The sequence below is a fragment of the Actinomyces sp. zg296 genome (assembly GCF_009829695.1).
Lineage (GTDB): Bacteria > Actinomycetota > Actinomycetes > Actinomycetales > Actinomycetaceae > Actinomyces > Actinomyces marmotae.
Genome location: NZ_VWPG01000003.1, coordinates 115343 through 171833 on the forward strand (window position 1 = coordinate 115343; position 56491 = coordinate 171833).

General features: G+C 71.7%; 50 protein-coding genes, 1 tRNA gene and 1 pseudogene (2 of these 52 cut by a window edge). 17 read left to right on the top strand and 35 right to left on the bottom strand.

Annotation, left to right across the window (positions count from 1 at the left end):
• Together sucD and sucC are read right to left on the bottom strand one after the other, a co-directional pair.
• A protein-coding gene (gene sucD, locus GVV76_RS02790) for a succinate--CoA ligase subunit alpha (RefSeq protein WP_159624840.1) crosses the window boundary here: on the bottom strand, positions 1 to 730 show its 5' portion. Its footprint begins 209 nt before the window's first position; the window shows 730 of its 939 coding nt (coding positions 1–730); its start codon is at positions 728 to 730; its stop codon lies off the left edge, out of view.
• Between the two features lie 3 nt (positions 731 to 733).
• Complete coding sequence (gene sucC / locus GVV76_RS02795) at positions 734 to 1990, bottom strand: ADP-forming succinate--CoA ligase subunit beta (protein WP_236263168.1); 1257 nt, start codon at positions 1988 to 1990, stop codon at positions 734 to 736.
• Positions 1991 to 2260: 270 nt separating this feature from the next.
• Here sucC and GVV76_RS02800 point away from each other — a divergent pair, with 270 nt between their 5' ends.
• Positions 2261 to 4663, top strand: a complete 2403-nt coding sequence (locus GVV76_RS02800; protein ID WP_236263170.1) for a 6-phosphofructokinase — start codon at positions 2261 to 2263, stop codon at positions 4661 to 4663.
• Between the two features lie 70 nt (positions 4664 to 4733).
• Positions 4734 to 6029 carry a chloride channel protein gene (locus GVV76_RS02805; RefSeq protein ID WP_201292183.1) on the top strand — a complete coding sequence of 432 codons (1296 nt, stop codon included), beginning with the start codon at positions 4734 to 4736 and terminating at the stop codon, positions 6027 to 6029.
• An 88-nt stretch (positions 6030 to 6117) separates the two neighbouring features.
• Here GVV76_RS02805 and GVV76_RS02810 read toward each other — a convergent pair whose 3' ends face one another.
• From GVV76_RS02810 to GVV76_RS02835, 7 genes and pseudogenes are all read right to left on the bottom strand, one after another.
• Entirely contained in the window at positions 6118 to 6336 is a 219-nt protein-coding gene (locus GVV76_RS02810) for a hypothetical protein (protein WP_159624842.1), read from the bottom strand.
• A 262-nt stretch (positions 6337 to 6598) separates the two neighbouring features.
• Positions 6599 to 7594, bottom strand: a complete 996-nt coding sequence (locus GVV76_RS02815; protein ID WP_236263172.1) for an AAA family ATPase — start codon at positions 7592 to 7594, stop codon at positions 6599 to 6601.
• Positions 7595 to 7696: 102 nt separating this feature from the next.
• Positions 7697 to 7873: pseudogene (locus GVV76_RS10685) on the bottom strand (AAA family ATPase); the annotation flags it as partial.
• 28 nt (positions 7874 to 7901) lie between these two features.
• Positions 7902 to 9755, bottom strand: a complete 1854-nt coding sequence (locus tag GVV76_RS02820; protein WP_159624846.1) for an alpha-glucosidase — start codon at positions 9753 to 9755, stop codon at positions 7902 to 7904.
• A 202-nt stretch (positions 9756 to 9957) separates the two neighbouring features.
• Entirely contained in the window at positions 9958 to 10866 is a 909-nt protein-coding gene (locus tag GVV76_RS02825; protein WP_159524158.1) for a carbohydrate ABC transporter permease, read from the bottom strand.
• A gap of 6 nt (positions 10867 to 10872) precedes the next feature.
• Positions 10873 to 11802 (bottom strand): carbohydrate ABC transporter permease, encoded by a 930-nt coding sequence (locus GVV76_RS02830; RefSeq protein ID WP_236263174.1) that lies wholly within the window; start codon positions 11800 to 11802, stop codon positions 10873 to 10875.
• A 9-nt stretch (positions 11803 to 11811) separates the two neighbouring features.
• Positions 11812 to 13083: an ABC transporter substrate-binding protein gene (locus GVV76_RS02835; RefSeq protein ID WP_159624848.1), complete on the bottom strand. Its 1272-nt coding sequence runs from the start codon at positions 13081 to 13083 to the stop codon at positions 11812 to 11814.
• Positions 13084 to 13227: 144 nt separating this feature from the next.
• On the opposite strand from GVV76_RS02835, the gene GVV76_RS02840 reads away from it, so the two are divergent.
• From GVV76_RS02840 to GVV76_RS02855, 4 genes are all read left to right on the top strand, one after another.
• Positions 13228 to 14472, top strand: coding sequence for an ROK family transcriptional regulator (locus GVV76_RS02840; RefSeq protein WP_236263176.1), 1245 nt, complete (start codon positions 13228 to 13230; stop codon positions 14470 to 14472).
• Between the two features lie 244 nt (positions 14473 to 14716).
• Positions 14717 to 15445, top strand: coding sequence for a hypothetical protein (locus tag GVV76_RS02845; protein ID WP_159624850.1), 729 nt, complete (start codon positions 14717 to 14719; stop codon positions 15443 to 15445).
• Positions 15442 to 16104, top strand: coding sequence for an OmpA family protein (locus tag GVV76_RS10325; protein ID WP_159524155.1), 663 nt, complete (start codon positions 15442 to 15444; stop codon positions 16102 to 16104). Before GVV76_RS02845 ends, GVV76_RS10325 begins: the two co-directional genes overlap by 4 nt.
• A 71-nt stretch (positions 16105 to 16175) precedes the next feature.
• Entirely contained in the window at positions 16176 to 16853 is a 678-nt protein-coding gene (locus GVV76_RS02855; protein WP_159624852.1) for a sugar O-acetyltransferase, read from the top strand.
• Positions 16854 to 16987: 134 nt separating this feature from the next.
• Here the strand turns inward: GVV76_RS02855 and GVV76_RS02860 are convergent, their stop codons facing one another.
• Genes GVV76_RS02860 through GVV76_RS02870 form a run of 3 tightly spaced genes read right to left on the bottom strand, consistent with a single transcriptional unit; the run spans position 16988 to position 20221 of the window.
• Complete coding sequence (locus GVV76_RS02860; protein WP_159624854.1) at positions 16988 to 17863, bottom strand: carbohydrate ABC transporter permease; 876 nt, start codon at positions 17861 to 17863, stop codon at positions 16988 to 16990.
• Complete coding sequence (locus GVV76_RS02865; RefSeq protein WP_159624856.1) at positions 17860 to 18882, bottom strand: carbohydrate ABC transporter permease; 1023 nt, start codon at positions 18880 to 18882, stop codon at positions 17860 to 17862. The genes GVV76_RS02860 and GVV76_RS02865 overlap by 4 nt, the downstream gene beginning before the upstream one ends.
• 58 nt (positions 18883 to 18940) lie before the next feature.
• Complete coding sequence (locus GVV76_RS02870; protein WP_159624858.1) at positions 18941 to 20221, bottom strand: ABC transporter substrate-binding protein; 1281 nt, start codon at positions 20219 to 20221, stop codon at positions 18941 to 18943.
• A 280-nt stretch (positions 20222 to 20501) separates the two neighbouring features.
• On the opposite strand from GVV76_RS02870, the gene GVV76_RS02875 reads away from it, so the two are divergent.
• From GVV76_RS02875 to GVV76_RS02885, 3 genes are all read left to right on the top strand, one after another.
• Positions 20502 to 21419, top strand: coding sequence for a cation diffusion facilitator family transporter (locus tag GVV76_RS02875; protein ID WP_159624860.1), 918 nt, complete (start codon positions 20502 to 20504; stop codon positions 21417 to 21419).
• A gap of 143 nt (positions 21420 to 21562) precedes the next feature.
• Complete coding sequence (locus GVV76_RS02880; protein ID WP_201292184.1) at positions 21563 to 22585, top strand: nitronate monooxygenase; 1023 nt, start codon at positions 21563 to 21565, stop codon at positions 22583 to 22585.
• Between the two features lie 12 nt (positions 22586 to 22597).
• Complete coding sequence (locus tag GVV76_RS02885) at positions 22598 to 23086, top strand: MBL fold metallo-hydrolase (protein WP_159624862.1); 489 nt, start codon at positions 22598 to 22600, stop codon at positions 23084 to 23086.
• Positions 23087 to 23157: 71 nt separating this feature from the next.
• Here the strand turns inward: GVV76_RS02885 and GVV76_RS02890 are convergent, their stop codons facing one another.
• Positions 23158 to 26067 carry a UvrD-helicase domain-containing protein gene (locus GVV76_RS02890; RefSeq protein ID WP_159624864.1) on the bottom strand — a complete coding sequence of 970 codons (2910 nt, stop codon included), beginning with the start codon at positions 26065 to 26067 and terminating at the stop codon, positions 23158 to 23160.
• A 201-nt stretch (positions 26068 to 26268) separates the two neighbouring features.
• On the opposite strand from GVV76_RS02890, the gene GVV76_RS02895 reads away from it, so the two are divergent.
• Positions 26269 to 26898, top strand: coding sequence for a hypothetical protein (locus GVV76_RS02895; protein ID WP_159524146.1), 630 nt, complete (start codon positions 26269 to 26271; stop codon positions 26896 to 26898).
• 241 nt (positions 26899 to 27139) lie between these two features.
• Here GVV76_RS02895 and GVV76_RS10690 read toward each other — a convergent pair whose 3' ends face one another.
• The 3 genes from GVV76_RS10690 to GVV76_RS02910 all read right to left on the bottom strand — a co-directional run bounded on the left by GVV76_RS10690 (position 27140) and on the right by GVV76_RS02910 (position 30154).
• Complete coding sequence (locus GVV76_RS10690) at positions 27140 to 28288, bottom strand: DNA alkylation repair protein (protein ID WP_442858361.1); 1149 nt, start codon at positions 28286 to 28288, stop codon at positions 27140 to 27142.
• Positions 28285 to 29160, bottom strand: coding sequence for a hypothetical protein (locus GVV76_RS02905; RefSeq protein ID WP_159624866.1), 876 nt, complete (start codon positions 29158 to 29160; stop codon positions 28285 to 28287). The genes GVV76_RS10690 and GVV76_RS02905 overlap by 4 nt, the downstream gene beginning before the upstream one ends.
• Before the next feature lie 307 nt (positions 29161 to 29467).
• Positions 29468 to 30154: a GntR family transcriptional regulator gene (locus GVV76_RS02910; protein ID WP_159624868.1), complete on the bottom strand. Its 687-nt coding sequence runs from the start codon at positions 30152 to 30154 to the stop codon at positions 29468 to 29470.
• A gap of 187 nt (positions 30155 to 30341) precedes the next feature.
• Between GVV76_RS02910 and GVV76_RS02915 the strand changes: the two genes are divergently transcribed.
• From GVV76_RS02915 to GVV76_RS02925, 3 genes are read left to right on the top strand one after another with little or no spacing between them, the layout of a single operon-like run.
• Complete coding sequence (locus GVV76_RS02915) at positions 30342 to 30575, top strand: hypothetical protein (RefSeq protein ID WP_159624870.1); 234 nt, start codon at positions 30342 to 30344, stop codon at positions 30573 to 30575.
• Positions 30572 to 31372, top strand: a complete 801-nt coding sequence (locus tag GVV76_RS02920; RefSeq protein WP_159624872.1) for an alpha/beta fold hydrolase — start codon at positions 30572 to 30574, stop codon at positions 31370 to 31372. The genes GVV76_RS02915 and GVV76_RS02920 overlap by 4 nt, the downstream gene beginning before the upstream one ends.
• Positions 31369 to 32283 carry an alpha/beta hydrolase gene (locus GVV76_RS02925; protein WP_159624874.1) on the top strand — a complete coding sequence of 305 codons (915 nt, stop codon included), beginning with the start codon at positions 31369 to 31371 and terminating at the stop codon, positions 32281 to 32283. The genes GVV76_RS02920 and GVV76_RS02925 overlap by 4 nt, the downstream gene beginning before the upstream one ends.
• 192 nt (positions 32284 to 32475) lie before the next feature.
• Here the strand turns inward: GVV76_RS02925 and GVV76_RS02930 are convergent, their stop codons facing one another.
• Positions 32476 to 33198 (bottom strand): DNA alkylation repair protein, encoded by a 723-nt coding sequence (locus tag GVV76_RS02930; RefSeq protein WP_236263177.1) that lies wholly within the window; start codon positions 33196 to 33198, stop codon positions 32476 to 32478.
• Between the two features lie 66 nt (positions 33199 to 33264).
• Here GVV76_RS02930 and GVV76_RS02935 point away from each other — a divergent pair, with 66 nt between their 5' ends.
• Positions 33265 to 33468, top strand: coding sequence for a hypothetical protein (locus GVV76_RS02935; protein WP_236263178.1), 204 nt, complete (start codon positions 33265 to 33267; stop codon positions 33466 to 33468).
• Here GVV76_RS02935 and GVV76_RS10560 read toward each other — a convergent pair.
• Together GVV76_RS10560 and GVV76_RS02940 are read right to left on the bottom strand one after the other, a co-directional pair.
• Positions 33447 to 33569, bottom strand: a complete 123-nt coding sequence (locus tag GVV76_RS10560; RefSeq protein WP_268891764.1) for a hypothetical protein — start codon at positions 33567 to 33569, stop codon at positions 33447 to 33449. The genes GVV76_RS02935 and GVV76_RS10560 overlap by 22 nt on opposite strands.
• Positions 33570 to 33705: 136 nt before the next feature.
• Positions 33706 to 34458, bottom strand: coding sequence for an NAD(P)H-binding protein (locus GVV76_RS02940; RefSeq protein ID WP_159624876.1), 753 nt, complete (start codon positions 34456 to 34458; stop codon positions 33706 to 33708).
• 324 nt (positions 34459 to 34782) lie between these two features.
• On the opposite strand from GVV76_RS02940, the gene GVV76_RS02945 reads away from it, so the two are divergent.
• A complete protein-coding gene (locus tag GVV76_RS02945) occupies positions 34783 to 35232 on the top strand; it encodes an ATP-binding cassette domain-containing protein (RefSeq protein ID WP_159624878.1) in 450 nt (149 codons plus the stop codon).
• 9 nt (positions 35233 to 35241) lie between these two features.
• Here GVV76_RS02945 and prmC read toward each other — a convergent pair whose 3' ends face one another.
• The 12 genes from prmC to argS all read right to left on the bottom strand — a co-directional run bounded on the left by prmC (position 35242) and on the right by argS (position 49870).
• Positions 35242 to 36126, bottom strand: coding sequence for a peptide chain release factor N(5)-glutamine methyltransferase (gene prmC / locus GVV76_RS02950; RefSeq protein WP_159624881.1), 885 nt, complete (start codon positions 36124 to 36126; stop codon positions 35242 to 35244).
• Positions 36123 to 37223: a peptide chain release factor 1 gene (gene prfA, locus GVV76_RS02955; RefSeq protein WP_159522282.1), complete on the bottom strand. Its 1101-nt coding sequence runs from the start codon at positions 37221 to 37223 to the stop codon at positions 36123 to 36125. The genes prmC and prfA overlap by 4 nt, the downstream gene beginning before the upstream one ends.
• A 94-nt stretch (positions 37224 to 37317) precedes the next feature.
• On the bottom strand, positions 37318 to 37530 hold the full coding sequence (rpmE, locus tag GVV76_RS02960; protein WP_159522280.1) for a 50S ribosomal protein L31: 213 nt from the start codon (positions 37528 to 37530) through the stop codon (positions 37318 to 37320).
• A gap of 269 nt (positions 37531 to 37799) precedes the next feature.
• Complete coding sequence (gene rho, locus GVV76_RS02965; protein WP_413227732.1) at positions 37800 to 39755, bottom strand: transcription termination factor Rho; 1956 nt, start codon at positions 39753 to 39755, stop codon at positions 37800 to 37802.
• Positions 39756 to 40080: 325 nt separating this feature from the next.
• The gene (locus tag GVV76_RS02970; RefSeq protein WP_235904939.1) at positions 40081 to 40842 is read right to left on the bottom strand and encodes a CE1759 family FMN reductase; all 762 of its coding nucleotides are present in this window, start codon (positions 40840 to 40842) and stop codon (positions 40081 to 40083) included.
• A 31-nt stretch (positions 40843 to 40873) separates the two neighbouring features.
• Positions 40874 to 42148 (bottom strand): CE1758 family FMN-dependent luciferase-like monooxygenase, encoded by a 1275-nt coding sequence (locus tag GVV76_RS02975; protein ID WP_235904914.1) that lies wholly within the window; start codon positions 42146 to 42148, stop codon positions 40874 to 40876.
• Between the two features lie 171 nt (positions 42149 to 42319).
• Entirely contained in the window at positions 42320 to 43294 is a 975-nt protein-coding gene (locus GVV76_RS02980; protein WP_159625137.1) for a permease, read from the bottom strand.
• A gap of 5 nt (positions 43295 to 43299) precedes the next feature.
• Positions 43300 to 44229, bottom strand: a complete 930-nt coding sequence (locus GVV76_RS02985) for a TIGR03943 family putative permease subunit (protein WP_159624883.1) — start codon at positions 44227 to 44229, stop codon at positions 43300 to 43302.
• On the bottom strand, positions 44226 to 45125 hold the full coding sequence (gene thrB / locus GVV76_RS02990; protein ID WP_159624885.1) for a homoserine kinase: 900 nt from the start codon (positions 45123 to 45125) through the stop codon (positions 44226 to 44228). Before thrB ends, GVV76_RS02985 begins: the two co-directional genes overlap by 4 nt.
• 2 nt (positions 45126 to 45127) lie before the next feature.
• The gene (locus GVV76_RS02995; RefSeq protein ID WP_159522270.1) at positions 45128 to 46450 is read right to left on the bottom strand and encodes a homoserine dehydrogenase; all 1323 of its coding nucleotides are present in this window, start codon (positions 46448 to 46450) and stop codon (positions 45128 to 45130) included.
• A 235-nt stretch (positions 46451 to 46685) separates the two neighbouring features.
• The gene (gene lysA, locus GVV76_RS03000; RefSeq protein ID WP_235904912.1) at positions 46686 to 48191 is read right to left on the bottom strand and encodes a diaminopimelate decarboxylase; all 1506 of its coding nucleotides are present in this window, start codon (positions 48189 to 48191) and stop codon (positions 46686 to 46688) included.
• 2 nt (positions 48192 to 48193) lie between these two features.
• Positions 48194 to 49870 (bottom strand): arginine--tRNA ligase, encoded by a 1677-nt coding sequence (gene argS / locus GVV76_RS03005; protein WP_159522268.1) that lies wholly within the window; start codon positions 49868 to 49870, stop codon positions 48194 to 48196.
• 187 nt (positions 49871 to 50057) lie between these two features.
• Here argS and GVV76_RS03010 point away from each other — a divergent pair.
• Positions 50058 to 50133, top strand: a tRNA-Arg gene (locus GVV76_RS03010).
• A gap of 468 nt (positions 50134 to 50601) precedes the next feature.
• Here GVV76_RS03010 and GVV76_RS03015 read toward each other — a convergent pair.
• The 4 genes from GVV76_RS03015 to GVV76_RS03030 all read right to left on the bottom strand — a co-directional run bounded on the left by GVV76_RS03015 (position 50602) and on the right by GVV76_RS03030 (position 55642).
• Positions 50602 to 51405, bottom strand: a complete 804-nt coding sequence (locus tag GVV76_RS03015; RefSeq protein ID WP_159624887.1) for a glycerophosphodiester phosphodiesterase — start codon at positions 51403 to 51405, stop codon at positions 50602 to 50604.
• Positions 51402 to 52967 carry a peptidoglycan DD-metalloendopeptidase family protein gene (locus GVV76_RS10650; RefSeq protein ID WP_328703555.1) on the bottom strand — a complete coding sequence of 522 codons (1566 nt, stop codon included), beginning with the start codon at positions 52965 to 52967 and terminating at the stop codon, positions 51402 to 51404. Before GVV76_RS10650 ends, GVV76_RS03015 begins: the two co-directional genes overlap by 4 nt.
• Before the next feature lie 207 nt (positions 52968 to 53174).
• Positions 53175 to 54293: a hemolysin family protein gene (locus GVV76_RS03025; RefSeq protein ID WP_159522260.1), complete on the bottom strand. Its 1119-nt coding sequence runs from the start codon at positions 54291 to 54293 to the stop codon at positions 53175 to 53177.
• Positions 54290 to 55642, bottom strand: coding sequence for a hemolysin family protein (locus GVV76_RS03030; protein ID WP_175994056.1), 1353 nt, complete (start codon positions 55640 to 55642; stop codon positions 54290 to 54292). The genes GVV76_RS03025 and GVV76_RS03030 overlap by 4 nt, the downstream gene beginning before the upstream one ends.
• 287 nt (positions 55643 to 55929) lie before the next feature.
• On the opposite strand from GVV76_RS03030, the gene GVV76_RS03035 reads away from it, so the two are divergent.
• A protein-coding gene (locus GVV76_RS03035) for a multifunctional oxoglutarate decarboxylase/oxoglutarate dehydrogenase thiamine pyrophosphate-binding subunit/dihydrolipoyllysine-residue succinyltransferase subunit (RefSeq protein ID WP_235904936.1) crosses the window boundary here: on the top strand, positions 55930 to 56491 show its beginning. The gene runs 3152 nt beyond the window's last position; only the first 562 of its 3714 coding nucleotides appear in the window; it begins with the start codon at positions 55930 to 55932; its stop codon lies off the right edge, out of view.

Below are 56491 nucleotides of genomic sequence, written 5' to 3' on the forward strand. Positions count from 1 at the left end.
TGGTGACGCTCTGGGCGATGTAGGCGGCGGCGCGCTCCTCAGCGTCGCCCCCGATCTCGCCGATCATGACGATGAGCTCGGTGTCGGGATCGGCCTCGAAGGCGGCGAGGGCGTCGATGTGGGTGGTGCCGATGACGGGGTCCCCCCCGATGCCGATGCAGGTGGTGAACCCGAGATCGCGCAGTTCGTGCATGAGTTGGTAGGTGAGGGTCCCGGACTTGGAGACCAGTCCGATGGGGCCCGGGCCGGTGATGTCCGGCGGGGTGATGCCCACGTTGGAGCGGCCGGGGGAGATGATGCCGGGGCAGTTGGGGCCGATGACGCGCGCCCCGTGGGCCGCGGCGTGGGCGCGGAAGGCGACGGCGTCCGCCACGGGGATGCCCTCGGTGATGACCACGATGAGGCGGATCCCGGCATCGACGGCCTCGATGACGGCGCCCTTGGCGAAGGCGGGGGGCACGAAGATCACGGAGACCTCGGCGCCGGTGGCGGCCCTGGCCTCGGCGACGCTGCCGTGGACGGGGACCTCCACGGCGCCGGTGGGCACGGCCCCGGCGCCCGGTCCGATGGGCTCGACGTCGAAGGCGACCGAGGTGCCCGCCTTGCGGGGGTTGACGCCGGCGACGACCCGCGTGCCGGCGCAGAGCATGCGCCGCGTGTGCTTACGGCCCTCCGATCCGGTCATCCCCTGGACGATGACGCGGTCGGACTCGGTGAGGAAGACGCTCATGGCTCAGGCCTCCTGGGGGGTCGGGGCAGCGGTGCGCGGGTCGGGCAGGGGCGGGGCCGGCCGCCCCTCCGGCGCTTCACGCGTGACCCGCTCGGCGATGGCGGTCACGGCGTCGGCGGCGCCGTCCATGGTCTCCACGATGGTGACGCCGGGCAGGTCGGCCTGGCGGAGGATGCGGCGGCCAAGCTCCGCGCTGTTGCCGTCCAGGCGCACCACGATGGGCTTGGCGGGGCCGGTGAGCGTCCCGTGGGCGGCCACGATGCCCTCGGCCACGGTGTCGCAGGAGGTGATGCCGCCGAAGACGTTGACGAGGATGGCCCGCACCTGCGCGTCGGAGGCCACGATGCTCAGGGCGTCGGCCATGGCCTGGGCCGATGAGCCACCGCCCAGGTCGAGGAAGTTGGCGGGGCGCATCCCCCCATGCCTCTCCCCCGCCCCGGCGACGACGTCGAGCGTGGACATGACCAGGCCCGCGCCGTTGCCCAGGACGCCAACCTCGCCGCTCAGGCGCACGTAGTTGAGGCCGGCCTCCTTAGCACGGGCCTCAAGGGGATCCACCGAGGAGGCATCGACGAGGTCCTCGTGGTCCCGGTGGCGGAAGCGGGCGTTGTCGTCGAGGGTGACCTTGCCATCCAGGGCGATGATCCGCCCGTCGTCGGCCAGGACGAGGGGGTTGACCTCCACGAGGGTGGCGTCCTCAGCCACCAGCGCCTCCCAGAGGCGCTCGATGACCCCGGCGACGCCGTCGGCGGTCGGCCCGGGCTCGAAGCCGGCGGCGGCCACGATCTGGCGCGCGGCCTCGGCGGTCAGGCCGGCCACTGGGTCGATGGGGATGCGGGCCAGGGCCTCGGGGCGCTCGGCGGCGAGGGCCTCGATATCCATGCCACCCTCGCGCGAGCACATCGCCAGGTAACCGCGCTCGGCGCGGTCCAGGAGGATCGCGAAGTAGTACTCCTCGGCGATATCGGTCCCCTCGGAGATGAGCACGGAGCGCACGGTGTGACCCTTGATGCTCATGCCGAGGATGGCGGCGGCGCGCTCGGCGGCCTCCTCGGCGCTGCGGGCGAGCTTGACGCCACCGGCCTTGCCGCGCCCGCCGGTCTTGACCTGGGCCTTGACGACGAGCAGCCCGGCCCCGCCGTCGAGGAGGTCCTGGGCGGCGGCGCGCGCCTCCTCGGGGGTGGTGGCGATAATGCCGGGCAGGACGGGGACGCCGTGGCGGCGGAAGAGGTCCCGAGCCTGGTACTCATAGAGGTCCATGAGGCGGTGTCCTTTCGCGCGGGTATCGGCCCTCGTCGGGCACCGGCCGGCCGCGGGCCCACTTTGGCTCTGGTCTGAGGGTATCGCGGAGTGGGGCGCCGCGGTGGAGAATCGCGCGCGAGTCTTGGAGGGCCGGCGGGCTCGCACCCCGGTGATGGTGACGCCGCGTCATCGGTGTGACGCAGGCCCCTCCGGCGGGACACAATAGGGGCTGACCGGACTGGGCCGGACAGGACCGGGTCGCAGCCGGACCGCATGAGAAGGAGTCCCATGACCGCCGCAGGCAACACCGCTCCGCAGCCGCCGTCCACCGCCTCCCAGGAGCCGGTGATCGACGCCGTCACCTCCGTGGTCCGCGACACGACCGATGCCGCGGCGCCCACCGGCCCCGCTGGGGAGCCGATCAGGGTCGGGGTGCTCACCTCGGGCGGCGATGCCCAGGGCATGAACGCGGCGGTGCGGGCCGCCGTGCGCACGCTGCTGCGCCTGGGCGCCCAGCCCTACGCCGTCATGGAGGGATGGGCCGGGGCCGTCGCCGGGGGCGAGGGCATCCGCCCCCTGGAGTGGGACTCCGTGGGCGCGATCCTCCACCGGGGCGGGACGATCATCGGCACCGCCCGCTCCGCGGAGTTCCGCGAGCGCTCCGGGCAGCTCGACGCCGCCGCCCATCTCCTGGAGCACGGCATCGACCGGCTCATCGTCATCGGTGGGGACGGCTCACTCACCGGCACCAATGAGTTCCGGATGAACTGGCCGAGCCTGGTGGCTGAGTTGGCCGAGACCGGGCGCATCACCACCCAGGTCGCCCAGGCGCATCCGGCGCTCATGGTGGCGGGGATCGTCGGCTCCATCGACAACGATCTCGTCGGCGCGGATATGACGATCGGCACCGACTCGGCCCTGCACCGCATCTTGGAGGCCATCGACGACATCTCCTCCACCGCCGCCTCCCACCAGCGCACCTTCGTGGTGGAGGTCATGGGCCGCCACTGCGGCTACCTGGCGCTCATGGCGGCGGTGGCCGGCGGCTGCGACTACGTGCTCGTCCCCGAGATCCCGCCGGCCGAGGGCTGGGAGGAGGACATGTGCGCCAAACTCGCCAAGGGCCGACGGGCCGGGCGGCGCGAGTCCATGGTCATCGTCGCCGAGGGCGCCACTGACCGCTGCGGCAATCGGATCACCGCCGACGACGTCAAGCGGGTCCTGTCCGAGCGCCTCGGCGAGGACGCCCGGGTGACGATCCTCGGGCACGTCCAGCGGGGTGGCAAGCCCAGCGCCTACGACCGTTGGATGTCCACCCTGCTGGGGTGCCAGGCGGCGCGCGAGGTCCTTCAGGCCTCCCCGGAGACGGTGCCGGTGATCGTCGTCGAGCGGCACAACCGCATCCGCTCGGTGCCGATGATGGAGCAGGTCGAGGCCACGCGCGCGGTCAAGGACCTGGTGGCGGCCGGGGACTGGGAGGGCGCCGTGGCCGCCCGGGGGCGCAGTTTCGGCGAGATGCTGCGGGTCTTCGAGACCATGTCCACTCCTCCCGGGCCCACCGCCGCCGGGGCCGCCCCCAGCAGGAGGGTGGCCATCATCCATGCCGGCGGGCTCGCCCCGGGCATGAACACGGCGGCCCGCGCCGCGGTCCGGCTCGGCCTGGACCACGGCTTCACCATGCTGGGCGTGGCGGGCGGCTTCCCTGGCCTTCTCGACGGCGAGGTGCGCGAGTTGAGCTGGGACGACGTCGAGGGCTGGGTCGGCGACGGCGGGGCCGAGCTCGGCACGCGCCGGGAGGTCCCCGAGGTCGAGCAGCTCTACGCCCTGGGCCGGGCCATCGAGAAGCATGAGATCGACGCCCTGCTCGTCATCGGCGGATTCAACGCCTACCTGGCCGCGCACCGCCTGGTCATGGAGAAGGTCCGCTACCCCGCCTTCCAGATCCCCATCCTGTGCGTCCCGGCGTCGATCGACAACAACCTGCCCGGTTCCGAGCTGTCGATCGGCACGGACACGGCGCTCAACGCGACGATCAGCGCCCTGGACTCGATCAAGCAATCGGCGGCGGCATCGCACCGCTGCTTCGTGGCGGAGGTGATGGGCCGCAAGTGCGGGTACCTGTCCTTCATGAGCGGCCTGGCCACGGGCGCCGAGGGCGTCTACCTCCACGAGGACGGCATCGGGCTGGCGCGCCTGGCGGAGGACTCCAGGCGGATGGTCGAGGCCTTCGAGAACGGCCGGAAACTCCACCTGCTCATCCGCAACGAGCGGGCCAGCGAGTGCTACACCACGGATGTGCTGGCCAAGATCTTCGCCGCCGAGGGCGTGGGCCTGTACGACGTGCGCAAGGCCGTGATCGGGCACCTCCAGCAGGGCGGGGACCCGACGGCTTTCGACCGCCTCATGGCCACCAAGCTCGTCGCGCACGCCCTGGACCTGCTCGCCGATCAGCTCCAGAGGGGTACGGACCACTCCAGTTACGTGGGCCTGACCGGTGGGCGCATCACCCACCACCGCCTGGAGCGCATGGAGGAGGAGGTGGACATGGCCAACCGCCGGCCCCTCCATCAGTGGTGGCTGGGGATGCGCCCGGCCCTGGATCTCGTCTCCTCGGACCTGGGTCCGCTGTCCATGGCCGACGTCCCCGACTTCGGCGAGGCCGTGGACGCCGCGGCCACCGCCGAGGACTGAGGGACGTCGACCACCGGCCCGCGCCGACCCGGGCGCGGGCCTGGCGCTGGCGGGAACTATCCTCGGTGCGATGGTCCCTGCCTGTACTCCTCCCCTTGAGCCCGCGCGCCGACCCGCCCTGCCGGCGGCCGCCAGGCTCCTCTGCGCACTGGTGCTGTCGGGCGTGGCGGCGGGCCTCATCGGCATCGCCATGGCCTACCTCCTCGAGGGCTTCGAGTGGCTGTTCTACGGAGTCGAGGAGGGCTCGCTGCCGGAACGAGTGGCGGCCGCGCCCGCGTGGCGCCGTATCGCGGCGCCGGCCCTGGGAGGCGCCCTCGCGGGCGCCCTGTGGTGGTGGGAGCGCTCCACCGGCGGGGTGGTGAGCGTGGAGCGAGTGGTCGCCGACTCCGGCGCCCCCGGCCCCGACTCGCCCTCTCGCCGCATGGGGGTGCTGCGCCCCTTCGGCGACGCCGTCCTTCAGGTCCTCACCGTCGGCGCGGGAAACTCGGTGGGGCGCGAGGGGGCCCCGCGGCTGGCTGCGGGGGCTGTCGCCGTCGTGGTCGGCCGCAAGCTGGGTCTCGATCGTTCCTGGGCCCGGCTTCTTGTCGCCTCCGCCGCCGGGGCGGGCCTGGCGGCCATGTACAACGCGCCGCTGGGCGGGGCGGCCTATGCCGTCGAGATCGTCATGCTGACCGGGATGCGGCGGCGCGGTGCGCTCCTCGCGGTGCCGCTGAGCGCTCTGGCAACGGTGGTCTCCTGGTGGGGCTCGGGCGGCCGGGCGAGCCTGGTGATGCCCGCCGCCCCGCTCACCGCGCAGACCCTCCTGGCCTGCCTGCTGGCGGCCCCGGTCGCGGCGCTCCTCGGATGGCTGGCGGCGCGCACCTGGGCGTGGTGCAAGGCGCGCCGGCTGCCGGATTCCTGGAGCCTGCCCCTGGCGATCGGCGGCGCCGGCCTGGCCACGGGCGCGGCCTCCCTGTTGCTGCCAGAGCTGCCCGGCAATGGCCGCGACGCCTTCCAGGGAGCGCTCGACTCGCCCGCCGCGGCGGGCGCGCTCGCGGCATTGCTCGGCGTCGTCGTCCTCAAGCCGCTCCTCACCGGGGCGACGCTCGGGGCCGGCGCCACCGGCGGGCTGCTGGCGCCGTCCTTCGCCCTGGGGGCCAGCGGCGGGGCCGCCATCGCCGTCGGGCTGAGCCTGGCGGGGATGTCCCCGAGCATCCCCGCGGCGGCCCTCATGGGCGCGGGGGTGGCCCTCGCGGTCACGCAGCGCGCGCCCGTCTTCGGGGCGGTGTTCGTCTGGGAGGTCACCCAGGGACCGATCTGGATCCTCCCGCCGCTCCTCGTGGCGTGCTGGGCCGCCTGCCGGATCACGCGGCCGCACGCCTCCTGAGCCGCCCGGGGCCGAGGGCCGGGCCGCTCCCCGCGGGATCACTCATCCGGACACGGGCAGAGCCCTCACCCGAGAGGCGCGGCAGCGCTCAGGAGAACGCGCCGAGCACCTTGTCCAACGTCCAAATACCGACGTCGCAGACAGACTTACCGTTCCGCTCGCAGTACTGCTGTCGCTCCACGAGGATGCTGAGATCACCACCTCCCATGGTTTTGCTCGCCGCGAGGTCAATCCATGACATCCCTGTTCCACCGCCCTCCAGGAAGGCCCGGAGGAAGGTGCCGTCCCACTGGGCCTCGTCTAGCACCCATGGACTCCTCCCCTCGACAACCATCTTGAGGACGTCCGCGAATCGTTGTGCGGCCTCTCGCCGGTCGCCTTTGGCCTGGCAGATGTGATTACCCGTCTCGACGACCGCAGTGATGGGCGGAAGGAAGAGGTGCCCATCCTCGGTCCGCGCCCTGAGGGTTTCAAGGACATCGTCCCGCGCCCCCCCTTCTTCGAGTAGTCCGGCACCTGGAGGATGTGGTCCAGGACAGATGTGTCAATGAACCAGATTCTCGGCCCCATCACATGGCTCCGACGAGTCGCAAGAAGTCCGAGTAGTCGCCCCCGTCATCCTCGGAAGGACCGGTGAGCAGCCCCTGGGACACCACGCGCCCGAGAGTCCCCCGCGCCATGGCGCGGTCGTAGCCGGGAAGGTCGGGTAGTCGTGTCACCTGTCCGTCATGACAGACGAGCACATCCTCGGCACGGCTTCCCCCAATAGCGTCGAGGAGGGCAGGCGAGTGGGTGGTGATGATGATGGAGATCCCCGCCTGCGCGCCCGCTCCCTCGACGAGCTCGAGCAAACGGGCCGCGTGAGAGGGGTGCAGGCCGTTCTCGATCTCCTCGATGGCAACGACGCGGGCCGCGGAGGTCCGCCCGTCGTCAGGCTCTTCCTGAGCGCTCTGCGGGACGAGAAGGAGCGCGGTGGCGATGGCGAGGAACCTCAGGAGCCCATCGCTCATCGACCTGGCACCTGTACGAGCGGCCCCCGACTCCCTGAGCGCGAGCATGACCTCGCGACCGTCATTCGCGGTGATGAAGTCAAGCGCCTCGATAGGACAGCCCGCAACTTCCCGGGCAAGCGCCTCAAGCCTGCTGAACAGCGATGGGCGCTCAGATCTCATGAGACACACGAGGGCCGGCTCGATCTCCCTGCGACCCCGCAAGACATAGTCCTTCATGCTGGTCACATCCGCGTTCAGGATCACCGCGTTCCGCAGCGTCCGAAGAACGATGCCAGCGGCCTCAGCGCTGCGAGGATCATGAGAAATGGTCGCGATACCGCCTGGGAAGAAAGACAGCGCGGTAAAGGACCTCGGGATCTTGAAAGCCGGCAAAGGCCCAATCGCGACCGTTAACTCCTCCTCGTCATCGCCGGAGAGGGCTGTGAGCAACGGGGTTGGATCCTGCTGGTCGTCGCCCCGGAGCTTGAGCGTCTCAGCCACAACCCCTGGCTCTTCTCCCACCTCGACCTCGACATCGTAGAGGTAGTCGACGGCGCCGTCCGCCCCGCTCACGCGAACCGTGCACCCGAGGGCGAACGAGCTCTCACCATGCGGCGCCAGGCCTTTCGCCCCGCCTCGCACTGGCCCGCCCTCGCGGCGGTGGCCATCGAGGCTGTCTCGCAGGCGCTCCGGCGTGGCCAGGCGCGACAGGACGTCCAGCGCGTCGAGGACGTTCGACTTGCCGCTGGAGTTCCGCCCGGTCAGCACAGTCATGCCATCCAGGGGCACGACAGCGTCCCGGAAGGACTTGAAGCAGGTGAGTCGCAGTCCGGTCAGACGCGCTGTCTTCATGCCCTCATGCTACGTGGGCAGCACCGCATCAGAGGGCGCGGCGCAGGATGAGGGAGTCCCACGCCTCCAGGCGGTCGGGGGCCCCCCGGCCCAGGACGCCGGCCTGATCCGCGGGCAGGGAGGCGGTCAGCGCGCGCTCGGCGTCGGCCCACTCCCCCAGGTCAAGGCCCTCCGCCGCGAGCCGCGCCCGCAGGGTGCCGCCCTCGGTCAGGTCCAGGGGCGCGCTCCCGTAGGCGGCTAGGAGGAGGAGCTGGCGCGCGGCGCCGTCGGCGCCCTTCCATGAGCGCAGGATGATCCAGGTGTCGGGGCTGGCGGCGTCGAGGAGCCGGAAGGCGCCCAGCGCCATCGCAGGCTCGGCGTGCCGCAGGGAGATGAGCGCCCGGTAGTGCTCGAAGACGCTGCCCGGGACCCCAACCTGGCTGGCGGCGTTGACCTCGTCGGCGTTGGGGGCGACGGGGATCCACGGCGTCCCCGTGGTGAACCCGGCGCCGGGGCCCGGCTCCCACTGCACGGGCGTGCGGGCGTTGTCGCGGGAGTTCGCGCGCAGGCTGTCAACGACGGCGCCGGGGTCGTCCCCCGCGGCGACGCGCTCCCGGTAGTGGTTGAGGGACTCCAGGTCCCGGAAGGAGGAGATGTCCGGGAAGACGGTGTTCGTCATGCCCAACTCCTCGCCCTGATAGATGTAGGGCGTGCCGCGGTGCATGTGCAGGATGGAGGCCAGGGTCTTGGCGCTCATCGCCCGCAGGCCGGGATCGTCGTCCCCGAAGCGGGAGACGGCGCGGGGCTGGTCGTGGTTGTCCCAGTAGTTCGAGTTCCAACCGCGCTCGGTCAGCGCGCCATCCGGGTCGGCCTTCGGGGCGAGGGCGTCCTGCCAGGAGGCGAGGTTGGCCTTGAGTGCCACATGGTCCACGGGGACGGGGTCGAACTTCCCGCCGGGGCCGTCGGCGAGCCCCACGTGCTCGAACTGGAACACCATGTCGAGCTCTCCCCGATCGGGGGCCGTGTACAAGGGCCCGTCGGACAGGCGCACCCCGGGGGCCTCCCCCACGGTGATGATGTGGCCGGGGCGCGGGGCGAGGACCTCGCGGTTCATCTCGGCGAGGAACTCGTGGATCCTCGGCCCATTGGCGACGGCGTGGAATCCGTCCCCGAACAGGTCGCCCGGCCCCTGGGCCCCATCGACCAGCGGGTAGGTCTTGGAGACGAGGTTGATCACGTCCATCCGGAAACCATCGACGCCGCGGTCGAGCCACCAGGTCATCATGTCGTGGACGGCGCGGCGCACCTCGGGGTTCTCCCAATTGAGGTCCGGCTGCTTGCGCGAGAACAGGTGCAGGTAGAACTCCCCGGTCGTCTCGTCCCACTCCCAGGCGGGCCCCGAGAAGAAGGACCCCCAGTTGGTGGGCTCAGTGCCGGGTTGGCCGGGCTCCAGGCCCGACACCTGGCGGGGCGGCCGCCAGATGTACCAGTCGCGCTTGGCGGAGCCGACTGCGCTGCGGGAGTCGACGAACCAGGGGTGCTCGTCGCTCGTGTGGTTGACGACGAGGTCCATGACGAGCCTCATCCCCCGGGAGTGCAGGCCGGCGATAAGCGCGTCGAGGTCGGCCAGGGTGCCGAAGGCCGGGTCGATGTCGCGGTAGTCGGAGATGTCGTAGCCGTTGTCGTCCTGCGGGGAGCGGTAGACGGGGCTGAGCCAGACGGCGTCGACGCCCAGGGCGTCGAGGTAGTCCAGGCGCTCGATGATTCCGGGGATGTCCCCGACGCCGTCGCCATTGGTGTCCTGGAAGGACCGGGGGTAGACCTGGTAGACGACGGCGTGGCGCCACCAGTCGGGCTCCTGCCCGACGTGACGGGGGCTGGGGATGAGGGCGGGGTGGCTCATGGGTCTCCTCGAGGTGGTCCGGGGCGCTCGACGTCGGTGTCGCGGTGGGCGCCGAGCCGGTGGTGATCGGGCGGGAGCGGGCCGCGGCGCACGCGGGTGCCGGTGGCAGGAGCGTACGCCGCGGCCGATGGGGCGGTGCCCCTGCGCGCCACAGGGCACGAGGCCCCCTGGCGCGCGGGGGCACGTCAGCGCGGGTGCGCGCTCACTTCTGCGCGCCGCGCATGACGCCGGAGATGACCCAGCGCTGGGCGAGGACGTAGACGACGAACATGGGGGCGATCGCCATGAGGTAGGAGGCGAAGGACACCGGGTAGTTCGTGTTGAACTGGCCCTGGAAGACGTACTGGGCCAGGGGCAGCGTCGCCTTGGACTGGTCGGTGAGGATGACCAGCGGCAGGAGGAAGTCGTTCCACGCCCACAGGCAGGTGAGGATGCCGACCGTGGCGTTCATCGGGGACAGCAGCGGGAAGATAATCCGCCAGAAGATGCCCCAGCGCGAGGCGCCGTCGATCGCGGCGGCCTCCTCCAACTCCTCAGGGATCGCCTTGATGAAGGAGGTGTACATGAGGATGTTGAAGGCCAGGCCGTAGACGACGTACAGCAGGATGAGGCCGGCCTCGTTGTCCAGGTGCAGCATGGCGGTCTCCCGCACCACCGGCAGCATGATGATGGGGAAGGGCACGAACAGGGCCGCCACGACGTAGTAGTACATCCACCTCACCCAGCGCCGGTGCATGTTGCGCCCCAGCGCGTAGGCAACCATCGAGTTCGACACGATGGTGAGGACCGTGGCACCCAGGGTGATGATCGTGGAGGTGAGCACGCGCCGGGGGTAGGAGGTCATCTCCCAGGCCTGGGCGAAGTTGTCGATGCGCCAGTGCTCGGGCAGCGCCCAGCCGGAGGCGGCGAGCTCGGCCGGGGTCTTGAAGGCCGTGATGATAGTGAAGTACAGGGGGACGAGGATCGTGAGGCTGAGGACGACGACGAGCAGCGTCGTCCACCAGTTGGTGCCCCCGAAGGCGGCGCGGCTGCGGCGGCGGACCTTGTAGGCAGCGGCCGGGTCGGCGCCGACGTGAGTGGTGGCCGGTCGGGCGGAGGAGGTAGTCGTCATGGCGGATCAGACCCTTTCCTGGCTCTGCGTCACACGCAGCTGGGCGAAGGACAGGATCACCACGATGAGGAAGTAGATGATGCCGTTCGCCGTCTGGTAGGCGTACTCGCCGCCCTGGAAGCCGTTCTTGAAGATGAGGTAGGAGATGGACTGGGTCGCGGTGCCGGGGCCGCCGCCGGTGAGGGCGACGATCTGGTCGAAGACCCCGAGGAAACCCTTGAAGGACAGGACCATGTTGATGCCGAGGTAGGGGATGATGAGCGGCAGCGTCATCGACCACAAGCGGCGCACGGGTCCGGCGCCGTCGAGGGCGGAGGCCTCGTAGATCTCCTCCGGCACGGTCTGGAGCCCGGCGAGGTAGATGATCGTCGTGTAGGCGACTGACTGCCACACGCCGACGACGACGATGGCGAGCCAGGCGAGGTCCTCGTTGGCCAGCAGGGAGGTGCTCAGCCACTGCCAGCCCAGCGCCTGGCCGACCTGGGGCAGGTTGTTGGTCAGCAGGTAGCTGAAGATGTAGGACACGACGAGGACCGGCAGGATGTAGGGCACGAAGAACACGCCGCGCCACAGGCTCTGGGCCTTGAGCCGCGTGTTGAGCAGGAGGGCCAGGCCCAACGCGATGACGTTGGTGAGCACCGAGGCGACGATCGCGTACTTGAAGGTGAAGAGGTAGGAGCCCCAGATGATGTCGTCGCGCAGGAGGTTCGTGTAGTTCGTCAGGCCGACGAAGCGCCAGTCGCCGTAGCCCTGGAAGTTCGTGAAGGTGTAGAAGACGCCGGTGAGCAGGGGGATCGTGAGCAGGACGGTGAAGATGAGCGCCGCGGGCACGATCATCCACACGAAGGCGGGCTCGATCGGCTTGGGCCGGTTGCTCGGCCGGGGCTGGGCGCCGGCGTCCTGGGCGGGTGCGGCCTGGGTGGTACGTGCTGTCATGGTTCCGCCTCAGGATGTCTCGTTGATGCGCGTGACGACCTTGTCCCACTGGGTGTCGAGGGTCTGGATGAGGGCCTCGAGGTCGCCGTTGAAGAGGTACTGCTGGAGGTAGGCGTTAAGCGTGATCGCCTGCGGGAAGTTGTGGTCGGAGTAGGTGGCCAGGCGCTCGTCGTCGACGTAGGGCTGGAGGCCCTCAAGCGCGGGGTCGTCGGCCCTGAGGGTGGTGAGCGTGGGGTAGGCGGTCTGCTGGGCGCAGTAGGCGGACATGTTGGCCTCGCTCATGATGTGCTTCAGGAAGCGCTGGCTCTCCTCGGGGTGGGCGGGGTCCTTGCCCATGGTGAAGGCGACGTCGACGCCGGAGACGACCTTGGTGTCGGCCTTGTCGTCGGCGGGGGTGGCGAAGGTGCCGAGGTTGATGTCCGGGTTGTAGGAGCGGATCGCGGGGATGGCGTAGGTGCCGTGCCAGTACATGGCGCCCTTGCCCTGGGCGAAGCCCTGGTTGCCGTCGTTGTAGCCCAGGGCGGCCTTGTCGTCGTTGCCGTACTGGTAGGCCTGGAGCATCTTCTCGAAGACGGGGCTCAGCTCGCGAAAGGACGTGCGTCCGTCGATGACGCGGCGCCTGCCGTACCAGGCGGCGACGCCGTCGGTGAGGAAGGAGCCGGACAGGGAGGAGAAGGCGGGCGCCCCCGTCCAGTTGTCCTTGGTGGCCCAGTAGAAGGGGTTGATGCCCTGCGCCTGGAGCGCCTGGCAGACCTCGATGAGCTCGGCCCACGTGGTGGGTGGCTCGACGCCGGCGGACTCGAAGACGTCCTTGTTGTAGATGATGCCGGAGCCGTTGTCGGCGAAGGCGAGGCCGTTGGTCTGGCCCTCGGCGCCGGTGCCCAGGGTGTTGAGGATGCCGGCCATCGTGGGGTTGACGCCGTCGAGCAGGCCGGAGTCGGTGAAGTCGGCGAAGATGCCGGTGCGGGCGAGCGCGCCGTAGGCGTAGTCGCCGTTGATGGTGATGAGGTCGGGGACTGAGCCCTTGACCAGTCGCGCGCGCAGGGCGGTGATGTTGTCGGCCTGGAAGTTCTGGGTGACGACGACGTCGGGGTTGGCGGCGTTGAAGTCGGCGCAGATCGTGTCGAAGAGGGCGATCGCCTCGCTCTTGAACTGGAAGAGCTCGAGGTGGACTTTGCCGTCGTCGCCGGACGAGCAGCCCGCGAGCGCGCCGCCCGCTGCCGTGAGCGCCGCCGCCCCCGCCGCGGTGGCGAGGAAGGAGCGTCTGCTCAGTGCTGTCATGGAGGGACCTTCCGTGCGTCATTGCTGAGGAGTGGGTGCCGGATGCGTGGCCGGGGGCCGTGACGCATCCGTGATTATTTTGCTCTGGAATAAACGTGGGCGCAAGCCCCGGCGCCTGGCGGCCGCATGGGGCAGGATGGGGCCGTGACCCCCCGCGACCGCGCGCACCCTCCGCCCGCAGGCGCCGCCCCCGGCGCGCCCACAGGGGCCCGCGCCGCCGTGCCCACCGCCCCCGGCGCGTGGTCGGGCCTGAGCGTCACGCAGCGGCGCATCGCGCTCGAGCTCCTGCGCCACGGGCGCATGTCGCGCGCCAGCCTCATGGGGCGCGTCGGGATCTCCGCGGGGTCGATCACGCGCCTGACCTCCCCCATGCTGGAGTCCGGCACGCTGCTGGCCACGGCCGAGCAGGTCAGCGCCACCGGCCGTCCGCAGTCGCACCTCGAGGTCGACGCCGGCGCCGAGCGACTCGTGGGCGTCACCCTGTCCGGCCGCCACCTCACCGCCGTGCTCACCGACCTCAGGCTGACGGTGCTGGCCTCCACCCGGCTCGAGGTCACTGACCACGCCCCCGAGGCTGTCGTGGCCCTGCTGGCGCGAGCCGTCGGCGACCTGCGCTCGCGCCTCGCCCAGGACGGGGCGCCCGTGACGGGGCTGGGCCTGACGCTGGGCGGCTCGAGCCGTGACGGGCGCACCGTCGACGAGGCAGTCTTCCTCGGCTGGCACGGCGTGCGCCTGGCCGAGGCGGTGGAGGCCGCCACCGGGATCCCCACGCTCGTCGGCAACGACCTGGCCGCGATGACGGAGCAGGAGTTGTGGTTCGGCGCCGGGCGCGAGCACGAGCGCTTCAGCCTCGTGACCGTGGGCGCCGGCATCGGCCACGGGCTCGTCGTGGGCGGCTCGGTCATCTCCTCGCCCGACGCCCAGCTCGGCCTGGCGGGCATGGTGCCCGTGCCCGACGGCGCTCACCCCCCGGTCTCCTCGCCCGCCATGGCCTGCCTGACCGACGCCGCCCTCGAGCGCGCCTGGTCCCAGCGCCTGGCGGCCGGTCGCCACCGGAGCCCCGACCGGGGCGCGCGCGCCGCCCGCATCCTGTCCCTGGCCGAGGACGGCGACGGTGACGCCATGGACGTGTGCGCCTCCTTCGCGCTCCGCCTGGGCCGCTTCATCGGCATCACCGCGGCCTTCACCCTGCCCGAGACGGTCATCGTCGCGGGCGAGCGCTCCGGCGTCGCCTCCCTGTTCGAGGACCAGGTCATGCTCGGGATCGCCGCGGTGCGCCGCCCCGGCGCCGCGCCCCTGGACGTCGTCGTGCGCGAGCACGACCGCGCCCAGTGGGCCCGCGGCGCGGCGGTGCTCGTCCTGCGCGCGCGCATCGCCGGCGAGCTCTGAGCGGGCCGGCACGGGCGTCGCGCCGCTCCCCGCTCGCAGTCGATCACGGGGCCACCGGGCGGCTCCACGGGGAGCGGATGGGCAGTGCCCATGGAGTTGGGCACTGCCCGGGGAACGGGAGCATCCTTCCCATTTCCGGCCCGCTCCCACCCTCCTAGCCTCAAGGCATCAGCGCAGGAGCGAAGACAGGAAGAAAGCACGATCCGCTGAGAATCCCTGCGCGCCGCACCCCCGAGGAGGAACCATGAATCGCATCGACCAGCCCAGGCTCGGCAGCGACCCGGCGGCCGGGTCCCGTCCCGCTGCCGGGCGGCACCGCCGCGCCCTCGTCGGCGTCGTCCTCGTCACCGCGCTCGCCGCTGCTGGCCTGGGGGCCTGCGGCATCGGCGGCAAGGAAGACGTCGTCTCCGATACCGCCGCCCAGGCGCAGCCCGTGGACCCGGCCGTCGCCCAGCTCCTCGATCTCACCGCGGCGAACGTCGGCGCGAAAAAGCCCATCGACGTCTCCACCGAGCTGCCCTCGCTTGACACGCGCGCCACCTCGGACCAGGGCACTCCGCTGACCGTCACCCTCAATGCCGTGACCGTCAGTGGCTCCGTCACCACCGTGGTCTTCTCCGCGACGAACAACGGCAAGGGCGGGAGCAGCCGCTGGCAGGTCTCTGATTTCTTCTCCGACGGCGAGAGGAAATACCCCATCGACTCCGCCGGCCACAAGTCCGAGAACTGGGGGAAGAGCGATAACACCGATGGGGTCTACATCACCGACACCACGAATCAGAAGGTTTACCGCACCGCCTATGACACCTCCGGGGGCTGCCTGTGCTCGGGGAATCTCAGCCCGGCATTCGTCAGCGAGGGGCGGACGCTGGTCTTCCAGACCTCCTTCGCGGCTCTCCCCGAGGGCGTGAGCACGGTGGACGTGTCGATCCCGGGAGCCGGGACCTTCAGCAACGTGAAGGTAACGCGATGAGCGCCCCGGCCCGTCGGGCATCACTGCGCGCGGCGGCCTGCGCCGTCGCCCTCGCGGGGGCACTGGCGCTCGGGGGCGCCGCGAGCGCGGCCACCCCCACCCCGAGGGCCGACGACTCCTCGAGGTACTCGCCCAAGGCCTCGACCCTGCCCTCGCTCACCCAGGCGGCGCCCCCGGAGACCGCATCGACCGTCACGCACATCGCCGCCCCGGTGCTCGACCTCGCCCTGCCGGTGCTGGACATCATCGCCCCGGTGGCCAGCGCTGATGGCGCGGTGAGCACGAGCAAGGTCGGCAATACGACGACGGCGACGCTGTCCAACGACGTCACCTTCGACGTCGACTCCGCGACGCTCACCACGCGCGCCACCCAGGTCCTCGACTCGATCGTCACCGGCTGGGCGGGCACGGCCCCGGCAGAGGTGACCGTGGTGGGGCACACGGACTCCGTGGCCGACGACGCGTACAACCAGGCGCTGTCGGAGAAGCGCGCCCGGGCGGTGGCCGACTACCTCATCTCGAAGTCCCCGGGACTCAAGGTGACGGCGTCCGGCAAGGGCGAGACGGAGCCAGTGGCCTCCGAGACCAAGGAGGACGGCTCGGTCTCCGAGGAAGGCAAGGCCGCCAACCGCCGAGTGGTGCTCACCTGGAAGCAGTAGCGCCTTCCCGCCCCAGGGGCGGCGGCTTGGTCCCATGCGGGATCGGGCCGCCGCTCGCTAGGCTTAGACCCATGCCGGGCACTCAGAGCACCACGCCGAACGGCGCCCCCGACCAAGCCGGCGCTTCCGAGCGCTTCCCCGAGGCCGCACCCTTCTTCGCCGGGGACGAGCGCTCCAACCGCGAGCGCATGATCGCCGGGGACTGGTACGTGGCCGATGATCCGGAGAACTCCCGCATCTCCGCGGCCGCGCGCCGCGCCCTCCACCTCTACGAGGAGGCCTTCAACCTCGGCGAGCCGGGGGCCGAGGAGCACCTGCGCGCGGCGATCCCGCACCTGGGCCCCGGCTGCAAGCTGCTGCCGCCGGTGCGCGTGGACTACGGCGATCGGATCACGGTCGGCGAGGGGACCTTCGTGAACTACGGGCTCGTGGCCCTCGACGTCGCCGAGATCCGCATCGGCGCGCATTGCCAGATCGGCCCGGGCGTCCAACTGCTCACCCCGATCCACCCCTTGGAGCCGACGGCCCGCAGGGCGGGCCTGGAGTCGGCCGACCCAATCACCATCGGGGACAACACGTGGCTGGGCGGCGGCGTCATCGTCTGCCCGGGCGTGACGATCGGCGAGGGCTGCGTGGTGGGGGCCGGAGCCGTCGTCACCAGGGACCTTCCGCCCTACTCACTGGCGGTGGGCAATCCCGCGCGCATCATCCGCTCCCTCGACGACTCCACTTTCGCACCGCGCCACTGAGGACCCCGGCAGCGCCGCGGGGCGGCGCCGTCGAGAGCCGCCGGACCCGGGGCGCGAGCGGTGGCCCTAGATGGCCGTCCGGCCCGCCTCCCCCGGCGGGCGGGCCGGGCGCCGTCCTGGCCGGGGCCGCTCGCTCACTGCTTGAGGCCGCCCGCGGCCAGGCCGGCGACGATGCGGCGCTGGAAGAGCAGCACCATGATGATCAGCGGGATCGTCATGATGACCCCGGCGGCCATCTGGGAGCCGAAGGGCGTGTTGAACTGCGAGTCACCGGTGAACTTGGACAGCAGTACCGTGGCGGGCTGCATGGTCGGCTTGTTGATCATCGTGACGGCCACGAGGAACTCGTTCCACGCGCCGATGAAGATGATGATCGCGGTGGTGAAGATGCCCGGGGCCGCGATCGGCAGGATGACCTTGCGGAAGGCCTGGCCGGGGGTGCAGCCGTCCACCATGGCGGACTGCTCGAGTTCGATCGGCATCTGGCGGAAGAAGCTCGTCAGGTTCCACACCGCCAGGGGCAGTGAGAAGGACAGGTCGGGGACGATCATCGCCTGGTAGGTGTTGATCCAGCCCCAGTCGGTGAAGTTCTTCAGCAGCGGCACCATGATCGCCACGAGGGGGAACATGGAGGTCGCCAGCACGACGATGAGGAGCACCCCCTTGCCCCGGAAGTCCAGGCGGGCCAGGGCGTAGGACGTGAACGTGGCCACGGCCAGCGCGACGATCGTGACGACGACGGACACGATAAGCGAGTTGAGCAGGCCCTGCCCGAAGTAGTTCCCCGAGGAGAAGACCGATTCGTAGTTCTCCAGGGAGGGGTGGGCGGGCCACCAGGAGTTGTCGAAGACCTCGGTGTCCGGGCGCAGGGAGGAGACGAGCATCCAGTAGAAGGGCGCCAGGCAGTAGATGACGATGAGGACGATGCCGAAGGTAGAGGCGATCTCGCCCCAGGAGTGCTTCTTGCTCGGCCGCTCGATCGCGTGCGTCGGTGTTGCTGAGGCGCTCATGAGTCACTCCTGTCGGCCGAGGCGGATGCGGGGCGCTTGGGCAGGAAGGCCGAGGCCGGGAGCCTCCCATCGCTCCTCTTCCTCCTGCGTCTCTTCTCCGGCCCCGTGCCCAGGTCGGCGTGGGTGATCCTGGTGAAGGCGAGGGCGAAGACGAAGACGTAGAGGAACAGGAAGAGCGCGTACACCGCCCCCGAGCCGTAGCGCAGGTTGGAGGCCTCGTCCTGGACGAGCATCGAGATGGTCTCCACGCTCGCCTTGCGCGGCCCGATGAGAATGTAGGGGAGGTCGAACATCCTCAGGGCGTCCAGCGCACGGAAGAGGACGGCCACGGCCAGGGCGGGCTTGACCAGTGGCAGTGTGATGCGGGTGAAGCGCTGCCAGGTGGTGGCGCCGTCGATCTTGGCGGCCTCGTAGACCTCGTCGGGGATGACCTGGAGGCCGGCGAGTGTGAGCAGCCCGATGTAGGGGGCGGTCTTCCACACGTCGGTGATGATGATGGCCATCTTCGCGGTCAGGTCGCCGGACGCCCACATGATGTGGTGGCCGAGGACGGCGTTGGCCACGCCGTTCTGGTTGAAGATCCAGGCCCACAGGATGGAGGACACGGCGGTCGGGATGGCCCAGGGCACGAGGATCGCGGCGCGCACGATGCCGCGTCCCCTCATGGCCCTGTGCATGATGATCGCCATGGCGACGCCCAGGAGGGTCTCCAGGACGACGGTGACGACCCCGAACAGGGTGGTGTTGTAGACCGCGTTCCAGAATCGGTCCCCGGAGCCGGAGAAGATCCTGGTGTAGTTCTCGAACCCGACGAAGCGCTCGGCCTCGTCGAAGAAGCCCGTCGACTTGTTCAGCTCGGGCGGGGCGAAGAAGGACTGGTACAGGGATTGGATGACGGGGATGACGATGACGACGCCCAGGACGAGGATCGTCGGGGTGATGAGGAGCCAGGCGAGGCGCGATTGCGCCCGGCTCGCCTGGGAGCGGTGCTTGAGCGCCGCCCGCATGTCCGTGCTCATAGGCTCTTCTCGTTTCCTTCTGAGGACTTGGTACGACTAGTGGATCGCCGCCGGGCGCTCAGGCCAGGCTCTTGAGCGTCGCCTCCAAACCGGAGATCGCGGCCTGCGCGGTGGTGGCCCCAGTGATCGCCGGGTAGAGGGCGTCCTGGATGGCGGCGGTGACATCGCCGTAGTAGACGGCCTTGGGGCGGCTTCTGGCGGAGTCGAGGGACTCCCTGAGCGTGGGCAGGAAGGGGAAGGACTCCAGTTGCGCGGGGTCCTCATAGAGGGAACCGACGATTGGCGCCAGCGTCTGGGTCTCCAGCGCGTAGCGCTCGGAGTCCAGGGAGGTGAACCACTGGATGAATCTCAGCGCGGTGGCCTTGTTCCTCGAGTAGGCGGAGATCGCGCAGTTGTGGCCGCCGAGGGTCGGCACGAACTTCTTGCCGTCGATCATCGGCAGGGGCGCGACGGCGAACTTGTCCTCGCCCAGAGACTCCATGTCGTTCTTGTACTGGTAGGACCACTGCCGGTAGAAGAGGAGATCGCCGGACTCGAAGGCGTTGCGGCCGTCCTCCTCCTTCCACTCCAGGGACTCCTTGGGGATGTAGCGGCCGGCGAAGGCGTCCATGAGGTTCTGGAGCCCGGCGACGGCCTCGAGGGAGTTGATCGCGACCTCCCCCTGGTCGTCGTAGAAGGAGCCCCCGGCGGTGTTGATGAACTCCGATGCGCAGCAGGTCAGGCCCTCGTACTTGGCGTACTGGCCGCCGAAGCCCCCGATGGACGAGTGCCCGGGCAGCGCGCGCACGGCGTCGATCGCCCCCTTGATCCCCTCCCAGTCCTTGGGAGGCTCCTGGATCCCGGCCTCGGCGAGGAAGTCCTTGCGGTAGTACATCATCGAGGAGTCGGTGGCGAAGGGCATCGCGAAGAGCTTGTCCCGGTAGATCCCGGTGTCCCACACCGACTCGATGACATCGGGGCTGGCGAGCCGCTCCTGAGGCAGCTCGATGATCCAGCGGTGGGCGGCGAACTCGGCGATCCACACGAGGTCCACGGAGATGACGTCGTAGGCGTCGGACTTCGTCTGGGCGTTGTTGATCATGGACTGGCGCTGCTGGTCCGCCTCGGAGGAGAGTTCGATGAGGGTGACCTCCTCACCCGGGTTCTCAGCGTTCCACTGGTCGATCCGCTTCTTGACCATCCCCCCGGAGTTGTCCTTGCCCTGGACCCAGGTGATCGGCCCGTTCCCGGTGATCTCAGTGCTGGCGCCGGCTCCTTTGCCGCAGGCCGCGACGGCGACGCCGGCAGCCGCCAGGGCGGAGCCCTGGATGAATCGGCGACGGGGTAGCGAGCTCGTCATATGAGCCTCCTCCTTGAACCTCATCGGTGGCGGGCTGCGGGCGCCCGCGCATCGGCCACAGACATCAATGGCTATGACCCAGGTAACAGTAGATCGGTCACAGAGCGGCTTCCGTCACCTTGCGAGCAGCCCATCTGTGATCTTCAACTCAACAGATATCCGATGTTCATGCTGATGGCGACCACTTTCACGTGAGATGACGGCGATGCCGGCCCTCGCTCGCGGTAGCGTCGCCGTGATGCGCGCTCGGCGGCGCGCCCACTCGATCCAAGGAGGACCCATGGCCCACGACCATTCTGGCGGCAAGGCGATCATCGCGGCGCTGGCCGCCAACGTCGGCATCGCCGTCACGAAGGCCGTCGCCTGGCTGCTCACCGGCTCATCGTCGATGCTCGCCGAGTCGGTCCACTCCCTGGCGGACTCCGGCAATCAGGCGATCCTCCTCCTCGGCGGCAAGCGGGCCAGGCGGCAGGCCGATGAGCAGCACCAGTTCGGCTACGGGAGCTCCCGCTACCTCGCGGCGTTCATCGTCTCGATCGTCCTGTTCACCCTGGGCGGCCTGTTCGCCCTGTACGAGGCCTGGGAGAAGTTCAGCCACCCGCGCGCCATCGACTCCTGGCACTGGGTGCCGGTGGCCGTCCTCGTGGTGTCGATCGGCTTGGAGGGCTTCAGCCTGCGCACCGCGCTGCGCGAGGCGCGCGCCGCCCGCGGGAGCCGCGGCCTGCTCAGCTACATCCGCGATTCCCGGTCCCCGGAGATCCCCCTGGTCCTCCTGGAGGACATCGGCGCCCTGGTCGGGCTCGTCCTCGCCCTGGGGGGCGTGTCGATGACCCTGCTGACCGGTGACGGCCGGTGGGACGCCATCGGATCGGCATCCATCGGCCTGCTGCTCGTCGTCATCGCCCTGTTCCTGGCCTTCGAGATGTCCTCCCTGCTGCTGGGGGAGGCGGCGGCCCCCGAGCACCGTGACGCCATCCTCGCGGCGATCCCGGGCGGGGCCCTGGAATCCGTGGTCTACCTGCGCACCATCCACACCGGGCCCGAGACCCTCCTGGTGGCGGCCAAGGTGGCCGTGCCCACCGGGGCCACGGGCGCGGCGATTGCCGAGTCGATCGACGCCGCCGAGGCGCGGGTGCGCGAGGCGCTGCCGGGCCTGAGCGCCACGATCTTCCTCGAGCCCGACATCCGCCGCGCCTGAGCCGCGGCGATGAAGGCACGCAGGTGCCGTATCTCCACGTCCATGCCGCTGAAGCATAGATCATGCCTGACAGGCACTTCCCTCGGGCGCGAGGCTCTCCTAGCCTGACAGGCGGTTCCTGTCCATCGTTCCTAGGAGACACCATGGCGACCACCCCGCTGCTGGCCTCGTCGCTCCCTCTCGCTGCCGCGCCGATGGCGGGCGGGCCCTCCACCGTGGCGCTGGCCGGCGCGGTTGCCGGGGCGGGCGCCTTCCCCTTCTTGGCGGGCGGCTACCGGAGCGTCGAGGCGCTGGCAGAGCAGATCAGTCAGGCCCGCCAGCTGGGGGCCGACTTCGGCGTCAACCTCTTCGTGCCCTCGCGCGCGCCGGTCGATGATGCCGCGCTCCAGGCCTATGCGCGCGAACTGGCCCCGGAGGCGCGGGCCCACGGACTGGAGCTGAGGGTCCAGCCCGGCGATGACGACGATGGCTGGCAGGCCAAGCTCGACCTGCTGGTGAGCGACCCGGTGCCGGTGGTCTCCTTCACCTTCGGGCTTCCGGAGGACGACGTCGTCCGCCGCCTGCGCGCGGCCGGCACCACAGTGCTGGTGACCGTGACGACGGCGCGGGAAGCCGTGGCCGCTGCCGAGGCCGGGGCGGATGGGCTGGTGGTCCAGGGGCCGCGGGCTGGTGGTCACAGCGCCACCTTTGACCCTTCTCGGACGATCGGTGGCCAGGCCACGGCGGATGTGGTTCAGGAGGTGCGCGGGGCGACCACGTTGCCCGTCATCGGTACCGGTGGAGTCGGCGGTGGCGAGGACGTCCGGGCGATTCTTGCTGCCGGGGCCCAGATGGTCGCCGTCGGCACGCTGCTGCTGCGAGCCGATGAGGCGGGGACCCCTGAGACGTATCGCCGCGCCCTGGCGGACCCGGGCTTCACGCGCACGATCGTGACACGAGCGTTCAGCGGGCGGCCGGCACGCTCGTTGCGCAACGGATTCGCGCTGCGGCATCCTCATGCTCCCAGCGCCTATCCGGCGGTCAACCGCCTGACGCTGCCCCTGCGCGCGGCCGCCGCCAGGGCGGGTGACATGCAGAGGATCTCCCTGTGGGCGGGCACCGGCTGGCGTGGCGCCCACCGCGGGAGCGCGGCAGACGCTGTCGCCAGGCTCGCTGCCGCGCTGTGAGCAAGACGGCGGATGGGCGGCACGGCGCGGGGCCTGGCCGCGGGCGAGAGCCTCAGCCTCGGTGAGCTCACGATCCACGCCGTCGAGGCCGTTCATGGCCCGGCGGACGGTGAACGGGATTCACGGGGCTTCGTCAACTGCGAGGTCATCGGCTTCGTGCTCCAGGCGCGCGCGGAGCAGATGTTCCTCAGCGGTGACACCACCTCGCTGGATGGGGTGACAGCGGTGGCCGAGCGCTTCGGCCCGATGGACTACGCGGTGCTCCACGCGGGCCGGGCGAGCGTCCCAGCCAAGTTCGCGGGCCGCCCCTTGTCCATGACGGCTGACCAGGCGGCGACGGCGGCGCGAGTGCTGTCGGCCCGGCGCGTCGTCGTGGCGCACCAGACGCAGTGGGCGCACTTCACGCAGGGTCCTGCGCGCACACGGGCGGCATTCGCCACCGCCGGCCTGGGATCTGTCCTCGCTCCTAGCGAGCCCGGCGTGTGGGGGAGCCTGACCTAGGCGCGCCAGACGCGGTCGCTGCCGGCCAGTGGGAGCCGCGGAGGCTCCTCCGAGGCGGGATGGGGATTCGATCAGGCCTTGGCCAGGGGCGCTAGGCGCAGCATGAGGCGCTTGACGGCGCGGGCGCCGTCGATGGTGAACTCCACGCGGGCGACCTTCGAGCGGCCGTGTCCCTCCAGGGCGATCACGGTGCCGACGCCGTAGGTGTCGTGGCGCACGGCGTCTCCCTCTCGCAGGCCCTGGACGGCCGCGGGGAGCTCCTCCTCTCCCCCGTTGCCCGTGGACCGCTCGCTGCCATCCAGGCGGACCGGGGCGGATCCCTTCTTCGCGGCGGCGCGCTTGGCGGCCCGGTCCTTGGCGGTCTCCACGCGCCCGATCTTGCCGGTGCGCGCGGGGCGGGCGCCGATCGGGGGAGCGAAATCGTCGTCGTCGGAGTGCCAGGAGCCTCGGGAGCGGGAGCCCCTGCGACCACCCCCATCATCGCCCCAACCGCGCCCCCAGCCGGTGCCGCCCCCGCGCAGGGCGTCCATGGAGGAAGCCAGGCGCTTCCAGTCCATGGTCTCGGGCGGGATGTCATCGAGGAAGCGGGAGGCGGGCATGGCAGTGGCCTGCCCCCAGGCGGAGCGCACGGCGGCGCGGGTGACGTAGAGCCGCTCACGCGCGCGGGTGAGCGCCACATAGGCCAGGCGCCGCTCCTCGGCGAGCTCGGAGTCCTCGGCCAGGGCCCGGGAGTGAGGAAAAGTGCCATCCTCCATGCCGGTGACGAAGACGACCGGGAACTCCAGGCCCTTCGCGGTGTGGACGGTCATGAGGGTGATCTGGCCCTGCTCGGCGGCCTCATGGGCCTGCGCCGCGGCCTCCTCGCCGACGGCGCTCTCGGCGGAGGGGAGCTGATCGGAGTCGGCGACGAGGCTGACGCGCTCCAGGAAGTCGGCGAGGCTCCCCTCGGGGTTGGCGGCCTGGAAATCGGCGGCCACGGAGTGGAGTTCGGCGAGGTTCTCCACGCGGGTGGCGTCCTGGGGATCATCGGAGGCGCGCAGTTCTGCGAGATATCCGGAGGCGTCGAGGGCGGAGTCGAGGATGTCCGCGACCCCGTCGCCCGAGGCCTGCTGATGGCGCAGGCCCTCAAGGAGTTCGTGGAACCGGGTGACCTGGGCTCGGGCGCGGGTGGCCAGGCCCTCGACCCGCGGGGCCCCCTGCGCCTCGGGCTCGGTCAGGCCCGGGCGGGGCGCTCCGGCGGCGTCGGCGATGGCGTCGGAGAAGGACACGCGGTGGCGGGCGCCGTGCTCGGCGAGGGCGGCCTCGGCCTTCTCCCCCAGTCCGCGCTTGGGGACGTTGAGGATGCGGCGCAGGGAGACGTCGTCATCGGGGTTGTCCACGGCGCGCAGGTAGGCGATGGCGTCCTTGATCTCGCGCCGCTCGTAGAAGCGGGTGCCCCCGATGACCTTGTAGGGCTGGCCGGCGCGGATGAAGACCTCCTCCAGGGCGCGGGACTGGGCGTTGGTGCGGTAGAAGACCGCGATGTCCCGGGGCCTCACCCCGTGCTCGTCGGCGAGGCGGTCGATCTCGGTGGAGATCCAGCGGGCCTCGTCGTGCTCGGAGTCGGCCACGTAGCCGGTGATGGGGGCTCCGGGGCCGGAGTCGGTGAAGAGGTTCTTGGGGCGGCGCCCGGTGTTGCGCGAGATGACGGCGTTGGCGGCGTCGAGGATGTTCTGGGTGGAGCGGTAGTTCTGCTCCAGCAGAATGGTGCGGGCGGACGGGTAGTCCTGCTCGAACTCCTCGATATTGCGGATGGTGGCGCCGCGGAAGGCGTAGATGGACTGGTCGGAGTCCCCCACGACGGTCAGCTCGGCCGGGGGAAGCGCGGTTCCCTCCCCGGAGGTGCCGGGGCCGCCGACAAGCTCGCGCACGAGGATGTACTGGGCGTGGTTGGTGTCCTGGTACTCGTCAACGAGGATGTGGCGGAATCGGCGCCGGTACATCTCGGCCACCGCGGGCTTGGCCTGGAGCAGTTGGACCGCGCGCATGATGAGGTCGTCGAAGTCCAGGGCGTTGGCGGAGGCCATGCGCGACGCGTAGGCGGTGTAGACCTCGGCGAGGTGGCGCTCGAAGGGGTTGGTGGTCACCGCCTTCTCCGCGAACTCGACGGGGGTGACGAGCTCGTTCTTGAGGTCGGAGATGCGGTGGGCGAAGGCCTTGGGGGTGAATCGCTTGGGGTCGATGCCGAGCTCGCGCACGATCAGGGTGACCATCCGCGTGGAGTCGGCGGCGTCGTAGATGGAGAAGGTGGAGCGCAGGCCGGCGGCCTCGTGCTCACGGCGCAGGATGCGCACGCAGGCGGAGTGGAAGGTGGAGACCCACATGCGCCCCCCGGCGGGCCCGACGAGCCCGGTGACCCGCTCGCGCATCTCCGCGGCGGCCTTGTTGGTGAAGGTGATCGCGAGGATCTCGCCGGGATGGGCCCGGCCGGTGGCCAGCAGGTGGGCGATGCGGTGGGTCAGGACGCGGGTCTTGCCGCTCCCGGCGCCGGCGATGATGAGCAGGGGGGCGCCGGCGTGGGTGACGGCCGCGGCCTGGGGCCCGTTGAGGCCGCGGGTGAGTGCGGTGGGGTCGCCGACGGCGAGGCCCTGTTCCCGGCCGACGCCGCCTCCCGCAGGCCCTGGGTCGGGCGCTCCTGCCTGGGCGGCGCGCAGGGCGGCAGCCCTGGCCTGGGCGCGTGCGACGAGGGCGGCGGTCTCGGCCTGGCGTTCCTCCCAGGTGTCGGCAACGGAGTCGCGTTCCTCGGCGGAGGGGAACTCGTCGTCGGACTCGTATCCGGACTCGGCAGGGGCCTCGGTGTCGAGCAGGGAGTCGGCCCAGCCGTCGTCGGCGTCGAAGGAGGCCGGGGCGAGGGCCGGCAGGGCGGCCTCGACGGGGGGCGTGGCGCCGCCCTTCTGGCCGGGCATGGGCAGGGAGCCGAAGAGGGAGTCCGTCGCGTTCATTCTGGCCCCAGCCTACCGGCACCCACCCGCCCCCAGGGCCGGGCACGGCGCTGCCGCCCAGACCGCGCGAGGAGGTCACGCGCCCACCTCGACCGCGCCCGGGGAGTCCTCCCCCGGGAAGTCACCCCATGGCGCGCCTGGCCGGGGCCGTCCACACTTAAGGAGCCAGTCGGCCCGCCACCTACTACTCCGGAGACGCCTATGCGCCCGCTCCCTTCCCTCCTGTCCGTCACTGCCACTGCTGGCTTGGTTCTCAGCCTCGGCGCCTGCGGTGGCACCATCCCCGTGGCAGCGAGCACCGCTGATGCGCAGGCCTCTGCCGCAGCGGCCCTGGGCGCGCGGGACATCGACCCCATCGTCTTCAGGGACTCCGCCGCGCACCGCACCGTCACCTGCGACAAGATCATCCCGGACTACGACACGTCAGCCGTCCGGGGGGCGCCGGGACAGATCGGCAAGATCCAGGAGGAGGACACGGTCTCCCTCGTCCACTGCACGATGGACTTCGAGGATGACTCGGCGTATGAGGCCTTCGGCGGCGACGATCTCAACATCCGCCTGGAAGCCGGCCCGGGGGACGAGACCTTCCAGATGAGGTACAGCAGTCTTGAGGAGAAGCTTCTTCCGTCCCAGGGCCTGGCGGTCTTTGACAACTCCGACATGGGGAAGACCTCGGTTGACGGATGGATCATCATTCTGCGCAGGGGGCAGGGCAGCGAACTGCCGGAGCACGGTACGACCATGGTCTACGAGCGTGGCCGCGGTATCGCCGTCTCGGGCGACCAGACGGCCATCGAGTACACCGAGAGCCACGAGGTGACGTTCAAGTAGGCCTTAGCACCGCATCCCGAGCGGCGTGCTGGGCATCCCACAGGTGCGCGGGGGTCTCAGGCAGCATACAGCTCCTCCGCCGTCGCAAGAGCAGCCTCGGTGACGTACGGGTTCCGCATCGATTCCACAATCACCAGGTCGACGGGTGTGCCCATCAAGCGGGCACGGTCATCCCGGAGTCCCAGGTCATCAGCGAGCCGGTCAGCGCGCCCCGGGAGGCAGAAGCAGCCGGCCGCCCATCTCACAGGTGCTTGAGCGCCTCGCGGCGGCTGAGGGCGGACAGGCCGGGGTGGGTCTCGACGAAGGCACGCACCCAGTCGCCGTCGGTGCGGGCGTAGTCGCGCAGCGCCCAGCCGATGGCCTTGCGGATGAAGAACTCCGAGTCCTCCTCGTTGGCCTCGATAACGTCGGTCAGGAGGCCCAAGTCGGTGCGCTCCTTGTGCTGGAGCTGGCAGATGATCGCGCTGCGTCGCACCCACAGGTCGGGGTCCACGGCCCAGGCACGCATGCGTGCGGCCGCCGCCAGGTGGGCGCGCACGACAAGACCCACAGCGTGGGAGGTCTCGTCGACGAGGTCCCACCACTGCCCCGTGCGCAGGAGGTGCTCGTAGAGCGCGAGGGACTCCAAGCGGTCGGCGTGCGGCGCGGAGCGCGTGGAGCGGATGATCGCCAGGACGGCGAAGCGCTCCTCGCGGTGGGTGGCGCCGTCCCACAGGTGGCGCAGCGCCTCCTCCCAGGTGGCGGCCTCGCACCAGAGGTCTGGGTGGGCGGCGGCGATCCGTCCGTCACGCATGGCGACGAGGTGGTCGGCGTAGCGGGCGGCGAGGTTGATATCGCGCAGGACCATCACCACGGTCGTGCCGCGCAAGCGGTTGAGGTCGGTGAGCAGGTCGAGGACCTCGACCTGGTGGGTGAGGTCGAGGAAGGTGGTGGGCTCGTCAAGGAGGAGGACATCGGTGTGCTGTGCGAGAGCCATAGCGATCCAGACGCGTTGGCGCTGCCCCCCGGAGAGCTCGTCGACCGAGCGGTCCGCGAGCTCGGCGGTGCCGGTGGCGGTCAGGGCGTCCTCGACGACGCGGCGGTCCTCATCCGTCCAGGACGGCGAACAGACCGTGGTGGGGTGCCGACCGCGGCCGACGAGATCGGCGACCTCGGCCTGGCGCTCCTCCCAGGTGGGGGCGACGGCGTCAGCGTCCTCCGGCGCGATGGCCTCCTCGGGGTCCGGCGCGGCGTCGTCAGGGGGCTCGACGCCGGCCCAGGAGTCATCGTCCTCCCAGCCGTCCCAACCCGAGGCGCCGGGGGGGGCGGGGCCGTGCTGGCCCCGCCCCCCCCCCGGCGAGCACCGACTGATCAGGTGAGCCGCGATGGTCGAGCGCGTCGCCGCGCTCAGGCGCGCCGAGAGGCCGCCCGCAGGACGATGCCGGCCGTCACGAGCCCGATGGCGAGGACGCCGAGGACCGTGGAAGCACCCGTGCGGGCCAGGGAACCGGGCTGGGAGGCGGCGGAGCCCGCCGGGACACCCGCGCTGGCGGCGGCGCCGGCGGCGGCGGAGCGCGCCAGGGCACCTGCGCTGGCGGCGGCGGTGACGGACGGCGCCTGAGTGGCGGTGGTCGCGGAAGGCGCGCTGGGAACGGCGGAGGCGCTCGGCGCCGCCGAGGGCATCGCCGAAGCCGAGGGCGCCACCGAAGCCGAGGGCGCCGCCGACGGGGTGCCGCCGGGGGCGGCGTCAGCGCCGGGCTTCGCGGCGGTCACGGTGACCTTCGCCGTGACATCCGGATTGTCCTTCAGGGAGATCGTGTAGACGCCGGGCTTCACCTCCTTGCCGACCGTCCAGTCGACAGTGCCGACGCCCTGGGCATTGTGGGTCGTCTTACCGACGGCGATGTCGCCGGGGGACGCGATGACCTCCGACACGGTGCCGGAGGGCAGACCGGTCACCGTGATGGTAAGCGTCTTGCCGACCTCAACGGAGGGGGCGGACAGGGCGATGGCCGGGAACACGATCCTCGCGTCGTCATCGCCCCGCTTGCCAGCGTCACCAGCGCTACCAGCATCACCAGCGCTGCCAGCGTCACCAGCGCCACTAGCGTCGCCAGCGGTACCAGCGCTGCCCGAGTCGTTGACCGTAGGGGACGCGGCGCTCGGGGAGCCGGTGGCATCGCCGGCGCCGATGGCGCCTTCAGCGGCGATGCTCGGGACGGCCATGAGGCCGAGGGAGAGCACGGCGGCGCCGCCGGCGGCAAGACGAGGAAGCCTTCTCATTCTGGGAATCCTTCGATTCAGGGAACACGGGTGCCAACATCCTACGGCCGTCCGAGCCCCCGCCGGACCGCTCGTGCGCTCTCGGCCATCATTTGATGCCAATACGTCACCTGCGCCGCGCAGGCCCATGGTCAGGGCGGCGCAGTTCAGGGCTCAAGTGGGCGCGCTGCTGCTCGGCACGGGCCGGACCCCGTGGCGGCCAGGCCTCGCCAAGGTCACGGGCGAGGACCCGCATCGGCTCCAACCTCCCGCGGGGGCACCGACCAGGAGGGGACCAGAATGAGTCACAGCCGTCCCGAATGCGGACTCAGATGGCGAGCTCATACATGTCGCCGCGATAGAGCGCCACCGTGCGCTCAAGGTTCTGCCCGCCTGAGACCTGGGCGGTGACAACCGTCTGCAGGCACGGCTCCGCGGGCTCCACCTCAAGCAGTTCCGCCTCGCGCCCCTCCGGGAGCCGGGCGGACACGACGATGCCGGTGCGCTCGATCTGAAGCTGGTACTGCTGCTCGATCAGCTCGTACAACGACCCGGTGAGATCGCATCCGAGAATACCGGGGACGATGGCCGCATTGAGGACAGCCGACTCGAACCCGATGGGAATCCCGTCCCCCAGGCGCACACGCCGCACCTCGACGACGAATCCCCCCTCACCGACGGCGAAGAAGTCGCCCTCGGCGTCATCGATGGGCGGTCGCAAGGTCGCCGAGACGAGCCGACTACTCGCTCGACGCCCCGAGGCCCGCAGCGCCTCGGTGAACGAGGCGGACGCGCGAGCCACCTTGGTCACCCGGGAACGCGCCACGAAGGTGCCCCTCCCAGGCACCCCGCGAAGCAAGCCGTTCTCCGTGAGCATCTGAAGCGCGCGACGCACCGTCATCGTTGAGGCGTTGAAGCGTCGAGCCATCTCCTTCTCGGTGGGCAGGCGAGCCCCAGGTCCCGCCTCAGCCGCCATCGCCGCGATGGCCTCACGGATAAGCTCATACTTATGCACGACTTCCCCCGTACGTGATCGAGCCGCTCTCCCCCGCCCGCCATGGGTGTACCATCAGCATCGAACACCCTATGGTTGGCGACGCTACCATATGGTGACCTGCGGAGTCTCAGTGGCAGGCCCGCCACGCGCGAGATCCCGCTCCCCCGACCTCGCCCGGAACCAGCTCAAAGGAGAGTGAGCTCTCATGCAGTCCCCACCGCATCGGGGCGCCGTCATCACCCCGCGCGAGGTCGCGGCACTGGATATCGGCAACGCCAAGATCAACGCGGAGCCGGCGCGCGCCGGTGGAGCGGGCGCGCTCGGGATCCATGCCGCGGCGACCACGCCGTCGGCCGTCTTCGCCCTCAAGGCCACCCCTGGGGCGCGCGGCAAGACGCTGGAGGACATCGAGCATGAGTTCATGAGGAGCGAAGCATGACGGAAGCAACTGGGATCGCCCGCATCCGCACCATCAGGGCCGGAGCGCCTCAACTGCTCCTCAATCACGGCGTCACCGACAACGCGGCATCACTATCGGCGGCGCACCGGCACTGGCGGAGCCATTACGATGTCACGTCGATTGATGCGCGTGGGCACGGCGTTTCCCCCCATTTCAACCCCGCAGAGCTGAGCGATCCGATCGGGGTTATGGTCAAGGATCTCATCACCATCCTTGAGGGCCGCCAGCACGATACCGCGGTGATTCTCATCGGCCACTCGATGGGGGGCGCGGTCTGCGCCGCCGCCGCCGCCAGCCGCCCGGATCTCGTCGACGCGCTCGTGCTGGAGGATCCCGCCTGGCTCTCCGAGAGCCAGAGGACCGCTTACAGCGACGAGGGGCCGACGCTGGCTGCCCGGATGGCATGGATCGCGGATCACCCTGACGAGGCGCTCACCGAGAATCGGAAGAGTTACCCGGCGTGGGACGTTGAGGAGTCCTGCGCATGGTTGCAAGCCAAGATCCAGGTGGATCGGGACTTCATCCACACCGGCGTCGTCTCCCCCGCCACTTTCTGGGCGGAGACGGCATCAGCCCTGGTCACGCCGACGCTCCTGGTCACATCCGACGGCGACGACGTCCTCATAGGGCCTTCCGGGCTGGAGGAGGTCCAGGCGCTCGGCAACGCCAGGATTCGCACGGCCATGGTCCCCGGCGCGTCGCACTGCGTGCGCCGCGACCGCTCCGAGGGCTTCTACGCGGTCTGCGACTCGTTCCTGAAGGAGGTGGCGTCATGACTCTCGACCCCGCCCGCCTCATCGATCCTGAGGTGTCCACGGCCGCGGCGGACATTCCGCCGCAGACCGCCTGGGATCCACTGACGATGCGCGCCGCCGGGGCGGCGATCCTCGATCATGAGACCCCCGTCCCCGATGGGGTCACTCGCACGATCCTCGCTGTGCCGAGCGGCGGCGAGGAGGTGGAGTTGAGGGTTCACGCCCCGCGGCACGGCGCGAATGCCGTCATCCTGTCCATCCATGGTGGCGGTTTCGTCTCCGGTCAGGCCAAGTACGACGACGCGTGGAACGCCACTCTGGCCTTGCGCACCGGCGCCACAGTCGTGAGCCCGAACTATCGGCTCGCTCCGGAGTCCTCCTTCCCAGGTCCTCTAGAGGACTGCGTCGCGGCCTGGACATGGGTCACCACGCAGTACCCTGAGGCGACGTGGATCGCTTACGGCGACTCAGCCGGAGGGAACCTGACCGCGGGGCTGACTCTTCGTTGCCGGGACACCGGCGCCCCCATGCCGGACCATGTGTTCCTCATTGAGCCGGTTCTCGATGACCGCCTCAACACGGCCTCGATGCGGAACGCCACCAGCACGCCCGTATGGGATCTGCCGAACGCGACCGCCTCATGGTCAGCGTATCTTGGCGATCAGGATCCGACGCCCCATGCGGCTCCCGCCAGGGAGGCCGATCTTTCAGGGTTCCCGCCGACGTTCCTCCTCGTGAACCAGTGCGATCCGCTTATGGATGAGGATCTGGCTTTTGCCAGGGCCCTGACTGAGGCGAATGTTCTAACCGAGGCGGTCCTGCTTCCCGGGACCTGCCATGGAATCCTCGGCCTCAACGGGCCGAGGGTCGCCGAGCGGGCACGGGAGTTGGTTCTCGGACGACTGGCCGATCTCATCGACGCCAGGGCCTGAGCGACCCCATCTCAGCGCTTCGCGGAGGTCTCATCGTCTCCTGCCAGCGGCCACCGGCGCTGCTGGAGGCGCTCGGGGAGAACGACTTCCGCCACGTGGGCGCTCCCCCGCCGTCGGCCCCACACCACCCGGGCGCCGCGCCACTCCCAGGCCCGCTTCTCGGCAGGCCGGAGAGACAAGCCGCCCCCGGCCTCACAGGTGCTTGAGCGCCTCGCGGCGGCTGAGCGGCGACAGCCCCGGGTGGGTCTCAACGAAGGCACGCACCCAGTCGCCGTCGGTACGGGCGTAGTCGCGCAGCGCCCAGCCGATGGCCTTGCGGATGAAGAACTCCTGGTCTTCCTGGTTGGCCTCGATGGCGGCGGTCAGGAGGCCCAAGTCGGTGCGCTCCTTGTGCTGGAGCTGGCAGATGATCGCGCTGCGTCGCACCCACATGTTCGCGTCCACCGCCCAGGCACGCATACGTGCGGCCGCCGCCAGGTGGGCGCGCACGACGAGGCCCACGGCGTGCGAGGTCTCATCGACCAGGTCCCACCACTGGCCCGTGCGCAGGAGGTGCTCGTAGAGCGCGAGGGACTCCAAGCGGTCGGCATGAGCGGCCGAGTACTTGGAGCGGATGATCGCCAGGACGGCGAAGCGCTCCTCGCGGTGGGTGGCGCCGTCCCACAGGTGGCGCAGCGCCTCCTCCCAGCTGGCGGCCTCGCACCAGAGGTCTGGGTGGGCGGCGGCGATCCTCTGGGCGATACGGCGGGTGACGGGGACGCCGACGCCGTACATCGCCATCTCGGACTTCAGGTAGGCGCGCTGCTGCTCGGCGCGGGCCGGGTCCCCCGCCGCGGCCAGGGCCTCGCGGAGGTCATGGATGAAGGCATCGGATTCCATATGGCCTTGCTCCCGGCCCAACGCATCAAGGCTCACGGCACCGTCTCCTCTCGCTGCGCTGCGGATATTCTTCCACGACGCACCCGTGCTTGGCTTGACCCCATGAGCAGCCGTTCCGACGCCGTCGTCCGCAAGCCCGACTCCTTCGCCGGAGCCACCCGCCTGGAGGCGCAGGGCCTGGACTGGCTGGCCGAGGCCATGCCCGACGGCGGCGCGCACGTCGTGCCGGTGAGAGTCGGCGAGGGCTGGATCGAGGAGCCCCGCCTGAGCGCCGGCGCCAACGCTCAGCGCACGGCCCGCGGGTAGCGCTCCCGGACGGTGAGGTCTTGTCCCGTGGCGGCCTCGCTGAAGCCGACGGTCAGCGCCTCCTCTCGCAGTGCCGAGTCGGAGGGACGGGTCTGGTTCATGTCGAACATGCCCCCCCCGGCAACGTGCCTATTCGACCCGCACGATGTCGGTGTACTCCTGCTCGAACAGGTCTACATCGTCGCCGTCACGCGTACGGTCCCAGATGTCCTTATGCGGCACACGCGTGATCCAGCGTCACTTGCCACGTCGGGCGAGGTCGTCCTGGACACGCTGCGGCTCCTGGGCCAGCGGCACGTTGTTGGTGTCGAGCACGCCGTCGAGGCCGCCAGCCTCGTCCGCGCGCGTCGCGGCGAACAGGGCCTCGAAGTCGGTGACGGGGGCTCCGGCCCTGCTGAAGATCTCCACGGTGCGGCGGGCGCCGGAGGGGTTGAGCGCTCCCTCCAGGAGCACCTGGGCGATGTGGCGCCGGTCGACTCCGGGCTGCCCGGTGACCAGGTCGCCCTGCCGCAGGTCGATCTGGCGGTCGGCGGGACCCTGGTAGTCGAACCAGCCGGGGCGCACGATTGTGTAGGGGTGGCCGGAGGCGCGCACGAGCCGCTCAGCGCGGCGCTTCCACTCCACGAACTCGTAGTTGCTGGCGCTGGCGCCGGCGGAGTGGCTTGTGTTCATCGCCGTCATGAGGCTGATGTGGGTGTCGCAGTCCCCGAGCGCCTCCAGCAGCGCCGGGATGACGGCGTAGAAGTTGTTCTCGCCGTCACTGTCGCCGCCGTGGGTGAGGATGACGGCGTCCACGTCCGCGACGAGCGGACGCAGCGCGTCGGCGTCGGCGGGCGCCGCCTCGACGATCTCGGCGCCGTCAGGCAGGGATCGTCGCGCCCGCTGGGCGTTGCGGGTCTGGGCCTTGACGGTGTGGCCGCGTTGGAGGGCCTCGTCGACGACGACGCGTCCGACTTTTCCGGTTGATCCGATCACCAGGACAGTGGTCATGTGGCAGCTCCGTTCAGAAGGGTTCGGCTGGGTAGCGACGACGGTACTCGTCGATCACGCGGGTCAGCCGTCGTCCGCTGCACGGGAAGTCTGCCCGATGGCCGCGGAGTGAGCCAGGGCCCGCCGGTACCCCGATGTCAGGGCCGGTCCGCTCAGGCGTGGCGACTCGGGCGAGGACGTGAAACTGACTCGCACTCCTGGTCGCCCGCTGGCACAGGACTGCGATCCCCCTGTCGGGCTGGGTACCAGGGCACCGCGCCAGGACGGGCGAGCACCCACCAGTGCCCAGCCGTCAACCGCCTCGCGCACCCCCGAGGATCAGCCATGAGCGCCGTCGTCTGCAAGGACGTCACCCAGCGCTTCGGCGACCTGACCGCCCTGGACTCGGTCAGCCTGGAGGTCCGCACCGGAGAGATCCTTGGGATCATCGGACCCAACGGCGCCGGGAAGACCACCCTTCTCAGCCGGATCGAGGGACTGGCCAAGCCGACGGCGGGCAGCATCAAGGTCCTGGGCCTGAACCCAATCGCGGGTGCCCACGCCCTGTCCCTGCGCACCGGCGTCCAACCGCAGCAGGCCGCCCTGCCACCGCGGCTCAAAGTCGGGGAGGCGCCGGAGTCCCTGTCCGAGATCGAGGGCGCGACCGAGATCGAGCGGGGGCACAGCGCCACCGCCTCCGCCAGCGCCTCACGCGAGACCGCATCGCGGAGCACTACCGGGGCAAGGACATCGACCGCGCGACCGAGCCGAACAGCTGGAGCGCGAAGGCGGTGAAGGGCCGTGTCAGGTCCGTGGGTTTGGCTCGGTGACGGCCCGTAGGTAGCGGTCGCGACCGGCGAGGTCCTGGCCGGTGACCGCCTCGGTGAAGCCGGCACCGAGGGCGGCGGCCCGCAGCGCGGCCCCCTGCCCGGGGTCGTGTTCCATGACGAGCACGGCGCCGGGGCGCAGCAGGGCAGCGGCCCGCTCGATGACGGCGAGCGGCAGGCGCAAGCCGTCCGCTCCCTCGCCGTACAGGGCCAGGTCCGGGTCGTACCCGGCCGTCTCGACGTCCTCCACCTCCCCGGCGGGCACGTACGGCGGGTTGGAGACGACCACGTCGACGCTCCCGTCCAATTCGGCGAGCACGGCCGGGGCGGTGGCGTCACCGCCGACAACCTCCACCCGTCCCGGGGCCAGGCGCTCGCAGTTCTCCCGCGCCAAGGCGAGGGCGGCGGCGTCGATCTCGACGGCCCACACGCGGGTCAGGGGAACCTCCGCCGCGACCGCGGCGGCAATGACCCCCGAGCCGGCGCACAGGTCCACGACCACGGGGCCACGTCCCTCCTCCGACGCCACCGCCCGGGCGGCCTCGATGGCGGCCCCGGCCACCACCTCGGTCTCAGGGCGCACGATGAACACACCCGGTCGGCACTCCAACTCCAGCCCCCGGAACCACATGACGCCGAGAATGCGCTGCAGCGGTTCGCGTGCGGCGCGGCGCTCCACCAGCGCCGCGTATGCGGGGGCGAAGCCCTCGGGGGCGCCGTCGGCGAGCAGCAGCGGCCCGCCCAGCAGGTGCTCGGCCAGCAGCCGGGCGTCGACCTCCGGCGAGGCGACGCCCGCCAGCGCGAGCGTCTGCCCCGCCTCCCGCACCGTCCGCCGCAGCGCGTAACGGTCGAGTGCGTTCACGACTGCTCGCCGACGGCCGCCAGGCGCTCCGCCTCGTCCATGGCGATGGCCGAGTCGATGACCGGCCCCAGGTCGCCGTCGAGGACGGCGTCGAGGTTGTAGGCCTTGTAGCCGGTGCGGTGGTCGGCGATGCGGTTCTCGGGGAAGTTGTAGGTGCGGATGCGCTCGGAGCGGTCCACGGTGCGCACCTGGGAGCGGCGGGCCTCAGCGGCCTCGGCCGCAGCGGCGGCGGCGCGCTCGGCCAGCAGGCGGGAGCGCAGGACCCTCAGCGCCGCCTCCTTGTTCTGCAGCTGGGACTTCTCGTTCTGCATGGACACGACGATGCCGGTGGGCAGGTGCGTCAAGCGCACGGCCGAATCAGTGGTGTTCACGGACTGGCCGCCGGGGCCCGACGAGCGAAAGACGTCGATGCGCAGGTCGGCGGGGTCGATCTCGAGCTCACCGGGGTCATCGGACTCGGGCATGACGAGGACCCCGGCGGCGGAGGTGTGAATGCGGCCCTGGCTCTCGGTGACGGGAACGCGCTGAACCCTGTGGACGCCACCCTCGTACTTCAGGCGGGCCCAAACCCCGTCGGCGGGCTCGACGGCGCCGCGCGCCTTGACGGCCAGGCGGACGTCCTTGTAGCCGCCCAGGTCGGAGTCGGTGGCGTCCATGATGGTGACGCTCCACCCCATCCGCTCGGCGTAGCGGGTGTACATGCGGGCCAGGTCGGAGGCGAACAGAGCGGATTCCTCCCCACCTTCGCCGGCCTTGACCTCGATGATGACGTCCCGGGCGTCGTCGGGATCGCGGGGAACGAGGACGTGGCGCAGGCGGTCGGCGGCCTCCGCCTCAGCAGCCTCGAGGGCGGGGAGCTCGCCGGCGATCTCGGCGGCGAAGCCGGGGTCCGCGGCGGCGAGCTCGGCGGCGTCATCCAGGTCGGCCCGGGCATCCGCCCAGGCGCGGTGCGCGGCGACGACCTGCCCGAGCTCGGCATAGCGCCGCCCGAGGCGCCGCATGACGGCGGGATCGGCCGCGGCGGGACCGGCCATCTCCACCTCCAGCTGGGCGTGCTCGGCGAGCAGCGGCTCGACGGCGCTGAAGTCCTCGCTCATCATGGTCCTCTCGGGGCGGAAGGCGGATTGCCGGGATGCGACGACGCCGGCGCTGGGCTCGCGGGGAGCCGGGCGCCGGCGTCGGTCGGGATGCTTACTTCTTGCGCTTGCCGTAGCGGGCCTCGAAGCGGGCGACACGGCCACCGGTGTCGAGGATCTTCTGCTTGCCCGTGTAGAACGGGTGGCAGGCGGAGCAGACGTCGGCGCGGATCTCGCCAGCGGTGACGGTGGAGCGAGTCTCAAAGGTGTTGCCACAGGTGCAGGTGACCGTGGTGGCCACGTACTCGGGGTGAATGCCCTGCTTCATAGGTGTCTCCTTCAGCAATCAGAGGGTCCCGGGTCCCGCACGGCGGCGCGGGTGAACCGGAGGCCGTGGGTGATTATGCCGCCGCGCGCCCCGGTGGCACAACGCGGCGGCCAGTGACGCCGAGCACCCGGAGCTGGCCCCCGGGCGCCGTCCTCGGGCGATTGACCACGCTACCTGGAGGACTGACGCGCGGGCGGGCCTGCCAGCCTCGATTCCGAGGCGGCAGGGCCCACCCGCGCGCCTCGCCGGGGATGCGTCCTGTCAGTTCGTCACTCGCCGTCGTCGGCGTCCGCCAGGGAGGCGCCCGCCGGCGTCGTCTTGGAGATGACCATGAGGAACTCGGCGTTGGACTGGGTGTCCTTGAGCTTGGAGAGCACGAGTTCGAGGGCCTGCTGCTGCTCCAGGCCCGCGAAGAGGCGGCGCAGGCGCCACATGATCTTCAGCTGAGCGGGGTCGATGAGCAACTCCTCGCGACGCGTGCCCGAGGCGGCCACATCCACGGCGGGGAAGATGCGCTTGTCGGCGAGCTGGCGGGAGAGCTTGAGCTCCATGTTGCCGGTGCCCTTGAACTCTTCGAAGATGACCTCGTCCATCTTCGAGCCGGTCTCCACCAGCGCTGTGGCCAGGATCGTCAGGCTCCCGCCGTTCTCGACGTTGCGCGCGGCGCCGAAGAAGCGCTTGGGCGGGTAGAGCGCCGCAGCGTCGACACCACCGGACAGGATGCGCCCGGAGACGGGGGCGGCGAGATTGTAGGCGCGGCCCAGGCGGGTGATGGAGTCCAGGAGCACGACGACGTCCTGCCCGAGCTCCACGAGGCGCTTGGCGCGCTCAATGGCCAACTCAGCGACGATCGTGTGGTCCGAGGCCGGGCGGTCGAAGGTGGAGGCGATGACCTCGCCCTTGACCGTGCGCTGCATGTCGGTGACCTCCTCGGGGCGCTCGTCGACGAGCACGACCATGAGGTGGGCCTCCGGGTTGTTCACCGCGATGGCGTTGGCGATCTGCTGGAGGACGATCGTCTTACCGGCCTTGGGCGGGGAGACGATGAGCCCGCGCTGGCCCTTCCCGATCGGGGAGACGAGGTCGATCACGCGCGGCGTGACGGCCTTCGGCGTGGTCTCCAGGCGCAACTGCTCCTGCGGGTAGAGGGGGGTCAACTTGGCGAACTCCGGGCGGCGCTTGGCTCGCTCGGGGTCCATGCCGTTGATCGTCTCCACGGAGACCAGGGGGTTGTACTTAACGCGGCCCGCACGGTTCTGCCGCCGGTTCTGGCGCCCGCTGTGACCGCCCCCGAACTGAGCAGACTCGCCGCCCTCGCGGACCCAGCCCGAGACGGCGTCGCCCGGGCGCAGGCCGTGCTCCTTGACCTGGGCGGCCGAGACGTAGACGTCCTTCGAGCCGGGCAGGTACCCGGAGGTGCGCAGGTACGCGTGGTTAGGGTCGGAGGCGTCGAGGATGCCGGCTACCGGGAGCAGGACCTCGTCCTCGCGGGGGGCGCGCTGCCTGCCCTGCTGCTGGTTGCGGCTGTCGCGGCCGTCACCCTCGTCGTCGTAGCGGTCGCGGCCGCGCTTGCGGCCCCGGCGACGGCGCCCGGGACGGCCCTCGTCCTCGCCATCGCGGCCCTCGCGCTCAGGGCGGTCCTCGCGGCGGACGCGCTCGGCGGGCTCGACGGCGGCGGTGCCGGTGACGTCGGCCAGGTCGCGCATGAGGGCGGCCTTGGCGTCGAGATGGTCCTCGGCGGAATCGGGGCCGTCGGCGGGGCGCTGGTCGCGCTCGGCACGGCGACGGCGGCGCGAGCCCTCCTCAGACCGGTCGGAGCGCTCCGCGCGGTCGGCGCGCTCGCGACGAGGGCGGAGTGCGCTGTCAGAGCTCTGCGCGGGGGCGTCCCCACCGCGCTCCGAGCGGGTCGGCAGGTCGAGCTCAAGGGAGGCGGGGACATCGCTCGGGGCACCGGCGGCGGCCGTGGCGCGGCGACGGCGCGGGCGGGAGGAGCCCTGCGCGGGGGCCTCAGTGGAGGCCGGCGCCTGGGCGCTAGCGGGCTCGGAGGCAGGGGCCGCGCCATCCTTGGCGCTGGAAGCGGTCGATTTGGCGCTGGAAGCGGTCGATCCCTGCGCCGCGGGGGCGCCGGCGTCACGGATCGCGGCGATGAGCTCGCTCTTGCGCATGCGGGAGGTGCCCTTGAGGCCCATTGAGGAGGCGAGCTGCTGCAGCTCGGCCAGGCGCATGGCAGTCAGGGCGGGGGCGCTGGAAGTCTCAGTCACGAGTGTCCTCATGGTGTGGCGCGCGCGATGGCTGCGCGCGGGTAGGGGGATAACCCGGATTCATTCACGGGAGAGGTGATGCACTGCGCGGCGCCAGGGTGATGCCTCGGTCCGGTGGTTCAGTGCTCGCGGCGGGCTGGCTGCGTCGCCACTGGGAGGCGCTATGGCTCGGCCGCTGGACGCAGCATAGCAGGGATCGGCGGCCATCCCCACTGCGGCCGCCAACACGCGGCGAGGCCGGGCCCAGGGCCCGCGCCCTCGTGGTCGTGGTTCGAGGGCGCACGAGCGCTCAGGAGATGCCGCCCGCCGCCTCCCCACCGCGCGACCCGCCGCGCGACCGCCCCGGCAGGAGGTCGGCCATCGGGGTGAAGCCCGCCAGCGCGTCCACCGGGGCCTGGCGGCTCAGCCGCGTCATGAGATCCGCGAGCTCCGCGCCCGCCCGGGTGATCCGATCGGCCAGGGGCGCCCCGCGGTGGGGGCCGTCGCCGTCGGAGCCCTGCGCCCATGCGGCGCCGAAGTCCTCGCTGGCGGCGAAGACCGCGAGCGTCGTCGGGCGGGCCTTGAGGTAGGTGAACAGCGGCCGCAGCGCCATCTCAGTGACGAGGCTGTGCCGCGCGGTGCCAGCGGTGGCGCCCATCAGGACGGGCGCGTCGCGCAGGGCGCCGTCGGGAATGACGTCGAAGAAGCCCTTGAACAGGCCCGTATAGGAGCCCTGGAAGACGGGGCTGACCGCGACGACGCCGTCGGCTGAGGACAGGGAGTCGATGGCGGACTGGAGCCCTCCGCTGATCGGACCTCCGATCCCGGCCAGGGCGATGTCGGCCGCCAGGGGTCGCAACGCTATGACCTCGGTGGTGGCCAGCCGGGCTCGCGACTCCAGGGCGGCGCGCGCGGCCTCCACGAGGCGCTCGGCGAGCATCGCGGAGGTCGACGGCGCTCCCAGGCCCGCGTGGACGGCGACGATCCGGGGGATGCGGTCCATCTGCGCGTGCTCGTAGGCGTCGGGCGTCTCGCCGTGCTCCCCGGCGGGAGCGGCACGCCTCGCGCCCATCACCCGCGCGCCGCGATACGGCTCACTCATGTCAGATCCTCACTCTCCTGCCCGTGAGCGGGTCGAAGTCGTTCACGAGCCCGAAGGGCTCCTCGGCAGGGGGATTCCCGCCGGCGAGGGCGGCCTCGTGGCGGGGGTGGAGCGGGGCGTCGGGGACGCCGTCGGGGCGGGAGCCCTCGAGCTCGGCTCGCAGGGCGGGCACGATCCGGGTGCCCAGGATCTCGAGCTGCTCCATCACGACGGAGTGCGGGACCCCGCCGGCGTCGATGAGGAAGCCCTGGCGCTGGTAGTCGCCAACGGCGTCGCGATAGGTGAGGTAGCGCTCGACGATCCGCTCGGGAGTGCCGACCGTCAGCGGGGTGTGGGCCGTCATGTCCTCCAGGGAGGCCCCCTGGTAGACGTAGCTGGAGCGGAAGTAGGGGGTGTAGCGCTCGATCGCCGCGGCCTCGGACTCAGCGGCGAAGAACTGGCCGCCCAGGCCGACGATGGCGTGTTCGGCCCGGCCGTGGCCATAGTGCTCGAAGCGCTGCCGGTAGAGGTCGACCATCCGCCTGGTGTGGTCCAGGGGCCAGAAGATGTTGTTGTGGAAGTAGCCGTCGCCGTAGTAGGCGGCCTGCTCGGCTATCTGGGGCGAGCGGATGGACCCGTGCCATACGAAGGGGGCTGCGCCGTCGAGCGGCCGGGGCATGGAGGTGAAGTCGGTCAGCGGCGTGCGGAACTCGCCCTCCCAGTCCACGTTGGTCTCGCGCCACAGGCGGCGCAGGAGGTCGTAGTTCTCCACCGCCAGCGAGATGCCCTTGCGGATGTCCTTGCCGAACCAGGGGTAGACGGGGCCGGTGTTGCCCCGGCCCATCATGAGGTCCACGCGGCCATCGGCGACGTGCTGGAGGAAGGCGTACTCCTCGGCCAGGCGCACGGGGTCGTTCGTGGTGATGAGGGTGGTGGCGGTGGACAGGAGGAGGCGGGAGGTGCGCGCGGCGATATTGCCCAGCAACGTCACCGGGGAGGAGGGGACGAAGGGCGGGTTGTGATGCTCGCCGGTGCCGAAGAAGTCGAGGCCGAGCTGCTCGGCAGCCACGGCCATCTCAATGGTGTTCTTGATGCGCTGATGCTCGCTGGGCGCGCGCCCGGTGGCGGGGTCGGCGACGATCTCGCCGACGGTGAAGATGCCGAAGTGCATCCGGTGGCGGGGCGCGGGGGCGGCCTGGTCGACGGGAGCGGCCTGGCTCACCTGGATGGCCGGGGACTGGCGGTCGGAGGCGGTTGTCGCGGGCGCCGCGCCCGGGATGGTCCGCGCGCTGCTCATGGCGCTGTCCTTTCGTGGCTTTCACGCCTGTGCGTGATGCCCCGACTCTAACCCAGTTAGTTGAGAATGCAACTACTCAGGGGTGGCGCCTCGATCACACCACCAGCCGTCCCCGAACCGGTCTCGCTCGTGTTTTCGACCGGTCTCGCTCGTGTTTTCGACCGGTCTCGCTCAGAGGGGGAGGAGGAGGGGGCCGATGGCGAGGGCGCAGAGGATGGCGGCGCCCAGCGCGAGCGGGACGAAGCGCACCACGAAGCGCCGCCCGAAGGCCCCGTACTGCATGACCATGAGTTTGAGGTCCACCATGGGGCCGACCACGAGGAACACCAGTTGGGCCGTGGCGGGCACGCCCGTGAAGGAGGCGGCGACGAAGGCGTCGGCCTCCGAGCACAGGCTCAGCACGATGGCCAGTCCGGCCATAACGAGCGCGGCCGCCCAGGGCCGCTCCCCCAGAACGGCGAACCACTCCCCCGGCGCCGCGACCCTGACCAGGCCCGCCACCATGGCGCCGACGACGAGGAAGCCACCGGCCTCCAGCAGGTCGTGCACGGCCGCCGCCCTAAAAGCGTCCAGCCTGCCGGCGCCCCCATGCCGGTGCTGGTCGCGAGCCCCATCGTGGGCGCCCCCTGGGCCCAGGGCGAGGCGGGCGTCGTCGTCGAGCAGGATCCAGGCCCAGCCGACGAGCACCGCGGCGAGGAGCGAGGCGACCAGGCGGGCGATCGGCATGCCGGGCGAGCCCTGGTAGGCCACCGCGGTGGACACGAGCACGATGGGGTTGATCGCCGGGCTGGCCAGGAGGAAGGCCAGGGCCGCGGCGGGCGGCGCGCCGCGTTGGATGAGCGAGCGGGCCACCGGCACGGAGCCGCACTCGCAGCCCGGCAGGAGGACGCCGGCCCCGGCGGCCACCGGGACCGCGAGCGCGGGGCTGGACGGCGTGGCGCGGCGCAGCAGGCGGACGGGAATGAGCGCGGAGAGCGCGGCGGAGACCAGCACTCCCAGCAGGAGGAAGGGCAGGGCCTGGACGGTGATGGCCACGACGATGGTCGCCCACGAACTCGCGGCGCCGTCGAGCCCGGGCGAGATCAGCAACTGGGGGCCCGGGGAGCGGAGGGAGGGAGCGCTCAGCGCCGCGGCCGCCGCGCCCATCGCGCTCACAGGTAGGGCTCCTTGGGCTGGGGGATCTCGCGGAGGCGCTCGACGTCGATCGCGGGCCCGCCTGCGGCCCCGACAACGGTGCCGACCACCTCGTACCAGCGGTCGGCGCGCAGGCCGCCGACGTCGGCGCCGGGGACCGTTCCGCCACCGGCGCGCAGCCCCACCTGGTAGGGGACGGCGTCGGCGGCGCAGCAGATGATCTGGAAGCGGCCCAGGACCCAGCCGCCCTCCCCATCGGGGGCGGCGAACCCGATCACGGTCACGCGCTCGCCGAGGAGCTCCCCGCGGCGTGCCGAGTCCCAGTACTGGCCGAGCTCGGCCAAGGTGAGCGGGTTGTCCGCGCCGGGGTCGAGGGCGGGCAGTGCCGTGCCGCGCCGGGCGGCGCGCGCGGCTAGGTCGATGCGCTCACCGGTCCAGGCGTCGACGGCCACCGCGCCACCGGCCTCGCCGTGGGCGGCTGCCGCTCTTCCCCCGCCCACGGCGGTGGATGCGAGCAGGGCGCTTCCCAGCGGCGCGGGTGAGGCGGCGGCCAGGACGGCGGGCAGGAGGAGGAGCCAGGAGGCCGCCCGCGGGCGGTGGGCGCCGCAGCCCCGCCGTCGCGAGCCGCGCAGCGCCCAGAGGCTCCAGGCCGCGAGGGCGAGGAGGAGGGCGGCGGTCAGGCCGAGCGCGGGGGTGAGCAGCGGCTGGACGTAGTGGTGGCTGCGCCCGGTGAGGACGAGCGCTCCCAGGAGCAGGCCGAGGACGAGGACGATGACGGCGCCGGCGGCCTCTCCCGCGCGGGAGGCGGCTCCCCCTGGCCCGGGACCGCGCGAGGCCGCCTCCCCTCCCCCGGGCGCCGGGGCGCAACCGGTCTCGACGCAGTTTTCGACCGGTCTCGGTGAGAGGGGGGTGGGGGCCTGAGTTCGGTCGGCCGCGGGGTCGCTCACAGGAGGCGGGCGCCCTGGGTGTCGATGCCGGGGGTCAGCACCTGCCAGCCGTGCTGCTCCAGGGTGAAGCGGGTCTGGTCGGCCAGGCGCGCCAGGACCAGCACGGTGGGACCGGCCCCCGAGATGACCGCGGGGTAGCCCTGCTCGCGCAGGGAGTCCATGACGGCCATGGAGCCGGGCAGGACGTCGCGGCGGTACTCCTGGTGGAGACGGTCCTCAGTGCCCGCCATGAGCAGGTCGGGGCGACCGGCGAGGGCCAGCATGAGGACCGCGGCCCGGGAGGTGTTGAACAGCGCGTCAGCTCGGGGCACCGAGTCCGGCAGGACCCGGCGGGCCTCCTCGGTGGACAGGCGCGTGGCCGGGGGCGGCACGAGGATCGTCACCGGCAGGGAGCCGTCCACGGGCATGGGGGCGGAGCGGGGGGTCCCGTCCGCCTCGATCCAGGCCACCGTGGCGCCGCCGTAGACGGCGGGGGCGACGTTATCCGGATGCCCTTCGAAGCGCGTGGCCAGGGAGAAGACGGCGTCAAGGGGCAGGGCCTGGGGGTCTGAGAGCAGGCCTCGGGCGAGCATGAGGCCGGCGACGGCGGCGCACGCCGAGGAGCCGAGCCCCCCGCCGTGGGGGATGCGGTTGACGCAGCGCATCTCGAACCCGGCCTGGGGGGCGCCGGCGGCCTCGAGCCCGGCGCGCAGGGCCCGCACGACGAGGTTGTCGTCATCGGTGGGGACGACGCCCTGACCCACGCCCTCTACGCGCACGCTCGTGGCGCCGATGATGGGGCGGACGCTGACCTCGTCGTAGTAGCGGAAGGCCATGCCGAAGGAGTCGAAGCCCGGCCCCATGTTCGCGGTGGTCGCGGGGACGCGGACCTGCGCCTCCTCATGGGCGATGCGCACCGTCACTCCCCCTCGACGCGCAGGACGGAGATGACCTCGCGGACCTGCTCCATGCCGCGCAGCGCATCGACCGCCCGGTCGAGGTGGAGGACGGCGGCCGGGTGGGTGACAATCGTGACGAGGGGATCGACGCCGTCGGAGACGTAGGAGGCCTGGCGCACGGAGTTGATGGAGATGCCATGGTCGGCCATGGCCTGCATGATCGCGGCGAGCGTTCCGGGGGCGTCCACGGCGCGCAACTGGATCTGGTAGCGGGTCAGCGCCGACTCGGGGCCGAGGATCGGCAGGTCGGCGTAGGCGAGCTCGCGGGGCGCCTGCCCCCCGCCGACGCGGTGGAAGGCGGCGGCGACGACGTCGGAGAGCACGGCGGAGGCGGTGGGCGCCCCGCCCGCGCCCTGCCCGTAGAACATGAGGCGGCCGGCGGACTCCGCCTCGACGAGCACGGCGTTGAAGGCGCCGTGGACGCCGGCCAGGGGGTGGTCCGCGGGGACGAGGGCGGGGTGGACGCGCACGGAGACGCCGTTGGCGTGATCGTCCTCGCGGCGCTGGGCGACGGCCAGGAGCTTGAGGACGCAGCCCGAGGCATGGGCCTCGCGGATGTCGTCGGCGGTGATGGAGCGGATGCCGGTGACGTCGACGTCATTGATGCCCACCCTCGTGTGGAAGGCGAGTGAGGCGATGATGGCGCACTTGGCGGCGGCGTCGAGGCCATCGACATCGGCGGTGGGGTCCGCCTCGGCGTATCCGAGGGCCTGGGCGGCCGCGAGGGCCTCCTCGAAGCCGAGGCCCTTGGTGCTCATCTCGTCGAGGATGTAGTTGGTGGTGCCGTTGACGATGCCGAGCACGCTGGTGACGCGGTCCCCGGCCATGGACTCGCGCAGGGCGTAGACCACGGGGATGGCGCCGGCGACGGCCGCCTCGTAGTAGAAGTCGGTGCCGGCGGCCGCGGCGGCGGCGTAGAGCTCGGGGCCGTGGGCGGCGATGAGGGCCTTGTTGCCGGTGATGACGGAGGCGCCGGCCTTGAAGGCCGCCAGGATGAGCGTGCGGGCTGGCTCGATGCCGCCGATGAGCTCGATGACGAGGTCGTTGCCGGTGGCCACGGCGGTGGCGTCGTCGGTGAGGAGCTCGCGGGGGATGTCGGTGTCACGCGGGGCGTTCACGTCGCGCACGGCGACGCCCGTGATCTCCAGACGGGCGCCGGAGCGGGCGGCGAAGTCGTCGGCCTGCTCGCCGAGCAGGCGGATGACCTGGCTTCCGACGGTGCCGGCGCCGAGGACACCGACGGTGAGGGCGCGCGCCGCTGGGCGCTGGGGATTCTCAGTCACGTCTGACCACCTGGTTCTCAGGGCGCGCGAGCGCCGGGGCTGGGTGGGCGCGCCGTCGGAGGGTCGCGGAGCACGCGGCGGCGTCCGAGCGGTGGGGCCGCTGGGCGCCTGGGGCGACGACGAGCCGGTCCGGTCCAGCATAGGGGCACCGGCCCCGCGGCGCTCGTCCCGACCGGCGGGCAGGCGGGGCCGACGGCGGGCCCAACCCCGCGGCGAGCCCAACCCCGCGGAGGGCTCAGCCCTCCAGGCGCAGGAGGTCCTCGACCGTCTCAGGGCGCAGGACCCAGCCCTGCTCGCCCCCCGCCACCCAGGCCACGCCCGGGCGGGTGAAGAGGTTGTAGTTCATGGCCATGGAGCGCCCGTAGGCGCCGGTGGCGGGCACGGCGAGCACGTCGCCGATGACGAGGTCCGCGGGCAGGTCGACGTCGCGAACGACGATGTCCCCGCTCTCGCAGTGCTTGCCGACCAGGCGGGAGCGCACGAGGCCGACGGCGGGGTCGGGGCGGCGGCCCGCCAGCAGCGCGGTGTAGTCGGCGCCGTAGAGGGCCGGGCGCAGGTTGTCGCTCATGCCGCCGTCGACGCTCACGTAGAGGCGGCTCGTGCCCTGCCCCAGCTCGACGCGCTTGAGGCCGGTCACCGTGTAGAGGGTGACCTGGGCGGGGCCGGCGATGGAGCGGCCGGGCTCCACTGACACATGGGGGACGGCGTCGCCGAGCTCGTCGCACAGTCGGCGCACCACGGCGGCCAGCGCGCGGGCGAGAGCCGCGGGTGAGGGGGCGGGGGCGTCGGCACCGGTGTAGGCGATGCCGAGGCCGCCACCCAGGTCGATCTCTTCGCACAGCACACCAGTGTCGGCCGCGACCTCGTGGCGCAGGCGCAGGACCGCCTCGGCGGCGGCCTCGAAGCCCGCGGGGTCGGTGATCTGGGAGCCGATGTGGGAGTGCAGGCCGCGCAACTCGAGCTCGGGCGCGGCGATGATCGCGTCGATGGCGGCGCGGGCGGCGCCGGTGTGGACCGACAGGCCGAACTTCTGGTCCTCGTGGGCCGTGGAGATGAACTCGTGCCCGCCGGCGTGGATGCCAGTGGTCAGGCGCACCATGAGCCCGGCGCGCTCATCGGGGCCGTAGATGCCCTCGGCGCGCAGGCGGCGCACGGCCTCAGCCGCGTGGGCGATCTCCTCGGGGGAGTCGACGACGAGGTGCCCGAGGCGCTCCTGGACGGCCGCGGCGACCTCGGCGGCGGTCTTGCCATTGCCGTGCAGGCCCAGGCGCGAGGGTGGGAAGGACTCAGAGTCGTCCCCCTCCCCGCTCAGGGCCGCCAGGCCGATGGCCAACTCGACGCGCGAGGCGGTGTCGATGCCGAGGCCGTCGGAGAGCATCCACCGGGCCACGCGAGTGGTGAGGAAGGCCTTGCCGGCGTAGAAGGCGTCGCCGCCATTCATGCCGTAGCCCGGCCAGAATTCCTCGGCCATGGCGGTGGCCCACACGCGCGCGCGCCCGCGCATATCGGCCTCATCGAGGACGTAGACGGGGGTGGGGGCGCTGGCGAGGATCTCGGACACTGAGCGCCCGCCGATCACCAACTGGCCGTCGTCGCCGCGGTGGGCCGTGGTGGGCCACAGGTCGGGGCGCTCGGCGGGCTCGGGGCAGGCCAGCGCGCCCAGGGGCCGCTCGCCGCTGGGGACCAACGCCTCGGCGCCCCCAGTGCCCCCGGTGCTGCTCCCGCTGCTCATCGGCGTCATGCTCACATCCTCTCAGGAGCGCTGACCCCCAGCAGTCCCAGCCCATTCGCCAGGACCTGGCTGACGGCGTCGTTGAGCCACAGCCGGGCGACGTGGCCGGGGGTGATGGCGTCATCCCCCCGCGGGGTGACGCGGGTGGCGCCGTACCAGGTGTGGTAGGCGGCCGCGAGGGACTCCAGGTAGCGCGCCACGCGGTGCTGCTCGCGCAACTCGGCCGCCTGGGCAACCACCGCCGGGTACTGGGCGAGCGCGCCCAGGAGCGCGGCGTCGGCGGGATCGTCGAGGGCGGCGGGATCGAAGCCAGCCTCCCGCGTGACCCCGTGCTCGGCGGCGTTGCGAGCCACATTGCGAGTGCGGGCGTGGGCGTACTGGACGTAGTAGACCGGGTTGTCGTTAGAGGAGGAGGCCAGCAGGTCCAGGTCGATGTCGATCATCGAGTCCATGGACGAGCGAGTCAGGGCGTAGCGGGCGGCGTCCACGCCGACGGCGTCGACGAGGTCCTCCAGGGTGACGATCGTGCCGGCGCGCTTGGACATGCGCACCGGCTGCCCATCGCTCACGAGGTTGACGAGCTGGCCGATGAGGATCTGCATGTTGACCTGGGGAGTGTCCCCGAAGGCCGCGCACATGGCCATCATGCGGCCGATGTAGCCGTGATGGTCCGCGCCGAGCAGGTAGACGGCGCAGTCGGCGCCGCGCTCGCGCTTGTCCAGGTAGTAGGCCAGGTCCGCGGCGAAGTAGGCGGCGTTGCCATCGGACTTGATCAGGACGCGGTCCTTGTCGTCGCCGAAATCGGTGGTGCGCAGCCAGACGGCGCCGTCGTGGTCGTCGATGACGCCGCGGGAGCGCAGGCGCTCAATGGCGCGGTCCACGGCGCCGGAGGCGTGCAGGGAGTCCTCATGGAAGAAGACGTCGAAGTCGGAGCGGAAGGCGTGGAGCTCGGCCTTGATGGAGTCGAACATGAGGTCCACCCCGCGGGCGCGGAAGACCTCGGTGGCCTCGGCGTCGGGCAGGCTGGCGGGCTCGGGGCGGCCGGCGGCGACCTCGGAGCGGGTGACCTTCTCGGCGATCTCGCCGATGTAGGCGCCGCCATAGCCGTCCTCCGGGGTCTCCTGGCCGCGGGCCGCGGCCAGCAGGGAGCGGGCGAAGCGGTCGATCTGGGTCCCGTGGTCGTTGAAGTAGTACTCGCGGGTGATGCCGGCCCCGCAGGCGGCGAGGATACGGGCGAGGGAGTCCCCCACGGCGGCCCAGCGAGCGCCGCCGAGGTGCACCGGGCCGGTGGGGTTGGCGGAGACGTACTCGAGGTTGATGTGCTGGCCGGCCAGCGTCTCGTTGCGGCCGTAGGCCTCGCCCGCGGTGACGATCACGCGGGCGAGCTCGCCGGCGGAGGCGGCGTCGAGGCGGATGTTGAGGAAGCCGGGGCCGGCGACCTCGGCGGAGGCGACGCCGTCGAGGGCCTCGATGCGGGGGGCGAGGAGCTCGGCGAGGACGCGGGGGCTGGTCCCGGCCCGCTTGGCCAGCTGCATGGCGACATTGGTGGCCCAGTCGCCGTGGTCGCGGTTGCGCGGGCGCTCGACCTTGGGGAGCCCGATGTCCTCCGGGGCGAGGGCCAGGGAGCCGTCGTCGACGGCGGAGGCGAGGACTGTGCGGATTGCTGCGGCGAGCTCTTCTGGGGTCACGGCCGCAAGAGTACCGGACCCGGGCCGGGGCGCCCCGGGCGGGACCGGGACCCGAGCGGGGGCGGGATCCGGGCGGGGGCGGGACCCGAGCTCGTGGGCGCCCGGCTCCCGACCGGCGGGGCGGGAGGGCCGCGAACCGCCCGCCGGTTTCCCCCCTGGGCCGGGCACTGGTACAGTCGCGCAGCGGGCCCCGGTAGCTCAGTGGATAGAGCGTCTGCCTCCGGAGCAGAAGGTCGCAGGTTCGAATCCTGTCCGGGGCACCACCGAGCCCCCGCCCGGCGCGACGTCGGCGGGGGCTCCGTCGTCGTCGCCCCGCTCAGCGCGGCCGGGCATGGCGACGGCCGACGGAAGAGTCGAGGGCCCGTGGGACCGGGCTCTCACCCGGGCCCACGGGCCCTTCGCTCACGAGGCCGCTCGACTCCCCCGGTTCCCATGACAAGGGAGGAGCGGTCCTCCTTCACCGAAGCGAACGGAACGGGCTCCCTAAGACCCGCACCGATCTCGATGCGAAGCGGTCACCGGGTTCCCCAACCCTCGCGCCTCGCACCGTTCGGCGGCAGTCACTATGTAACCCGCCGGACCTGGGAGCACACCCCCTGTTGAACTGGGAAGCACCTGGGAAATGACGCCGAGTGGTGACGAATTCGCCCCGTGGCGCCCGAGCGCGGGACCACAGGCGCTCTCACGCGGGGCCGAGCGCCCCGCCAGTGGAGAGTGAACCGGTCTCGCTCTTATTTTCGACCGGTCTCGGCGCTGTTTTCGACCGGTCTCGCTCTTAGGGAGTGGAGGGCCAGGGCGGGACGGTCGGTGATGATCGCGTCCACGCCGAGGCCCGCCAGGCGCCGCATCTCCTCCGACTCGTCGACGGTCCACACGTGGACCTCCATGCCCGCGGCATGGGCGGCGGCGATGAGACGCCGGGTGACCACGGGCACGCCCCAGTGCGCCGTGGGCACCTGGGCCGCGTCGACCCGGCCGCCGCGGGAGAGGCGGTCGAGGACCGCACGCCGCAGCAGGCGCCTGGGAAGGGACGCCTCGGCGGACAGGAGCAGCGCGGCGATGTCCCGCATCCCCAGGGAGGAGCGAATGGTGGGCTCCAGGGCCCGGGCGCGGCCGAGCCGGCGCGAGGAGAACGAGGAGAAGCGCACCCGCTCCAGCGCGCCAGCCCCCCTCACCACGGCGATCGCCGCCTCGACGACGCGGTCGTCCTTGAGGTCGGCGTTGAGGCCCAGGCCCGGGTGGGCCTCAAGGGCCTCGTCGAGGCGCACGGGCGGGCGCCCGTCACCGGCGTCGACAGTGGCCAGGTCGGCCCAGCGCAGCTCCTCGATCATCCGGGGATCGCCCGTGGTGCGCTCCAGGCCCGGGTCGTGCGAGAGGACGACGACGCCGTCGGCGGTGGCGCGCAGATCCGTCTCCATCCACTCCAGCCCGAGCCGGACCGTGCGCTCCAGGGACAACCAGGTGTTCTCCGGGGCCTCGCCTCCCCCGCCCCGGTGGGCGATGACGGCGCAGCGGCGCCCCGGAGCAGGCGTCACGAGCAGTCCGTGGTGAGCGCTACGGCCTTGTTCTCCTTGAGCCAGGTCCACGGGTTGACGGTGGAGGAGTCCGCCACGTCGTTCTTGGTGCGGATCTCGAAGTGGAGGTGCGGGCCGGTGGAGTAGCCGGTAGAGCCCACGCCGGCGATGAGCTTGCCGGCCTCGACAGTGTCGCCCTTCTTGACGTAGATCCCGTCCGCGTACATGTGCAGGTAGGAGGAGTACCAAGTGGTGCCGTTGATGCGGTGCTCGATGGTGACGGTGCCGGTGCCGTCCACCATGCCGGCCTCGACCACGGTTCCCGAGGCGATCGCGTAGATGGGTGTGCCCACCGGGGCGGCCATGTCCTGCCCCGCGTGGAGCTTCTGGAAGCCCAGGGTCGGGTGGATGCGGTAGCCGTAGTCGGAGGACAGCTCGTAGGTCCCCGCGACCATCGGGTAGAAGAGCTCGGGAGTCTTGGTGAAGGCGCTGGTGTTCCCGGAGGCGCCGGAGCGCTGGGCGCAGGTCACCGCCGCGTTCTCGTAGGCCTCGCGGATGCGGGCCAGGGTCGCGGCGTCGGGGGCGTTGGAGAGCTCGGCGTCCGTGCCGGGCCCGAGGTCGGCGTCGGAGCCCAGCACGCCGGCTGACACGGAGGACGGCGTGCCGGCCGCGACACCCAGGTAGGCGGAGGCCGCCGCGGAGGAGGACCCGACCCCATTGTCCAGCACGCGGGCCTCGAGGGGCGCGACGACAGTGACAACGGCGAGCACGGCGAGAACGGCGACCCTGCTCGTGGTGCCGAGCAGGGTGCGGCGACGAGCGCGCGCCGGCGGGACGATGGCGTCAGCGTCCTCCAGGCCCCCAGGGGCCTCGAAGCCGGTGTCGGTGGGCTGCTCGGAGGATGGGATCTCCACCGTGGGCCCGTCGAAGCCGCGGCGCGAGCCCGACGCGGGGCCCGCGGGCGCGGCGGTGCCCCCATCCTGAGCGGGGGGCTCGCCGAAGGGCTTGAGCGCGTCGAGCCCGAGGGCGTCTTCGCGCGCGACCATCGCGGGGGCGTCCTCCCCGGCCGACAGCGGCCGCCAGATCGGGCCCTCGGCCTTGCCCCGGCGCTCCCAGCGCTCGGGATCCCGGGGGGCGGGCGAGGGGGGATACGCCCGAGGCGCCGCGGGCTCGGGCTGCGCGGCAAAACGCTCGATCGCGCTGGCGTACAGGGGCGAGTCGGGGAACTGGGTGGCAGCGCCGGCGGCGCGCGCGGCATGGAGGGCGCTGGCGGTACTGGGCGCGCTGCTCGCGGCCTCCCGCTCGGCCCGGCGACGCTCCTGCCGGAGGCGCTCGCAGCGGGTGGCCGGGGCCTGGGGCGCCGATGCGGCGCGACGGGGCGCGCTCGACCCGGCGGCGCTGAGGGTGGGGACGCTGGCCAGCGCCGCCGGCACACGTGAGGGGGGCTCCATCACTGCGCCGCCGAGTCCATCCGCACCGGGGACGGCACCCTCGGCCTGACCGCTCCCAGGCGCCGCGAGCGCGGCCCGGGCGGCCCGCTCCGCATCACGGCGCTGGCGGCGGGTCAGAGGAGGCTGGTTCACGCTGGGATTCTCCAGATCGTTCCGGGAACTTCCTCGGTCACCACCGGGGAGGCAGGGGTCGGGTCGGGCCGACGATCAACTCGGCCTCTTTCACCTTAGCGAGCCGACGCCGCGAGCGCCACATGGGCTGCGGCACGCAGCGGATCCGGGCAGGTCGTCACCGCTTCAGGAGGGCGCTGACTCATCCTCAGCGGCGTTGGGCCGCGGTCAATCCCGGTCCCTGCGCTGGTGCTCCTCGCGCTGCATGGCGTCGTTCACCTCGCCGACGAGCTCCTCGAGGATGTCCTCCAGGAAGACCACACCGATGGTCCGCTCACCGCGCCCCTGCCCGACGGGCTCGAGCACGCGCCCGAGGTGCGCCCCGGTGCGCTGCATGGCGGCGAGCACGTCCTCGACCTCGTCGTCGGCTCGCACCGGCACGAGCGCCCGCGAGCGCCAGGCGGGCACGGGCTCGCGGCGCTCGCGCTCATCGGCCCCCAGGATGTCCTTGAGGTGGATGTATCCGGTGATGATCAGTTCGGCGCCGTCCTCGCGGGCGGCCGCGGCGCCGTCGGGCCCGCCCGCCCGGGTGATCGGGAAGCGGGAGAACCCGGTGGAGGCGACCTGGCGCTCGACGTCCTCCGGGGTGCAGTCCAGGGGCAGGGTGACGAGCTCGCCGAGGGGCACCATGGCCGAGCGCGCGGTCTCCTCGGAGAACTCGATCGTGGAGCTCAGCAAGCCGGAGTCGTCGTCGAGGACACCCTCGGCGGTGGAGCGCTCGACGATCGCGGCGACCTCCTCGACGGTGTAGACGGCGGACACCTCGTCGCGCGGCTCCATGCCGAGCGCGCGCAGCACCCCGTTGGCGATCCCGTTGAGCCCGGCGATAACGGGCCCGACCAGCCGGGAGAGGGCCACGAGCGGCGGGGCGAGCCAGCGCACGGCGGATTCGGGAGCGGCGATGGAGAGGTTCTTGGGGACCATCTCACCGGCGACGACGTGCAGGAACACGACGATGACGAGGGCCGCGACGACGGCGGCCGCGTGAGCGCCGGACTCCCCCACGCCGACGGCGAGCAGAGGCCCGGCGAGCAGGTGGGCCAGGGCAGGCTCGGCGATGACGCCCAGTCCCGTGGAGCACAGGGTGACGCCGAGCTGGGCGGTGGCGAGCATGGCAGAGACGTGCTCAAGGGCCCACAGGGCGGTGCGGGCGCGGGCGTCGCCGGCCTCGGCCAGGGGCTCCAGGGCGGCGCGGCGGGAGGAGGTGACGGCGAACTCGGCGCCGACGAAGAAGGCGTTGCCCACCAGGAGGGCGACGGCGATGGCGAGGGCGACGGGGGCGCTCATGCGCGCGCTCCCCCCTCAGCGGGATCCTCGCCCGCCCCGGAGGCGCCGGCCGCCCCCACGGGGCGCACGCGCAAGCGGGTGATGCGCCGCCCCTCCATGGCCTCGACGATAAGCTCGGCCCGCGGCAGGGCCAGGCGGTCCCCGATGGCGGGGATGCGGGCGAGTTCGGTCATGACCAGGCCGCCGAGCGTCTCGTAGGGGCCGTCGTCGGGGACGTGGACGCCCGCGCGGGTGGCGAGCTCGTCGGGGCGCATCCAGCCAGGGACGATCCAGTCGCCGGAGGCCTCCAGGTGCGCGCCACCTCGGCGCCGGTCGTGCTCGTCGGCGACATCGCCCACAATCTCCTCGACGGCGTCCTCGAGGGTGACCACCCCGGCGGTGCCGCCGTACTCATCGACGACGACGGCCATCTGGACGCCCTGGGCGCGCAGCTCGACGAGCAGGGAGGCCAGGGGCATGGTCTCGGGCACGCGCGGGGCGGGCGTCATGAGCGAGGAGGAGGTCACGGGCACCTCGGCCCGCTTGGCGTGGGGAACGCCGATGGCGCGCCGCAGGTGGACGATGCCCTGAATGTCGTCGACGTCGTCACCGGTGACGGGGAAGCGGGAGTGGCCGGTGGCGCGGGCCAGGTCGACGACATCGGCGGCGGTGGCGCGCGCGGGCAGCGTGTGGAGGCGGCCGCGGTCGGTCATGACGTCGACAGCGCTCAGCTCGGCCACCAGGATGGAGCGGGTGAGCAGCGTGGCGGTGGAGGCGTCCAGCGCGCCCTCCTTGGCGCTGTGGCGCACGAGGGCGGCGAGCTCGCCGGCCGAGCGGGCGCCGCTGAGTTCCTCGGCGGGGGTGATGCCCAGCCGACGCAGGACGATGTTCGCCGTGGCGTTCAGGACACGGATCACCGGGGACAGGATCGTGGTGAAGCCGGACAGGAACGGGGTGACCAGCCCCGCAGCGCGCAGGGGGTCGGACAGGGTGGCGTTCTTGGGGATAAGCTCGCCGACGATCATGGAGAAGGCGTTGACCAGGACGAGGGCCAGGGTGACGGCGGCGCCGGCGGCCACGGACTGGGCCACCCAGCCCGACAGGAGCCCGTCGAGGATGTTGGCCAGGGCGTCCTGCATCGTGTAGCCCAGCAGGATCGTGGTCAGCGTGATGCCCACCTGCGCCCCGGACAGGAGCGTGGACAGGCGCCCCAGGGCCAGCCGCACCCGCTCGGCGCGGCGGTCGCCCGCGGCGGCGCGCGTCTCAACGGTGGAGGGGTCGAGGGCGACGAGGGAGAACTCCCCGGCGACGAAGACCGCTGTGCCCGCGGTCAGGAGGATGCCGACAAGGATCATGAGCGCGTCGCGCACGTCTCCCCTTTCCTATGGTGGTGGGCCGCACGCTACCACCGCGCCCGGGGCTCGCCCGGGCGGGGCCGGGGGACGGCTCTCTCCCTCCCCGTCAGCCGCGTCGCGCGCCGGTGCGATCCCGGCTCGCCCGCCGTTTCCCGGGAGCCAGGCCTCATGTGCCCGTAGACTTGGGCCAGCGCCCGGGCGCCGGTGCTCCGCGCATCACGGCCCGGCACCGCCGTCCCCGCTATCAGGAGAGATGAGCCGTGACCACCCCGCAGACCGCAGACTTCGGCGCCAACGAGTGGATGGTGGAGGAGAAGCGCGAGGCCTGGCTGGCCGACGCCTCCTCGGTGAGCGCGCCGTGGCGCGAGTTCTTCGAGGCGACGGGCCCCGTCGGCGGGCCCGGGCCGGAGGCGTACGGGGCGCTGCATGACGTCACGCGCTCGGACCTGCCCCCGGCCCCACCGTCGAGCACGGAGCCGCCGACCTCCCCCTACGCCCAGCGCCTGGCGGCCTGCCCCCGCTCCCCACAGGAGGTCCCCGCCGCGGACACCGACATCCGCCTCAAGGGGGCGGCGGCCCGGACGGCCAAGAACATGGAGGCCTCGCTGGCGATCCCCACGGCGACATCGGCCCGCGCCGTGCCGGCCAAGGTCCTCATCGAGAACCGGGCGATCATTAACGCCCACCTGGCGCGCACACGGGGCGGCAAGGCCTCCTTCACCCACCTCATCGGCTGGGCCGTGGTGGAGGCGCTGGCGGAGATGCCGGCGATGAACGTCTCCTACCGGCTCGACGACGATGGCCGCCCCACCCTGCGCTCCCCCGCGCACGTGGCTTTCGGGCTGGCGATCGACGCGCCGTCGT

What these genes read in the sequence shown, in the direction of transcription:
- sucC (WP_236263168.1), bottom strand. Translation starts at nt 1,990, where the DNA reads ATGGACCTCTATGAGTACCAGGCTCGGGACCTCTTCCGCCGCCACGGC.
- GVV76_RS02800 (WP_236263170.1), top strand. Translation starts at nt 2,261, where the DNA reads ATGACCGCCGCAGGCAACACCGCTCCGCAGCCGCCGTCCACCGCCTCC.
- GVV76_RS02805 (WP_201292183.1), top strand. Translation starts at nt 4,734, where the DNA reads ATGGTCCCTGCCTGTACTCCTCCCCTTGAGCCCGCGCGCCGACCCGCC.
- GVV76_RS02820 (WP_159624846.1), bottom strand. Translation starts at nt 9,755, where the DNA reads ATGAGCCACCCCGCCCTCATCCCCAGCCCCCGTCACGTCGGGCAGGAG.
- GVV76_RS02825 (WP_159524158.1), bottom strand. Translation starts at nt 10,866, where the DNA reads ATGACGACTACCTCCTCCGCCCGACCGGCCACCACTCACGTCGGCGCC.
- GVV76_RS02830 (WP_236263174.1), bottom strand. Translation starts at nt 11,802, where the DNA reads ATGACAGCACGTACCACCCAGGCCGCACCCGCCCAGGACGCCGGCGCC.
- GVV76_RS02835 (WP_159624848.1), bottom strand. Translation starts at nt 13,083, where the DNA reads ATGACAGCACTGAGCAGACGCTCCTTCCTCGCCACCGCGGCGGGGGCG.
- GVV76_RS02845 (WP_159624850.1), top strand. Translation starts at nt 14,717, where the DNA reads ATGAATCGCATCGACCAGCCCAGGCTCGGCAGCGACCCGGCGGCCGGG.
- GVV76_RS10325 (WP_159524155.1), top strand. Translation starts at nt 15,442, where the DNA reads ATGAGCGCCCCGGCCCGTCGGGCATCACTGCGCGCGGCGGCCTGCGCC.
- GVV76_RS02855 (WP_159624852.1), top strand. Translation starts at nt 16,176, where the DNA reads ATGCCGGGCACTCAGAGCACCACGCCGAACGGCGCCCCCGACCAAGCC.
- GVV76_RS02860 (WP_159624854.1), bottom strand. Translation starts at nt 17,863, where the DNA reads ATGAGCGCCTCAGCAACACCGACGCACGCGATCGAGCGGCCGAGCAAG.
- GVV76_RS02865 (WP_159624856.1), bottom strand. Translation starts at nt 18,882, where the DNA reads ATGAGCACGGACATGCGGGCGGCGCTCAAGCACCGCTCCCAGGCGAGC.
- GVV76_RS02870 (WP_159624858.1), bottom strand. Translation starts at nt 20,221, where the DNA reads ATGACGAGCTCGCTACCCCGTCGCCGATTCATCCAGGGCTCCGCCCTG.
- GVV76_RS02875 (WP_159624860.1), top strand. Translation starts at nt 20,502, where the DNA reads ATGGCCCACGACCATTCTGGCGGCAAGGCGATCATCGCGGCGCTGGCC.
- GVV76_RS02880 (WP_201292184.1), top strand. Translation starts at nt 21,563, where the DNA reads ATGGCGACCACCCCGCTGCTGGCCTCGTCGCTCCCTCTCGCTGCCGCG.
- GVV76_RS02885 (WP_159624862.1), top strand. Translation starts at nt 22,598, where the DNA reads ATGGGCGGCACGGCGCGGGGCCTGGCCGCGGGCGAGAGCCTCAGCCTC.
- GVV76_RS02890 (WP_159624864.1), bottom strand. Translation starts at nt 26,067, where the DNA reads ATGAACGCGACGGACTCCCTCTTCGGCTCCCTGCCCATGCCCGGCCAG.
- GVV76_RS02895 (WP_159524146.1), top strand. Translation starts at nt 26,269, where the DNA reads ATGCGCCCGCTCCCTTCCCTCCTGTCCGTCACTGCCACTGCTGGCTTG.
- GVV76_RS02905 (WP_159624866.1), bottom strand. Translation starts at nt 29,160, where the DNA reads ATGAGAAGGCTTCCTCGTCTTGCCGCCGGCGGCGCCGCCGTGCTCTCC.
- GVV76_RS02915 (WP_159624870.1), top strand. Translation starts at nt 30,342, where the DNA reads ATGCAGTCCCCACCGCATCGGGGCGCCGTCATCACCCCGCGCGAGGTC.
- GVV76_RS02920 (WP_159624872.1), top strand. Translation starts at nt 30,572, where the DNA reads ATGACGGAAGCAACTGGGATCGCCCGCATCCGCACCATCAGGGCCGGA.
- GVV76_RS02925 (WP_159624874.1), top strand. Translation starts at nt 31,369, where the DNA reads ATGACTCTCGACCCCGCCCGCCTCATCGATCCTGAGGTGTCCACGGCC.
- GVV76_RS02935 (WP_236263178.1), top strand. Translation starts at nt 33,265, where the DNA reads ATGAGCAGCCGTTCCGACGCCGTCGTCCGCAAGCCCGACTCCTTCGCC.
- GVV76_RS10560 (WP_268891764.1), bottom strand. Translation starts at nt 33,569, where the DNA reads ATGAACCAGACCCGTCCCTCCGACTCGGCACTGCGAGAGGAGGCGCTG.
- GVV76_RS02940 (WP_159624876.1), bottom strand. Translation starts at nt 34,458, where the DNA reads ATGACCACTGTCCTGGTGATCGGATCAACCGGAAAAGTCGGACGCGTC.
- GVV76_RS02945 (WP_159624878.1), top strand. Translation starts at nt 34,783, where the DNA reads ATGAGCGCCGTCGTCTGCAAGGACGTCACCCAGCGCTTCGGCGACCTG.
- prfA (WP_159522282.1), bottom strand. Translation starts at nt 37,223, where the DNA reads ATGAGCGAGGACTTCAGCGCCGTCGAGCCGCTGCTCGCCGAGCACGCC.
- rpmE (WP_159522280.1), bottom strand. Translation starts at nt 37,530, where the DNA reads ATGAAGCAGGGCATTCACCCCGAGTACGTGGCCACCACGGTCACCTGC.
- rho (WP_413227732.1), bottom strand. Translation starts at nt 39,755, where the DNA reads ATGCGCCTGGCCGAGCTGCAGCAGCTCGCCTCCTCAATGGGCCTCAAG.
- GVV76_RS02970 (WP_235904939.1), bottom strand. Translation starts at nt 40,842, where the DNA reads ATGGGCGCGAGGCGTGCCGCTCCCGCCGGGGAGCACGGCGAGACGCCC.
- GVV76_RS02975 (WP_235904914.1), bottom strand. Translation starts at nt 42,148, where the DNA reads ATGAGCAGCGCGCGGACCATCCCGGGCGCGGCGCCCGCGACAACCGCC.
- GVV76_RS02980 (WP_159625137.1), bottom strand. Translation starts at nt 43,294, where the DNA reads ATGGGCGCGGCGGCCGCGGCGCTGAGCGCTCCCTCCCTCCGCTCCCCG.
- lysA (WP_235904912.1), bottom strand. Translation starts at nt 48,191, where the DNA reads ATGACGCCGATGAGCAGCGGGAGCAGCACCGGGGGCACTGGGGGCGCC.
- GVV76_RS03025 (WP_159522260.1), bottom strand. Translation starts at nt 54,293, where the DNA reads ATGAGCGCCCCCGTCGCCCTCGCCATCGCCGTCGCCCTCCTGGTGGGC.